Origin of the sequence: Sphingomonas zeae, from assembly GCF_014197135.1 — a bacterium.
Lineage (GTDB): Bacteria > Pseudomonadota > Alphaproteobacteria > Sphingomonadales > Sphingomonadaceae > Sphingomonas > Sphingomonas zeae.
Window position 1 is genome coordinate 187,629 of record NZ_JACIFA010000006.1, and the last position, 56,388, is coordinate 244,016.

The 56,388-nt window shown below is 66.1% G+C and carries 52 protein-coding genes and 3 pseudogenes (1 of these 55 cut by a window edge); 20 read left to right on the forward strand and 35 right to left on the reverse strand.

Annotated elements, in window-relative coordinates:
• Positions 1-315: the final stretch of a non-ribosomal peptide synthetase gene (locus GGR45_RS10835; protein WP_175312512.1), read on the forward strand. 2,295 nt of this gene lie to the left of the window's left edge; the window shows 315 of its 2,610 coding nt (coding positions 2,296-2,610); the start codon falls outside the window, past its left edge; the stop codon is at positions 313-315.
• A gap of 131 nt (positions 316-446) precedes the next feature.
• Here GGR45_RS10835 and GGR45_RS10840 read toward each other — a convergent pair whose 3' ends face one another.
• A complete protein-coding gene (locus tag GGR45_RS10840) occupies positions 447-692 on the reverse strand; it encodes a hypothetical protein (RefSeq protein ID WP_175312511.1) in 246 nt (81 codons plus the stop codon).
• Between the two features lie 122 nt (positions 693-814).
• On the opposite strand from GGR45_RS10840, the gene GGR45_RS10845 reads away from it, so the two are divergent.
• The 3 genes from GGR45_RS10845 to GGR45_RS10855 are packed head-to-tail and all read left to right on the forward strand — an operon-like array spanning position 815 to position 2,666.
• Positions 815-1,786, forward strand: a complete 972-nt coding sequence (locus tag GGR45_RS10845; RefSeq protein WP_175312510.1) for an SDR family oxidoreductase — start codon at positions 815-817, stop codon at positions 1,784-1,786.
• Positions 1,771-2,109 carry a hypothetical protein gene (locus GGR45_RS10850; RefSeq protein WP_285138881.1) on the forward strand — a complete coding sequence of 113 codons (339 nt, stop codon included), beginning with the start codon at positions 1,771-1,773 and terminating at the stop codon, positions 2,107-2,109. Before GGR45_RS10845 ends, GGR45_RS10850 begins: the two co-directional genes overlap by 16 nt.
• Positions 2,106-2,666: a transcriptional regulator gene (locus GGR45_RS10855; RefSeq protein WP_175312509.1), complete on the forward strand. Its 561-nt coding sequence runs from the start codon at positions 2,106-2,108 to the stop codon at positions 2,664-2,666. Before GGR45_RS10850 ends, GGR45_RS10855 begins: the two co-directional genes overlap by 4 nt.
• On the opposite strand, the gene GGR45_RS10860 is transcribed toward GGR45_RS10855, so the two are convergent.
• Both GGR45_RS10860 and GGR45_RS10865 read right to left on the reverse strand, forming a co-directional pair.
• Complete coding sequence (locus GGR45_RS10860) at positions 2,663-4,465, reverse strand: thiamine pyrophosphate-requiring protein (protein WP_175312508.1); 1,803 nt, start codon at positions 4,463-4,465, stop codon at positions 2,663-2,665. The two genes, GGR45_RS10855 and GGR45_RS10860, sit on opposite strands and share 4 nt — an antisense overlap.
• A gap of 553 nt (positions 4,466-5,018) precedes the next feature.
• Entirely contained in the window at positions 5,019-5,903 is an 885-nt protein-coding gene (locus GGR45_RS10865; protein ID WP_175312507.1) for an AraC family transcriptional regulator, read from the reverse strand.
• A 148-nt stretch (positions 5,904-6,051) separates the two neighbouring features.
• Between GGR45_RS10865 and GGR45_RS10870 the strand changes: the two genes are divergently transcribed.
• Positions 6,052-6,777, forward strand: a complete 726-nt coding sequence (locus tag GGR45_RS10870) for an SDR family oxidoreductase (RefSeq protein ID WP_175312506.1) — start codon at positions 6,052-6,054, stop codon at positions 6,775-6,777.
• 120 nt (positions 6,778-6,897) lie between these two features.
• Here the strand turns inward: GGR45_RS10870 and GGR45_RS10875 are convergent, their stop codons facing one another.
• Entirely contained in the window at positions 6,898-7,632 is a 735-nt protein-coding gene (locus GGR45_RS10875) for an SDR family oxidoreductase (RefSeq protein ID WP_175312505.1), read from the reverse strand.
• Positions 7,633-7,763: 131 nt separating this feature from the next.
• Between GGR45_RS10875 and GGR45_RS10880 the strand changes: the two genes are divergently transcribed.
• A complete protein-coding gene (locus tag GGR45_RS10880; protein ID WP_175312504.1) occupies positions 7,764-8,075 on the forward strand; it encodes an ArsR/SmtB family transcription factor in 312 nt (103 codons plus the stop codon).
• Here the strand turns inward: GGR45_RS10880 and GGR45_RS10885 are convergent, their stop codons facing one another.
• Positions 8,076-8,939 (reverse strand): aldo/keto reductase family oxidoreductase, encoded by an 864-nt coding sequence (locus GGR45_RS10885; protein WP_175312503.1) that lies wholly within the window; start codon positions 8,937-8,939, stop codon positions 8,076-8,078.
• A gap of 91 nt (positions 8,940-9,030) precedes the next feature.
• Here GGR45_RS10885 and GGR45_RS10890 point away from each other — a divergent pair, with 91 nt between their 5' ends.
• Positions 9,031-9,927, forward strand: coding sequence for a LysR family transcriptional regulator (locus GGR45_RS10890; protein ID WP_175312502.1), 897 nt, complete (start codon positions 9,031-9,033; stop codon positions 9,925-9,927).
• A 703-nt stretch (positions 9,928-10,630) separates the two neighbouring features.
• Here the strand turns inward: GGR45_RS10890 and GGR45_RS10895 are convergent.
• Positions 10,631-11,521: a LysR family transcriptional regulator gene (locus tag GGR45_RS10895; RefSeq protein ID WP_175312606.1), complete on the reverse strand. Its 891-nt coding sequence runs from the start codon at positions 11,519-11,521 to the stop codon at positions 10,631-10,633.
• A 95-nt stretch (positions 11,522-11,616) separates the two neighbouring features.
• On the opposite strand from GGR45_RS10895, the gene GGR45_RS10900 reads away from it, so the two are divergent.
• Positions 11,617-11,952, forward strand: coding sequence for a nuclear transport factor 2 family protein (locus tag GGR45_RS10900; RefSeq protein WP_175312501.1), 336 nt, complete (start codon positions 11,617-11,619; stop codon positions 11,950-11,952).
• Positions 11,949-12,737, forward strand: a complete 789-nt coding sequence (locus GGR45_RS10905; RefSeq protein WP_175312500.1) for an SDR family oxidoreductase — start codon at positions 11,949-11,951, stop codon at positions 12,735-12,737. Before GGR45_RS10900 ends, GGR45_RS10905 begins: the two co-directional genes overlap by 4 nt.
• Positions 12,738-12,810: 73 nt before the next feature.
• Here GGR45_RS10905 and GGR45_RS10910 read toward each other — a convergent pair whose 3' ends face one another.
• Entirely contained in the window at positions 12,811-13,509 is a 699-nt protein-coding gene (locus GGR45_RS10910) for a pirin family protein (protein WP_175312499.1), read from the reverse strand.
• 113 nt (positions 13,510-13,622) lie between these two features.
• On the opposite strand from GGR45_RS10910, the gene GGR45_RS10915 reads away from it, so the two are divergent.
• Complete coding sequence (locus GGR45_RS10915; RefSeq protein ID WP_175312498.1) at positions 13,623-14,552, forward strand: LysR family transcriptional regulator; 930 nt, start codon at positions 13,623-13,625, stop codon at positions 14,550-14,552.
• Complete coding sequence (locus GGR45_RS10920; RefSeq protein WP_175312497.1) at positions 14,549-15,145, forward strand: TMEM175 family protein; 597 nt, start codon at positions 14,549-14,551, stop codon at positions 15,143-15,145. Before GGR45_RS10915 ends, GGR45_RS10920 begins: the two co-directional genes overlap by 4 nt.
• Here the strand turns inward: GGR45_RS10920 and GGR45_RS10925 are convergent.
• The 12 genes from GGR45_RS10925 to GGR45_RS10980 all read right to left on the reverse strand — a co-directional run bounded on the left by GGR45_RS10925 (position 15,135) and on the right by GGR45_RS10980 (position 26,968).
• The gene (locus tag GGR45_RS10925) at positions 15,135-15,830 is read right to left on the reverse strand and encodes a YoaK family protein (protein ID WP_175312496.1); all 696 of its coding nucleotides are present in this window, start codon (positions 15,828-15,830) and stop codon (positions 15,135-15,137) included. The two genes, GGR45_RS10920 and GGR45_RS10925, sit on opposite strands and share 11 nt — an antisense overlap.
• A gap of 11 nt (positions 15,831-15,841) precedes the next feature.
• A complete protein-coding gene (locus tag GGR45_RS10930) occupies positions 15,842-17,251 on the reverse strand; it encodes an alginate export family protein (protein ID WP_175312443.1) in 1,410 nt (469 codons plus the stop codon).
• Positions 17,244-17,666 (reverse strand): DoxX family protein, encoded by a 423-nt coding sequence (locus GGR45_RS10935; RefSeq protein WP_175312495.1) that lies wholly within the window; start codon positions 17,664-17,666, stop codon positions 17,244-17,246. Before GGR45_RS10935 ends, GGR45_RS10930 begins: the two co-directional genes overlap by 8 nt.
• 1 nt (position 17,667) lies before the next feature.
• Entirely contained in the window at positions 17,668-18,549 is an 882-nt protein-coding gene (locus GGR45_RS10940) for a glyoxalase (protein ID WP_175312494.1), read from the reverse strand.
• Between the two features lie 26 nt (positions 18,550-18,575).
• Entirely contained in the window at positions 18,576-20,420 is a 1,845-nt protein-coding gene (locus GGR45_RS10945; protein ID WP_175312605.1) for an amidohydrolase, read from the reverse strand.
• Between the two features lie 80 nt (positions 20,421-20,500).
• A complete protein-coding gene (locus tag GGR45_RS10950) occupies positions 20,501-20,722 on the reverse strand; it encodes a DUF1427 family protein (RefSeq protein WP_175312493.1) in 222 nt (73 codons plus the stop codon).
• A 21-nt stretch (positions 20,723-20,743) separates the two neighbouring features.
• A complete protein-coding gene (locus GGR45_RS10955; protein ID WP_175312492.1) occupies positions 20,744-21,580 on the reverse strand; it encodes an alpha/beta fold hydrolase in 837 nt (278 codons plus the stop codon).
• 38 nt (positions 21,581-21,618) lie between these two features.
• Entirely contained in the window at positions 21,619-22,278 is a 660-nt protein-coding gene (locus GGR45_RS10960) for a hydrolase (protein WP_175312491.1), read from the reverse strand.
• A 128-nt stretch (positions 22,279-22,406) separates the two neighbouring features.
• Positions 22,407-22,616 (reverse strand): hypothetical protein, encoded by a 210-nt coding sequence (locus GGR45_RS10965; protein ID WP_175312490.1) that lies wholly within the window; start codon positions 22,614-22,616, stop codon positions 22,407-22,409.
• On the reverse strand, positions 22,610-23,443 hold the full coding sequence (locus GGR45_RS10970) for an alpha/beta hydrolase (RefSeq protein ID WP_175312489.1): 834 nt from the start codon (positions 23,441-23,443) through the stop codon (positions 22,610-22,612). Before GGR45_RS10970 ends, GGR45_RS10965 begins: the two co-directional genes overlap by 7 nt.
• A 102-nt stretch (positions 23,444-23,545) precedes the next feature.
• Positions 23,546-25,993 carry an ATP-binding protein gene (locus tag GGR45_RS10975; protein ID WP_175312488.1) on the reverse strand — a complete coding sequence of 816 codons (2,448 nt, stop codon included), beginning with the start codon at positions 25,991-25,993 and terminating at the stop codon, positions 23,546-23,548.
• A 51-nt stretch (positions 25,994-26,044) separates the two neighbouring features.
• Complete coding sequence (locus tag GGR45_RS10980) at positions 26,045-26,968, reverse strand: LysR family transcriptional regulator (RefSeq protein WP_175312487.1); 924 nt, start codon at positions 26,966-26,968, stop codon at positions 26,045-26,047.
• Positions 26,969-27,096: 128 nt separating this feature from the next.
• Here GGR45_RS10980 and GGR45_RS10985 point away from each other — a divergent pair, with 128 nt between their 5' ends.
• Both GGR45_RS10985 and GGR45_RS10990 read left to right on the forward strand, forming a co-directional pair.
• On the forward strand, positions 27,097-27,870 hold the full coding sequence (locus tag GGR45_RS10985) for an SDR family NAD(P)-dependent oxidoreductase (RefSeq protein WP_175312486.1): 774 nt from the start codon (positions 27,097-27,099) through the stop codon (positions 27,868-27,870).
• Positions 27,871-27,932: 62 nt separating this feature from the next.
• Positions 27,933-29,543 carry an FAD-dependent oxidoreductase gene (locus GGR45_RS10990; RefSeq protein WP_175312485.1) on the forward strand — a complete coding sequence of 537 codons (1,611 nt, stop codon included), beginning with the start codon at positions 27,933-27,935 and terminating at the stop codon, positions 29,541-29,543.
• Here the strand turns inward: GGR45_RS10990 and GGR45_RS10995 are convergent.
• Positions 29,540-29,968 carry a hypothetical protein gene (locus tag GGR45_RS10995; protein WP_175312484.1) on the reverse strand — a complete coding sequence of 143 codons (429 nt, stop codon included), beginning with the start codon at positions 29,966-29,968 and terminating at the stop codon, positions 29,540-29,542. The genes GGR45_RS10990 and GGR45_RS10995 overlap by 4 nt on opposite strands.
• Positions 29,969-30,241: 273 nt before the next feature.
• Positions 30,242-31,432 carry an MFS transporter gene (locus GGR45_RS11000; RefSeq protein ID WP_246358168.1) on the reverse strand — a complete coding sequence of 397 codons (1,191 nt, stop codon included), beginning with the start codon at positions 31,430-31,432 and terminating at the stop codon, positions 30,242-30,244.
• On the opposite strand from GGR45_RS11000, the gene GGR45_RS11005 reads away from it, so the two are divergent.
• The gene (locus GGR45_RS11005) at positions 31,433-32,401 is read left to right on the forward strand and encodes a LysR family transcriptional regulator (RefSeq protein ID WP_246358169.1); all 969 of its coding nucleotides are present in this window, start codon (positions 31,433-31,435) and stop codon (positions 32,399-32,401) included.
• A 351-nt stretch (positions 32,402-32,752) separates the two neighbouring features.
• Here the strand turns inward: GGR45_RS11005 and GGR45_RS11010 are convergent, their stop codons facing one another.
• Positions 32,753-33,370, reverse strand: a complete 618-nt coding sequence (locus GGR45_RS11010) for a TetR/AcrR family transcriptional regulator (RefSeq protein ID WP_175312483.1) — start codon at positions 33,368-33,370, stop codon at positions 32,753-32,755.
• A gap of 217 nt (positions 33,371-33,587) precedes the next feature.
• Between GGR45_RS11010 and GGR45_RS11015 the strand changes: the two genes are divergently transcribed.
• On the forward strand, positions 33,588-36,749 hold the full coding sequence (locus GGR45_RS11015; RefSeq protein ID WP_175312482.1) for a bifunctional cytochrome P450/NADPH--P450 reductase: 3,162 nt from the start codon (positions 33,588-33,590) through the stop codon (positions 36,747-36,749).
• Between the two features lie 144 nt (positions 36,750-36,893).
• Here GGR45_RS11015 and GGR45_RS11020 read toward each other — a convergent pair whose 3' ends face one another.
• The 4 genes from GGR45_RS11020 to GGR45_RS11035 are packed head-to-tail and all read right to left on the reverse strand — an operon-like array spanning position 36,894 to position 43,435.
• A complete protein-coding gene (locus GGR45_RS11020) occupies positions 36,894-37,538 on the reverse strand; it encodes a TetR/AcrR family transcriptional regulator (protein ID WP_175312481.1) in 645 nt (214 codons plus the stop codon).
• Between the two features lie 5 nt (positions 37,539-37,543).
• Positions 37,544-39,040 carry an efflux transporter outer membrane subunit gene (locus tag GGR45_RS11025; RefSeq protein WP_175312480.1) on the reverse strand — a complete coding sequence of 499 codons (1,497 nt, stop codon included), beginning with the start codon at positions 39,038-39,040 and terminating at the stop codon, positions 37,544-37,546.
• Positions 39,041-39,043: 3 nt separating this feature from the next.
• Positions 39,044-42,232 (reverse strand): efflux RND transporter permease subunit, encoded by a 3,189-nt coding sequence (locus GGR45_RS11030; protein WP_175312479.1) that lies wholly within the window; start codon positions 42,230-42,232, stop codon positions 39,044-39,046.
• A 6-nt stretch (positions 42,233-42,238) separates the two neighbouring features.
• Entirely contained in the window at positions 42,239-43,435 is a 1,197-nt protein-coding gene (locus GGR45_RS11035; protein ID WP_175312478.1) for an efflux RND transporter periplasmic adaptor subunit, read from the reverse strand.
• Between the two features lie 89 nt (positions 43,436-43,524).
• Here GGR45_RS11035 and GGR45_RS11040 point away from each other — a divergent pair, with 89 nt between their 5' ends.
• A complete protein-coding gene (locus tag GGR45_RS11040) occupies positions 43,525-44,880 on the forward strand; it encodes an IS1380-like element IS1247 family transposase (RefSeq protein WP_006473457.1) in 1,356 nt (451 codons plus the stop codon).
• Between the two features lie 223 nt (positions 44,881-45,103).
• On the opposite strand, the pseudogene GGR45_RS11045 reads toward GGR45_RS11040, so the two are convergent.
• The 6 genes and pseudogenes from GGR45_RS11045 to GGR45_RS11065 all read right to left on the reverse strand — a co-directional run.
• Positions 45,104-45,343, reverse strand: a pseudogene (locus GGR45_RS11045) (transposase); the annotation flags it as partial.
• A gap of 253 nt (positions 45,344-45,596) precedes the next feature.
• Positions 45,597-46,229: pseudogene (locus GGR45_RS20010) on the reverse strand (SDR family NAD(P)-dependent oxidoreductase); the annotation flags it as partial.
• Positions 46,226-46,399 (reverse strand): hypothetical protein, encoded by a 174-nt coding sequence (locus GGR45_RS11050; protein WP_175312477.1) that lies wholly within the window; start codon positions 46,397-46,399, stop codon positions 46,226-46,228. The pseudogene GGR45_RS20010 and the gene GGR45_RS11050, both read right to left, overlap by 4 nt.
• Positions 46,400-46,505: 106 nt before the next feature.
• Complete coding sequence (locus tag GGR45_RS11055) at positions 46,506-47,102, reverse strand: outer membrane beta-barrel protein (RefSeq protein ID WP_175312476.1); 597 nt, start codon at positions 47,100-47,102, stop codon at positions 46,506-46,508.
• A gap of 115 nt (positions 47,103-47,217) precedes the next feature.
• Positions 47,218-48,264 (reverse strand): ATP-binding protein, encoded by a 1,047-nt coding sequence (locus GGR45_RS11060; protein ID WP_175312475.1) that lies wholly within the window; start codon positions 48,262-48,264, stop codon positions 47,218-47,220.
• Positions 48,261-48,950: a response regulator gene (locus GGR45_RS11065; RefSeq protein WP_175312474.1), complete on the reverse strand. Its 690-nt coding sequence runs from the start codon at positions 48,948-48,950 to the stop codon at positions 48,261-48,263. Before GGR45_RS11065 ends, GGR45_RS11060 begins: the two co-directional genes overlap by 4 nt.
• 128 nt (positions 48,951-49,078) lie before the next feature.
• Here GGR45_RS11065 and GGR45_RS19835 point away from each other — a divergent pair, with 128 nt between their 5' ends.
• The 4 genes from GGR45_RS19835 to GGR45_RS11080 are packed head-to-tail and all read left to right on the forward strand — an operon-like array spanning position 49,079 to position 54,899.
• Positions 49,079-49,201 (forward strand): hypothetical protein, encoded by a 123-nt coding sequence (locus GGR45_RS19835; RefSeq protein ID WP_281394125.1) that lies wholly within the window; start codon positions 49,079-49,081, stop codon positions 49,199-49,201.
• A gap of 29 nt (positions 49,202-49,230) precedes the next feature.
• Positions 49,231-50,343: an efflux RND transporter periplasmic adaptor subunit gene (locus GGR45_RS11070; protein WP_175312473.1), complete on the forward strand. Its 1,113-nt coding sequence runs from the start codon at positions 49,231-49,233 to the stop codon at positions 50,341-50,343.
• Positions 50,344-50,369: 26 nt separating this feature from the next.
• Positions 50,370-53,444, forward strand: coding sequence for an efflux RND transporter permease subunit (locus tag GGR45_RS11075; protein ID WP_175312472.1), 3,075 nt, complete (start codon positions 50,370-50,372; stop codon positions 53,442-53,444).
• Between the two features lie 24 nt (positions 53,445-53,468).
• Positions 53,469-54,899 (forward strand): efflux transporter outer membrane subunit, encoded by a 1,431-nt coding sequence (locus tag GGR45_RS11080; protein ID WP_175312471.1) that lies wholly within the window; start codon positions 53,469-53,471, stop codon positions 54,897-54,899.
• A gap of 52 nt (positions 54,900-54,951) precedes the next feature.
• Here the strand turns inward: GGR45_RS11080 and GGR45_RS11085 are convergent, their stop codons facing one another.
• The 3 genes and pseudogenes from GGR45_RS11085 to GGR45_RS20015 form a co-directional block, all read right to left on the reverse strand.
• Positions 54,952-55,509, reverse strand: a complete 558-nt coding sequence (locus tag GGR45_RS11085; RefSeq protein ID WP_221235830.1) for a DUF3237 domain-containing protein — start codon at positions 55,507-55,509, stop codon at positions 54,952-54,954.
• Between the two features lie 13 nt (positions 55,510-55,522).
• Positions 55,523-55,876: a TonB-dependent receptor gene (locus GGR45_RS19840; RefSeq protein WP_254703131.1), complete on the reverse strand. Its 354-nt coding sequence runs from the start codon at positions 55,874-55,876 to the stop codon at positions 55,523-55,525.
• A gap of 28 nt (positions 55,877-55,904) precedes the next feature.
• Positions 55,905-56,291, reverse strand: a pseudogene (locus tag GGR45_RS20015) (TonB-dependent receptor domain-containing protein); the annotation flags it as partial.
• Positions 56,292-56,388 lie beyond the last annotated feature (97 nt).

Here is a 56,388-nt window from a genome sequence, read left to right on the forward strand (position 1 = left end):
TGGGGTGCCGTCGTGACGGGAAAATTGACGGTCTGGACGATACCAGGCGACCATGAGTCGATGGTCCGGGGAAGCGCGGTGCCCATCCTGGCCGCTGCTCTGGACCAGGCCCTCGCCCCGCCATCCCGAAGCCCGGATGGCGCGTCCACCGCGCTGGTCATGCCCGTTCGCGACCCGATGGTCCCGGCGGCGCCGATCCTCCGGTCGCCTGCGATACGGGAAAGCGGCATACAAGCCGGAATGTCCCATCTGGTTGGTTCGACCGGGCCTCGGACGGGTGCGGCCGCCGGCGGCTCCAGGAGGCCAGCGGGCTGATGCGACAGGACGGCGCGACAGGCGCGGCCGGTGCTTTGCCATCGGCCACTTCATAGAGCGCGGCTCGCCCGTGCCGTTCGGATTGAGGGAAATTCCGGAACGGCCGATTTTTTGTGCCGATTACGGCACCGTCAGCTTTTTGCCGTCACCGGCACCGACGCTCGCGCGGTCGAAGGCGGCGCGGGGCCCACAGCCCGTGTGTCCGGCCCCAGATGCCGGGTGGCATAGAGACGCCGCAGAATGAGTGCGAGATCATCCTCCGTCAGTGCGGAAGCGGAATCGATCAGCGTGCCCTCAGGCAGGGCCTCCACCCATTTTGCCAGGCGGTTGCAGGCTGCGCCCAGGTCGGGATCGAAGCTGTCATCAAAAACGGCCATCGGATCAGCCTAACCCTTTCGGCACCGCCCGCAAGGTTCCTCGACACCGGACGACGAGGTCATTCGGAACGACCGTCTCCGGCGTTCGTCTGTCCCATATCATTCTTTTCGAGGCAGAAAGCGTGACCCGCACGACATCAGCCAAGCGCGTCGTCATTACCGGCGCCTCCAGCGGCATCGGCGCCGCCACCGCCATCGCCTTTGCCAAGCAGGGCGCGAGACTGGTCCTGGCCGCGCGGGGCAAGGCCGGGCTCGACGACATTGCCGAACGCTGCCGCGCGGCGGGCGGCGAAGCGCAGGTCCAGGTCGTCGACGTGACCGACGCTGGCGCCGTCGCCCGGCTCGCCGCGCGGGCCCGCGACGATCTGGGCGGGATCGACGTCTGGTTCAGCAATGTCGGCGTCGGCGTGGTGGGCAAATATCACGATGTGCCGATCGCCGATCATGCACAGGTGGTCGCCGCGAACCTGATCGGCCATATGAACGACGCCCATGCCGTCCTACCCATCTTCCTGGCGCAGGATCATGGCATCTTCATCAACATGATCTCAGTCGGTGGTTTCGTCGCCACCCCTTATGCCGCCGCCTATTCCGCAAGCAAATTCGGGCTGCGCGGCTTCAGCGAAGCGCTGCGTGGCGAATTGTCAAAACACCCGCGCATCCATGTCTGCGACGTCTATCCGACCTTCGTCGACACGCCGGGGATCGATCACGCCGCCAATTATACGGGCGCGGCGCTGTCGCTGCCGCCCGGGGCGCTTTCACCTGAGACGGTGGCCAGGGCCGTAGTGCGGCTCGCCGACCATCCCCGCAATACCATGGCTGTCGGGGCGCCGGCCATCGCCCTGAAGCTGAACCAGTTCTTCGTGCCCAACCTCGGCGCGGCGATGATGAACGGCTTCATGGATCATTGGACCCGAAAGGCCGATCCCGGCACGGATGGCAGCGGCGCGCTGCATGATCCCCCTCCTGCCCCCAGCGGCATCGATGGCGGCCGGCGCCGCCCGAACCAGCGCCGAAAGGCGGCGGCGGGCGCTGGCGTCGCCGCACTGGGGCTGGCGGCCCTGGGGGCGATGCTGTGGCGGCGCCGATAAGCCAGCCGCCGATCACGCCCGATGGCCGCTACATCGTCGTCCGGGGCCGGTTATGGCGCAGGAGCAACCCCGCTTTGGCGCCGGACGAGCGACAGGCGCTGGTTGACGCCTTGATGCAGGCCCGGCGGGCGGTGCGGACCGGAATGATGCGGAAGGACGAAGCGGGCCTAATCCGCGCGCGCGCGCAGGTTCAGAACGCCAAGGTCGCGCTGGGCGAACGCGGCCCGGTATGGTGGGACGACGGAGCGCCCGATCTCAACCGCCATATGGTCCGCAACACCGGCTATGCGGAGTGGTACGCGAACGGGGAGGATCGCACTTGAACGTCTTTCTCGACTTCGAGGCGTCCTCGCTGTCGGACCGGAGCTATCCGATCGAGATCGCCTGGGTGTTCGACGATGGCCGTTCGCAAAGCCATCTGATCGCGCCTGCGCCGGACTGGGACGACTGGAATGACGCCGCCGAGCAGATTCACGGCCTGTCGCGCGAAACAGTGGTCCGCGACGGCGTTCCCCATGACATCGTCGCCCGACAGATGGTCGAGGCGCTGACCGGCCATGCCCTGTTCGCCAGCGCGCCGTCCTGGGACGGCAAGTGGATGAGTGTGCTGCTGCGCGCGGCGGGATTTCCCCGCCACACGCTACGCTTGCAGGACACCGATATCGCGTTGCGCGACACCGCGACCCATATCCTGCGCGATGCCGTGCCGCCGGAGGAATTGGAGGCGCGGGTCCGCGATCTGGTAGCATGGGCCAACACGACCAAGGATAGCCCGCCCGCCCACCGCGCCCTGGCCGAAGCGACCGAGGAACGAGCGATCTGGCGGAGATTGCAGGACCGGGCGCAAGCGCTGGCGGCGGCTCCGTCGATGCAGCTCTAGTCGCGTCCCGTACGGCCGGGAAGGATCTCGCCAAGCAACTGCCGCGCCGTGTCGGCCAGGACCGCGCCGGCCCCCGAATCGCCCTTGGCCATGGCGGACATGAAGGCCTTGGCCTGTTCCAGCGTGATATGCGGCGGCAGCGGCGCGACTTCCGGATCGGTCCGCACCTCCAGGATGACCGGTCGGTCCGCCGCCAGCGCCCGGTCCCAGGCGGTGCCGAGTTGCTCGGGATCGTCGACATGGATGCCGGTCAGGCCGATCAACTCGGCGAATTGGGCATAAGGAACATCGGGCAGGTCCTGCGACGATTCGAAGCGCGGATTGCCCTCCATCACCCGCTGCTCCCACGTCACCTCATTGAGATCGCGATTGTTGAAGACGCAGACGATCAGCCGGGGATCGGCCCAGCGCCGCCAATATTTCTGCACCGTGATCATCTCGGCCAGATTGTTCATCTGCATCGCGCCATCCCCGACCAGTGCGACGACCGGCCGATCGGGATGGGCGAATTTGGCAGCGATCGCATAGGGCACCGCGGCCCCCATCGAGGCGAGCCCGCCCGACAGCGACGCCCGCTGCCCCTTTTTCACGCGATAGTCGCGTGCATACCAGTTGGCGCAGGACCCGGAATCGGAGGTGACGATCGCATCGTCGGGCAGGCGCGGCGACATTTCCCAGACGACGCGCTGCGGATTGACGGGGTTGGCGCTGGCCTTCGCGCGAGCGTCGATCGTCTCGTACCAGTCGCGCACGCCGTCGACGATGCCCGCCTGCCAGTCGCGATCCGTCTTATGGGTGACGAGGGGCAGGAGCGCGCGCAGCGTTTCGGCCGCATCGCCGTGGAGATTGACCTCCACCGGATAGCGAAGCCCCAGCATCGCCGGGTCGATATCGATCTGCACCGCCCGCGCCTGACCATCGGCAGGCAGATATTCGGCCCAGGGGAAACCCGTGCCGATCATCAGCAACGTGTCGCACTGCTCCATCATGTCCGAGGACGGCTTGGTGCCGAGCAGGCCGATCGCGCCGGTGACGAAGGGCAGGTCGTCGGGCAGCACATCCTTGCCCAGCAGCGCCTTGGCCACACCGCCGCCAAGCCGCTCGGCGATCGCGACCACCTCGTCCGCCGCGCCGCGCGCGCCTGCACCGATCAGGATCGCGACCTTGCGTCCGGCGTTCAGCACCGCCGCCGCCGCGGCAAGATCCGCCTCGTGAGGGATGACCCGCGGGCGGGTATAGCCGGGGCCACAACGGGTGAAGCCGTGCGCGCGGGCGGGCTCCTGCCATGTCTCGTCCTGTATGTCCTTGGGAAGGATCAGCGCGGTCACGCCGTTGCGTGCCTTGGCGATGCGCACGCCGCGGTCGACCAGATGGCGGACCTGCGCCGGGGCGGCCGCTTCCTGCACGAAATCGGCGACATCGGCGAACATGCGGTCGAGATTGATTTCCTGCTGATAGGTAGCACCGCGAATGGTCGCCTCGGCCTGCCCGACGATCGCCAGGACCGGCATATGGTCCAGCTTGGCATCGTAAAGCCCGGTGATGAGGTGGGTCGCCCCAGGCCCGCCGGTCGACAGGCAGACGCCCATCTCGCCGGTGAACTTGGCATGGGCGACCGCCATGAACGCCGCCATCTCCTCATGCCGGACCTGGATGAACTCGATCCCCTCACCCGCCCGCTCGGCCCGCTGGAGCGCGCCCAGAACGCCGTTGATGCCGTCGCCGGGATAGCCATAGATCCGGGTCACGCCCCAGGTCTTGAGCCGTTCGACGAAGAAATCGCTGGTGCGCTTGGCCATGTCGTTCATCCCATCGGTGATAGAAGGGGGACGATCGGTTCGGAGACCTGTTCCGTCCCCCACCGGGATTCGGCCCAAGAACGCCTCCACTCCGCCGATCGACCAAGGATCCCATGCGCGAGGACTTGATCATCCCCCGTGTTGGCGAACACGCTGGGTAGATACCTGATAGCCGAGTGCACGTTGTCGATTATGGCTCAATGGCCGCCACTGGCGTGTCGGTCGTGCAGGGCCGGAACCGGCGCCCCGCCAGCGCGCGGATATGATGCCCAACTCGGCCGCAATCTCGATCTGTGGTGGACCGCTCGTTTCCCACAGCGCCACACCCTCGCGCTTGAACTCGTCCGTGAAACGACGCGTCGTACGTGTGATCAAAACGCCTCCCGGCTCGGCAGAGCCTATCATCGGTGTGCGTCAAACCGAAGGATGATCACATTTTTGGCGAGCGGAAAGAGCGGCCCGATCGTCCGTCGAACGATTTCGACCGCGCCCCCGCCTATTCTGGCGCCCCTCCTTCGATCAGCCATTCCCGGCCGTGACCGTAGTCATAGAGTTATGCCTGCTGGGCAGAATGCAGCCGGTCGATATCCTGACGCGGCGGTGCGCCGAACAAGCGGCGATATTCCCGGCTGAATTGCGACGGACTATCATAGCCTACTGCGAAACCGGCCGTCCCGGCCGTAGCGCCGCCGACCAGCATCAAGCGCCGGGCTTCCTGGAGGCGCAACTGCTTCTGGTATTCAAGCGGCGTCATGCGGGTGATCGCCTTGAAATGCGCATATAGCGAGGAAGAGCTCATCCCTGCCTCGGCAGCGATCTCGTCGATGCGGATTGGCGTGTCGAAGCGGCGCCGGATCGCGGAAATCGCGCGGCTGACCTGGTTGAGGTGGCTGCCCGCTGTTGCAACGTGGCGGAGCATCGGGCCGTGCGGTCCAATCATCAGACGGTAGACGATTTCCCTTTCGATCAGCGGCGCCAGGACTCGAATCGTTTCCGGTCGATCGAGCAGTCCCACCAGACGGCACGCGGCGTCGATCAGATCGGGATCGCTGGGATAAACGCCGAGCACCGGCAGGTCGGCGCGCGGAACGGCACTGCCTTCGCCTACCATCAGATCGGCCAGCATCGCAGGGTCTAGATCGATCTTGCAACAGAGATAAGGGCGGTCGGGGCTCGCATCGATGACATGGCCGACGATTGGCAGGTCGAGCGAGACGAGGAGATAATGCGCTGCATCGTAGACGACGCTGTGATCGCCGATCGAGACGCGCTTCGAGCCTTGGGCGATCAGGCAAAGCGAAGCTTCATAAACGGCGGGCGTCGGGGCGCTCGCTTGGTCCGCGCGAATCAGAGAAACACGGGGTAACGCTGTCGTCCAAATGCCTGATCCGTTGACATGACGGTCGATAACGTCGGTAAGTTCGGCAATCCGGTCCATGCGATGGTCATTCATCAGCCGACCGGCAGGCGCAAGCGGATTGGGCCGCTTCTGGAGAATTGTGCAAAGCGTTCGGACGATCGCTCTACCGCTTACGGCCCCTGCGGCGCCATCTTTCCACCCGTCACTTTAAGGCAAGGAAAGCATCATGGCAGGAAGCATGGACAAAGTCGTCCTCATCACCGGCGCCTCCAGCGGGATCGGCGAGGCGACGGCGCGCGAACTGGCAGCGGCTGGCGCGCGGCTGTTCATCGGCGCGCGACGCGGCGACCGGTTGCAGGCGCTGGCCGACGAACTGGGCGAGACGGTCGCGTGGCGCATCCTCGACGTAACGGACGGCGCCGACTTTGACGCCTTCGTGGGCGCTGCCGAGGCACGGTTCGGGCGCATCGATGTATTGGTCAACAATGCCGGCGTCATGCCGCTTTCACCGCTCGTAGCGCTGAAACGCGATGAGTGGAAACGAATGGTCGACGTCAACATCCACGGCGTGCTCAATGGCATCGCTGCGGTTCTGCCACGGTTCGTGGCGCAGCAGGGCGGCCATATCGTCAATGTCGCCTCGGTCGCCGCGCACATGGTTATGCCGACCGCTGCCGTCTATTGCGCCACCAAACATGCGGTGCGCGCCATTACCGAAGGGCTGCGGCAGGAGCATGACGATATCCGTTCGACGCTGATCTCGCCGGGCGTCGTCGCCACCGAGCTCGGCCACGACATTACCGATCCGGCGGTGGCCACCGCGCTGACGGGGTGGCGGAAGAAAGCGCTGACCGCGGACGCGATCGCGCGGGCAGTTCGCTATGCCGTAGAGCAGCCCGAAGGCGTCGACATCAACGAGGTCATCGTTCGCCCGACCGCTGCAGACATGTAATGGCAGAAGCGTGCCAGCGGTAAACGCTGGCACGCCAAATTGTCGGTCCTTCACGCCGCCGACAAGCGGCGGACCAATTTGATTGCCACGACCGTCTCGAAGAGGGGCCGACCCGGCGGCTTACGCCGTCACACCGCCGTCAATATTGAGCGTGGTGCCGGTGATGTAGCTCGCATCCGGTCCAGCCAGGAATGCGACAGCGCCCGCAATCTCCTCGACTTTGCCGTAGCGGCCGAGCGGGATGGCCTGCAGCACCTGCCCCGCGAATTCGCTGTCGGCGGGATTCATATCGGTGTCGATCGGACCCGGTTGCACAGTGTTGACCAGGATGTTGCGCGGCGCAAGATCCTTGGCCCAGCCGCGCGCCAGCGCCGCCACCGCCGCCTTGGTTGCGCTGTAGATCGTGGTCGCAGGGAAGGCCATTTCGCCCGAGATGCTGCCGATCAGGATGATCCGCCCACCGTCGCGAAGATGCGGCAGGGCCGCGCGGGTGCCGACATGGAGGCCCTTCACGTTGACGCCAAACTGGCGGTCATATGTCTCATCGGTGTCCTCGGCGAGCGTAGAGAACTCGGCGACGCCGGCGTTGTGGACAAGGATGTCGATCCCACCCAAAGCAGCAGCAGCCTGTTCGACGCCGGTGCGCTGCGAAGCGGGATCGGCCGCATTGGCCTGGAAGGCGAAGGCGGTGCCGCCCGCGCTCTCGATTGCCGCCACGGTAGCGTCGGCTGCCGCCTTGTTACCGGCATAGGTGATCGCCACCGTCGCGCCATCGGCCGCCAGCCGCTTGGCGATGGCCGAGCCGATGCCGCGCGATCCGCCGGTAACGAGCGCTGTCTTTCCTGCAAGTGACATGTGCATTCTCCAAAAATCTGGCCCGCGATCACGGCGTCGTGCGCTGTCGGCAGGCAGGAAATTGGGTCGATGCGATAATAGTTCAATAATCCCGAACTATTAAATTTACGGTAGCACCCTATATCTGTCGCATGCCCCGCTTCACCCATCCCCGGCTGGAGGACGTTCCGCTCGATCTGGCGCTGCACGCGCTGGCCGATCCCAATCGGCTGGCTATGGTGGCGCGGCTCGCCGCGACGGAGCGGCTGAGTTGCGCCCATGCCGCGCCGTGCGAGTCCATCCCAAAGAGCACGCTGTCCAATCACCTCAAGCTGCTGCGCGCGGCGGGGTTGATCGAGACGACGCAGGCGGGGCGCGAAATGATCAACACGCTGCGGCGCGCCGAATTCGACCAGCGCTTTCCCGGTCTTCTCGACGCGGTGCTCGCCAACCGCCCGGCCTGATTACCGGCCGATCGCGTTGAGCTCGGCCACCGCATCCTCGGGCAGCGTCAACGAGGCTGCGGCGAGGTTCTCGTGGAGATGCGCGACCGACGAGGTGCCGGGGATCAGCAGGATATTGGGCGAGCGCTGGAGCAGCCAGGCGAGCGCCACCTGCATCGGCGTCGCCTCCAGCCGTGCCGCCACGTCGAACAGTGCCTCCGACTGGAGCGGGCTGAAGCCGCCGAGTGGGAAGAACGGCACATAGGCGACGCCCTGCGCTGCCAGCGCGTCGATGAAGGCATCGTCGTTGCGGTGCGCCAGGTTATACTGGTTCTGGACGCCGACGATTTCGGCGATCTCGCGCGCCTCTTCAAACTGTGTCGGCGTCACGTTGCTGAGGCCGATATGGCGTACCAGCCCCTGCCGTTGCAGATCCGCCACGGCCTTCAGCGGCGCGGCGAGCGATCCTTCCGCCGGTCCATGAACGTCGAACATCAGGCGCAGGTTGACGACATCGAGCGCCTCCAGCCCGAGGTTCTTGAGATTGTCCTCAACCGCGCGGACCAGTTCATCTCGTTCGAATGCGGGCAGCCATGAGGCATCGGCACCGCGCCGCGCGCCGATCTTGGTCACGATCAGCAGGTCGTCGGGATAGGGGGACAGCGCTTCGCGAATGAGCCGATTGGTCACGTGCGGGCCGTAGAAATCGCTGGTGTCGATGTGGTTGACCCCAGCCGCGACGGCGGCGCGCAGGACGGCAATTGCCGCATCATGGTCGCGCGGCGGACCGAACACGCCGGGACCTGCAAGCTGCATCGCGCCGTAGCCGAGCCGCTTCACGTCGCGGCCGGCCAAGGAATAGGTGCCTGCCTGATCGATTGTCATCGTCTTTCTCCTATGCTGGCACCGAGATACGGCTTGCAGATCATCGCGATAAGCCGGACTGATCCGCACGGGCTGTACGGAAAACCGAACGATGAAGGCCAACCTTGCCGATCTCAACGCATTCCTGGCGGTCGCGCAGGCGCGGGGCTTCCGCGATGCGGCCCGGACCGTCGGATCGAGCGCGTCGACGCTGAGCGAAGCGGTCCGGCGGCTGGAAGCGCGGCTGGGCGTCCGGCTGCTCCATCGCACGACCCGCAGCGTCGTGCCGACCGAGGCGGGGACGCGGCTGATCGAACGTCTGGCGCCCGCACTCGGCGAGGTGGAGGCGGCGCTCGACGTCGTGAACCTGTTCCGCGACCGGCCCGCAGGCACGCTCAAGCTTAATGTGCCGGTCAGCGCGGCCCGTCTGGTGCTGCCGTCGATCCTGCCCGGCTTTCTCGCCACCTATCCCGACATACAGGTCGAGATCGTCGCCGAGGACGGCTTTGTCGATATGGTGGCGTCGGGCTGTGATGCGGGCATCCGCTATGACGAGCGATTGGAGCAGGACATGATCGCGGTGCCGATCGGCCCGCGTGTCCAACGCTTCGCGACGGCGGCAGCCCCGGCCTATCTTGACGCACGCGGACGGCCGACCCATCCGCGCGAGTTGTTGGATCATGCCTGCCTGCGCGGCCGGTTCACCAGCGGTGCGCTCACCAGCCCGTGGGAATTCGAGCGCGACGGCGAGATCGTCCGGATTGAGCCGCAGGGGCCGTTAATCGCCAGCGTGTCCGGCGCGGCGGACCTGTTGGTCGATATTGCCGTCGCAGGCGGTGGGGTCATCCATCTGTTCGAGGACTGGCTCCGGCCGGTGCTGGCCAATGGCGCATTGGAAGCTGTGCTGCCGGACTGGTGGCAGTCCTTCTCCGGCCCGTTCCTTTATTATTCTGGTCGTCGTCTTGTACCGCCGCCCCTGCGCGCGTTTCTCGATTTTATTCACGGCTAGGACGCTTCGGCGGATTTTCGGCCATTGCATCGTTTGGCCAGCCGTCGGCTGGTATTCCCGAACTCGGGAGGGCTTCCACAATTGCGGTGCAGGTCGGTGACATGGATAACGCCCGATCGCGACGCTCTCTGCCATTTCAGCCCAACTGTGGCGGTATAGCGATACACCAGGCCGAAGTCTGGTGTACCTTCTCACATCAGAGATCATCATCGCGCCCCCCGTCACGGTGCTGGAGCGGCCGCTTGTTCGACGAGCCTTCCTCCCGCTGACCCGGGGCTGGATGCTGTGCGCTGCCGCTGAAGGGTTTCGCCTCATAGAAGCGAGCCAGAATGATCCGGCAGCCGCGCAACCGGCGTGCGTGGCCTGTACGCGCGAAGGGGCAAATCTGCGGAGCGTGGTCGGTAAGCCATTGGCCTGCCTCGTGCCGACCGGGCGCTGGGGCAGCTGTTCCACAGCTTTAAGTTTAAACTGCGCGAGATCGATATGGTCGGCCGCCTGACCGCGATCGACGCGGATGGTCAGCTCACCCAGAGGTCTTGGGCGATGTACTCCATCCGCCGCGGCATCTGCTATGCTCGCACGCGTTCGCCTGACCGGCGCTATGCGTACAGGATCGGGCGTTCGCTCGTCATATTGATTTTTCGCTTCCGAACGACGGACATTGGGGCTCGACGGTCCGGCTTCAGGATATAGCTGTCCTTTCTCAGCCGATGTCGCGAGCCATGTCGATCAGGGCCTTGAACGCGGCGGAAGGATTACGCCTGTTAGGATAATACAGGCTCAAGCGCCCCAGTGGCGGCGTCCAGTCTTGAAGAACCTGGACGAGCCGACCCTGTTCAATATCGTCGCGCACATCGGATTCCATGAAGTATCCGATGCCGATATGATCCAGAACCGAGATACGGGCGAGGCTCGCCTCGTCGAGCGTGATCGGACCAGTGACATCGACCTGAAGATGCTCTCCGTCTTTCTGGAACTGCCAGCGGTGCAATGCACCGTTTGGCAGTCGGATGCGCAGGCAGGCATGCCGCAGGAGATCGGGGGGCACGCGGGGCTCGCCATTGGCCTTAAAATAGGCCGGTGACCCGACCACCGCGAAGCGGCGTGGTGGGCCGATCGGGATGGCGATCATGTCGCTGGGCACGAGGTCGGCACTTCTCAGACCGAGATCAAAGCCGGCCTCGACAATGTCCACGATCCGCCCTTCGGTGACCAAGTCGAGGTGAACCTGAGGGTAGCGTCGCAGAAATTTGAGCAGAAGCGGGCTGAGAACCTCCCGCGCGCCCGTCGCAAACGCATTGATGCGAAGCGTTCCCGATGGCGTCTCAAGCTGCGCCCGCGCGACGCTCATCGCATCGTGCAACGCCCGGACGGCGGGCCTGATCTGGTCGACAAAGGTCTGCCCGGCGTCGGTGAGCGAGACGCTGCGGGTCGTGCGATTGAACAGCCGGACACCGACCCGCCGTTCGAGCTTGCCGATCAGATTGCTGAGCGCGGTCGTTGACAATCCCAGTTCCAGCGCCCCCGCCCGGAACGATCCCCGTCGCGCGATGGCGAGGACCGCGTCGAATTCGCTCAGACCATCTCCGGACATTGTCCCGCTTTCCGAAACGCCAGATGCCGTTTTGTGGCGATTATCATGGGCAATCATATCGCTAGATTGATCGCGTCCCGTCAAGGAGCCGAGCAATGACAATCAAACTGCCCAAGCCCATCGCCGATTATGTCGCGGCGAATGCCCGTTTGGATGTGGAGGGGATGATACAACCCTTCGCGCCCGACGCCGTCGTGTTCGATGCCGGTATCGGCAAGCGCTTCGAGGGCCACGCCGCGTTACGTACCCTGTTCGAGAAGGAGGTCGTTCCGGTGAAAGCGATCTTCACACCGGACACGGCGCGCCAGGAAAACGGCAATGTGGTGGTCGAAGGGCCAGCGCATGGCGACTTCCCCGGCAGTCCGCTCCGCTTCACCTATCGCTTCACGCTGGAGGACGATGCGATCAAGGCGCTGGAGATCACGCTGTGACCGCCGCGATCGACAAGGGGGAGTTCGCTGGCAAGCGCGTGCTTGTCAGCGGAGGCAGCAAGGGGCTGGGCCGTGCGACCGTGATGCGCTTTGCGCAAGGGGGAGCCCAGGTGATCACCGCTGCGCGAGGTGAGGCGGAGCCCATTGGCGACGCCATCTTCGTCCAGGCCGATCTGACGACCCCCACCGGCAGCGCGGCGCTCGCCGAAGCAGCGCTCGACAGAATGGGGGGAATCGACATCCTGGCCCATGTGGTCGGTGGTTCGGCGTCGCCCGCTGGCGGTTTCGCGGCGCTCACCGACGACCACTGGCTGGCCGAATTGAACCTGAACTTGCTGGCCGCCGTCCGTCTCGATCGCCTGCTCGTACCGCAGATGATCGATCGGGGTGCCGGCACGGTGATCCACGTCACCTCGATCCAGTCGATCCTGCCGCTGCCGGAATCGACCACTGCCTATGCCGCTGCGAAGGCCGCGCTCAGGACCTACAGCAAGTCCATCTCCAAGGAAGTTGGGCCGAAGGGCGTGCGGGTCAACGCCGTCTCGCCCGGCTGGATCATGACCGAGTCCACTTCCGAGTTTCTCGAGCGTCTGCGGGCGGCGACTGGTGGCACGATCGAGGAAGCGCGGCAAAAGGTGCTCGACGGCCTGGGTGGCATCCCGATTGGACGGGCGGCCGAGCCTCATGAGGTTGCCGATCTCATTGCGTATCTCGCGTCGGATCGCGCCGCGGCGATCCATGGGGCCGAGTTCATCATCGATGGCGGCACCGTACGAACCGTTTGAACGCTCATAATCGGGCATTCGCAGCGATTGGCGAGGATCACGGTCGTCATAACCGGACCCTCGCCAACCTGGCTTACGCAACGTCGACCAGAATGACCTCACTGTCCTCAATCGCGGTGACGCGCAGCGTCTCGGTCTGATCGATCGCGGCGCCGTCGCGCGCGCCGACCCGCTGCCCTTCGATCTCGACCGCGCCGGTGGCGGGGACGAGATAGCCGCGGCGGTTGGCGCCCAGCGGGTATTCCGCCGTCTCGCCCGCCTTGAGCGTCGCCGCCACGATCCGCGCATCGGTGCGGATCGTCAGTGCGTCCGCATCCTCGGCAAAGCCGGAGGCCAGCGTCACGAACTGCCCCGCCCGATCGCCCTTGGGAAAGGGCCGTGCACCCCAGCTGGGCTTGTCGCCCTTGGCGGTGGGCACGATCCAGATCTGGAAGATTTTGGTCGTCACATCCTCCAGATTATACTCCGAATGGGTGATGCCGGTGCCGGCGCTCATCACCTGGACATCGCCTGCCTCGGTGCGACCCTTGTTGCCCAGATTGTCCTGATGGGTGATCGCGCCTTCGCGGACATAGGTGATGATCTCCATGTCGCGGTGCGGATGCGGCGGAAAGCCGGTCTTCGGCGCGATGGTGTCATCGTTCCACACCCGCAGGCCACCCCAGTTCATCCGGGCAGGATCGTAATAGTCGGCGAAGCTGAAATGATGCTTGGCGTTCAGCCAACCATGATCGGCACCACCAAGACCAGCAAAGGGACGAACCTCGATCATCATCTATCTCCTTGAAACCGGGCGGATCAGCCCGTCTGTTGTCCCGGATATAGGCCTTGCCGACATGCCCGTTCAGTGAGATAAATCGGGCGCTAACGTTCGATGGAATTGAAATGGCCAACCCCGGCTTTCCGACTTTCGACCAGATCAAGATCTTTCTGGCGGTGGTCGATACGGGCAGCTTCGCGGGCGCGGGGCGTCGGTTGAACCGGGCGGTGTCGGTCATCAGCTACGGCATCGCCAATCTGGAGGCGCAGCTGGGCGTGCGGCTGTTCGACCGCGAGGGGACCAAAAAGCCGGTCCTGACGGTCGAGGGCCGCGCCGTGCTGGCCGAGGCGCGGGCGATCGGCGAGGGCGTGGACGGCCTGCGCGCCAAGGTGAAGGGGCTGCTGGAGGGGCTGGAGGCCGAGGTCAATCTGGCCGTCGACGTGATGCTGCCTGCGCCCCGGCTGGGCACGATCCTGCGGACCTTTCGCACCGAATTCCCGACCGTGTCGCTGCGCCTGCATGTGGAGGCGCTGGGCAGCGTGACCGCGATGGTGCTGGACCAGACGGCGGCGATCGGCATTTCCGGCCCCGTCGCGGCGGGGATCGAGGGCGTGGAGTGTATCGGCGCGGGAGCACTGCCGATGGTCCCGGTCGCCTCGCCCGATCATCCGCTCGCCCGGATGGAGCGCATCCCGCCGGGCGCGGGGCGCGATCATATCCAGCTTGTCCTGACCGACCGGTCGCGCTTTACCGAGGGGCGCGACTTTTCGGTGATGAGCCCGCGCACATGGCGGCTGGCCGATCTGGGGGCCAAGCATTCGCTGCTGCGCGAGGGGATCGGCTGGGGCAACATGCCCCTGTCGCTGATCGAGGCCGATCTGGCGACGGGCGCGCTGGTCCGGCTGCACATGCCCGACCATCCCGGTGGCATGTACCGCTTCGCGGGCGTCTGGCGCCGCGACCTGCCGCCCGGACCCGCCGCATCCTGGCTGCTCCAGCAGTTCGTCGAAGCGGGCGCGGCGGATCGCGACATGCCGGGGCTGGGCGAGATATGAACACCGGACGGCTGGAGGCCTTCACCGACGGAGTGATCGCGATCATCATCACGATCATGGTGCTGGAACTGAAAGTACCGGCGGGCGGCGAGCTGTCCGCGCTGTCGCAGGAGGCGCCGGTGCTGCTGGCCTATGTACTCAGCTTCATCAATGTCGGGCTGTACTGGAACAACCACCATCATCTGCTCCACGCGACCGAGCGGATCGACGGGCGGGTGCTGTGGGCGAACCTGTTCCTGCTGTTCTGGCTCAGCCTGGTGCCCTTCGTTATCCGCTGGCATGACGAAAGCCATTTCGCGGTGGGGGCGACGGCGGCCTACGGCGTCGTGCTGGGCATGGCGGCGGTCGGCTACAAGCTGACCGAGCGCGCCATCATCCTGTGCAACGGCGCGCAGTCCCGCGTGGCGAAGGCGATCGGGCGTGACTGGAAAGGGTGGGGCAGCATCCTCCTCTACGCGATCGCGGTGCCGCTCGCCTTTGTCAGCCGGGTCGCGGCGATCATCCTCTATGTCGGGGTTATCGCTTTGTGGTTGATCCCCGATCGCCGTATCGCGCGGGCGCTGGCGACCGAGGACACCCCCCTCACGCCTTGACGATGCCGTTCGCCGCAGGATGCGCGGTGCAGGCCAGCGTGCCGCCCAGTACCAGCGCTCCGGCCAGCGCGAGCGGTGCGGCAAGACCGACATGAAGCAGCAGCGCGGCGCCCACGCACGCCCCCACGAAGATCGCGACCACCGCCGCGATCCGGCGGGTCCAGTTCGGGTTGCCGCCCCCGGCGGCGGTGGAATCGGCGGCGAGACCCGTCAGGGTCAGCGTCAGGACGGTGGTGGTCAGGTCCGCGACCTTCATCTGGCGGATGGTCGCATTGCGGAAGCCCATGGCCAGCCCGGTCAGCGCGATGATGGCGAAGACGGGTGCGGACTCCGGGCTGTTGCGGCCCATGCCGATCGCCAGCACGGCGGCGATCCAGAGCAAGGCGGTCTCGATCGCCGCCTCCGTCAGCAGCCAGCGCCGCTCGGGTCGTCCGACATGCGCGCGCCCCGTCCGCCCGCCGATCAGCGCGCCGACCAGAAAGCTCAGCAGGGCCACGACGAACAGCGGCCAGGCAAAGCCCGGTGTCCCCGCCGCCGCGAAGCCCAGGAAGACGATGTTGCCGGTCATGTTGGCGGTGAACACCTTGCCCAGGCCCAGCACGCTGGCCGCATCGACCAGTCCGGTCGTCACGGACAGCACCAGCAACAGGGGCACGCGCGGGTCGAAACGGGGGGTGTCGGTCATGGTCATGCTCCTTAGAACCGGAAATTCGCCTCCAGCCCCCACAGGCCCGTGGTGCGGGCGGGGCCGGTCTGGCGGAGGAAGCCGCCCGGCACGAAGGCCGAGAGCGAGGTGGAGAGTTCGAGTTCGGGCGTCGCCTGCCACGCCAGCGCGACCTCGGCCTGTTTGCCGATGAAGCGGGCGGTCGCAGCGCCGGGCGCGCGGATCAGGTTGCCAGGAATGTCATAGACGCCGTCGCCGCGTGACTGCCGCCAATAGGCCATGGCGGCCACACTCGCCGAGACGCCACCGCCCAGCACGAAGCTGGCGCGCGGATTGACGTTGACGATATTGCTTGGCCCGATGGGCGACAGCTCGCCGAAATATTTGCCCTTGGGAAACAGGGCATTGAAGGTGCCCAGCCGCGCGTCCCCGGCATGAGCATCGCCGCTGACCATGTTGAACCGCAGGGCGAGGTCGGGTGACAAAGGGGCGGCGGGAAAGCGGTGGCCCAGCTCGGTCGCGACGGTCCAGGCGCGAATGGATTGATCGGCGAACCGCCCGAACTGCACCACCCCCTCGACATTCCAGTGCCAGGCGCCTGCCGCGCCATAATGACGGACGCCCAGGCTGTGGCGTCGCTCCGCCCCGGTGACCCCTCCGAACCGGGCGAGGCGATTGCGATAGCCGAGATAATAAAGGTCCAGCCCCGTTTGCCCCCATGGCATGGTGGCATAGGCGCCCCAGAGCGATTTTGTTGCCGAGCTGCGGTCGTCGAAGCTGTGCGCCCCCGGCTGGACCGGCCGCACCGCCAACAGGTCGATGCGCGCCCCGGGCAGCGAGACGATGGCGCGACCGCCGTCAAATGCCAGCGGGACGTTGGGGCCATAGCGCGTACCGATCAGCCGCTCGCTGCCGAAGGACAGCATCTGCCGCCCGGCGCGCAAGGTCACGCCCGGCGCATCGCTCGCGCCGGTTTCGGCAGGCCCCAGGCGCACGTCGGCGAAACCCTGCAACAGGTCGACGCGGGTCTGGTCGATCGGCCCGGCAGCGGGGGCGACGCCGATCGCATAGGCGGCGATCGGTTGGACGAAGCCCCGCACCCGGCCGACATGGAGGTCGGCATAGGGGAGCGCGCGCAGCCAGACATAGGCGTCATCGGGGGCCGCCGCATTGCCCAACAGATTGTCGCGAAACGCCTCGCGCCGCGCCCGTAGCTCCAGTCCGGTGGTCAGATAGGCGCCGTCATCGCCGATGGGGATGTATTTGAACCGCTCGGTCCAGTGATCGTCGCGCGCCTGGGGGGCGGCCAGTCGGTCCCAATGCTCGTCATAGCGCACGATGGTCAGCGTCGGGGCCTGCCACGCCTCTGTGCCGCTTTGCCCTGCGGCACCAGCATCGACCTGCGCTGCCGCAGCCGCCAGCAGGAGGGCCAGTTCAAGCACGGTCCCGCCCGGCCAGCATCGCGACCAGCACGAAGCCGCCGACCAGCCCGATATGCTCGAAAAAGCCGTTGGTCGCGGCGAAGCGCTCCGGCCCCGGCGGCATCGTCCAGAAGGCATTGGCGGTCAGCGCGGCAAGCGCGGTGAAAACCCCCAGCATCCCCGCCCCCAGCCAGACGAAACGCCCGGTCAGGATCAGCAGCGGCCCGACCAGTTCGACCGCGATGGTGATCGCGGCCCAGAGCGCAGGCGGCGTCATGCCGAAATGCGTCTGCTCCGCCACCGCCCCCGGCCAGTCGGTCAGCTTGATGACGCCGCCCAACATGTACGCACCGCACAGGGCCAGCCGGGCCGCAAACCATGCCGCACGGCTCTGCACGATCACTTCGACAAAGGGGGGATTGGCGGAGCCGCGCATGTCAGTAGATCACGGGCGAGTGGATTTCGGCGATATAGCCGCCGGGAAAGCGGACCATCGCCGATTGGCGGTCGCCCGCGACATGCGGGGACACCAAGGTCTCGACCCCGGCCGCGCTCGCTTTGGCCAGCGTCGCTTGCAGGTTCGTGACCTTATACCCCGTCACCTCGCGGCCATAGGGCCAGGGCAATTGCCCGTCCGAGACGATCACCATCATGTCGCCATAGCCCGAGGTCAGGCGCACCCGGCGATAGGTCTTGCCCGGCTGACCGATGTCCGCGCCGTCCGCCGCCTTGTCATCCGACAGCACCCGCGCATGGGCATAGCCGCCCCAGCTTTTCAGGAACGCACCGGCCGCATCGGCGGTCAGGTAGACGCGGTTCTCCGGCACGGTGGCCAGCGGCGCGTAATTCGGTTTGGTGGTGTGCCAATAGAGCTGCATGTTGATGCCGCCCGGCCATTGCACCACCACGTCGCGCCCGATCGGGTCGGGAAAGGTCGTGATGACCCGCACCGCGCCATGCTTCACCGCCGCCGCGACCGCCTTGTCCATGTCGGTGACGAGATAGCCGGTCCGCTCCTGTCCGAAGGGATAGGGGATGGGCGTCAGGAAACCGAAGGCCGAGACGCTGCCCGCGGGCGTCAGCGCCAGTTGCGACTTGGTCTTGCTGGGTGTGGGCGTAACCTGGAACTCGCCCTGCTTGCTCAGGCTGCCGCCGAAGGTGGCGACGAAGCTGTGCATGAACGCGTCATACTGGTCCTGGGGCACATAGACATGGGTCGTGTCGTACTGCGGGCCGACCGCAAAATCTGGGGTCTTCTGGGCGGTGACCGGCGTCGTGCCGAGCAGGACGACCGCCGCGAGGAACATGGTCTTCTTCATCGCAATTCTCCTTTGGTCAGGATGGATCAGACGGCCCAGCAGCCGCAGCCGAACGAGCCCCAGAAGCTCTGCACATCGGCGGCGGGTACATCCGCGCCGAGGGCGGCGGCATGGTCATGGCCGTGCACCGCGCAGCTGCTCGCACAGCCGCAGGCACTCGCCAGCTTGGCGCTGGTTTCGGGCGAGCGGTGATAGCCGCCAAAGGTCGCGACCGGCGACCAGTCGGGCATCGGGCGCGGCAGCGCAGGCGCGAGCGGAGCATAATCCCCCTCCCCCGACACGACCTTGCCGCCCAGGATGGTCAGGACCGAGCGCAGATGCGGGATGTCGCTTTCGGGCACCGCGAAATAATCGTCCGACAGGACCGCCAGATCGGCGAGCTGGCCGACCTTGATCTGCCCCTTCTTGCCCACCTCGTTGGAGAACCACGTGTTCTCATGCGTCCACATGCGCAGCGCCTTTTCGCGGCTGACGCGATTGACGCCCGGATAGAGCGACAGCCCGCCGACCGTTCTGCCCGTCACCAGCCAGTTGAGCGACACCCAGGGATTGTAGCTGGCGACGCGCGTCGCATCGGTGCCGGCACCCACGGGAATGCCCGCCGCGATCATCTTGCCGATCGGCGGTGTCCGTTCGGCGGCCTTCTGGCCATAGCGTTCGACGAAATATTCGCCCTGATAGGCCATGCGATGCTGCACCGCGATGCCGCCGCCCAGCGCCGCGATCCGGTCGATATTCCGGTCGCTGATCGTCTCGGCATGATCGAAGAACCAGTTGATGCCGGTCAGCGGGATGTCGCGGTGGACCGTCTCATAGACGTCGAGCGCGCGGCCGATCGTCTGGTCATAGGTGGCGTGCAACCGCCACGGCCAGCGATGCTCGGCGAGCAGGCGGATCACCGGCTCCAGATCGCCCTCCATGCTGGGCGGCATGTCGGGGCGCTCGACGCGGAAATCCTCGAAGTCCGCCGCCGAATAGACCAGCATCTCGCCCGCGCCGTTATGGCGATAGGTGTCGTCGCCCTGGCCCGGCGACACCTGCTTCACCCAGCCGGAGAAGTCGGCCAGCTCCTCTTTGGGCTTCTGGGTGAACAGATTGTAGCTGATACGGAGGGTCAGCTGGTCGTCGGCGTGCAGCTTCTCGATGATCTCATAATCGTCGGGGTAGTTCTGGAACCCGCCGCCCGCGTCGATCACGCCGGTCACACCCAGCCCGTTCATCTCACGCATGAAATGGCGCGTCGAATTGAGCTGATATTCGGGCGGCAGCTTCGGCCCCTTGGCCAGCGTCGAATAGAGGATCGTCGCATTGGGCTTGGCGAGCAGCAGGCCGGTCGGATTGCCCGCCGCATCGCGCACGATCTCGCCACCGGGCGGGTTGGGCGTGTCCTTCGTATAGCCGACGACGCGCAGCGCGGCGGCGTTGAGCAGCGCGCGGTCGTAGAGGTGCAGGATGAAGACCGGCGTGTCGGGCGCGACGGCGTTCAGCTCGGCGATGGTTGGCAGGCGCTTTTCGGCGAACTGATGCTCGGTGAAGCCGCCGACCACGCGCACCCATTGCGGCGCGGGCGTATTGTCGACCTGGCGCTTCAGCATCGCCATCGCATCGGCCAGCGTCGACACGCCGTCCCAGCGCAATTCCATGTTATAGTTCAGCCCGCCCCGGATGATGTGCATGTGGCTGTCGATCAGGCCGGGGATGATGCGGCGCCTGCCCGCATCGATCACCTGCGCGCGCGGGGCGGCGGCGCGGACTTCCTGCTCGGTGCCGACACACAGGAACTTGCCGTCGCGGATCGCGATCGCCTGCGCCTCGGGATTTTTGCTGTCGAGAGTCGTGACCTTGGCGTTGACGAGGATCAGGTCGGTCATGGCGGCATTCCTTCGGGCGGCGAACAGGGGAGAGGCGGCGGTGGCGGCAAGCCCGGCGAGCGTCTGGCGGCGGCTGGGCATCATGGCTTGCGCTCCGGGGACGGGTTCGAGGACAGGGCCGTGACCGTGCTGGCCGGGGTGCCGATCCAGTGCCGCGCCACCGGCACCGCCTGCTCGCCCAGCAGGATGCCGAACAATCCGACCAGCGCGATCACCGGCGGCGCAGGCGATTTGACGCCGAGGAGGCTGTAGACGATGCCGACCAGCAGACCGGCGCCCAGCGAGAGAAGATAGGGTTTCATCGGACAGCCTCCTCGGGTCGATCAGCCGCGCACGAAGGCGAGCAGATCGGGGTTGATGACGTCGGCGTTGACGGTCAGCATCCCGTGGCTGAAACCAGGATAGATTTTCAGCGTCGGGTTCGGCAGCAGCTTGGCCTGCAGCTCGGCGCCCTGATGATAAGGCACGACCTGATCGTCATCGCCCGCCAGGACGAGCGTCGGGACGGTCATCGCCTTCAGATCGTCGGTCTGGTCGGTTTCCGAAAAGGCCTTGATGCCCGCATAATGCGCCAGCGCGCTGCCCATCATGCCCTGCCGCCACCAATTGGCGATCACGCCCGGCTGCGCCGTGACGCCCTCACGGTTGAAGCCGTAGAACGGCCCGGCGGCGACATCCTGGAAGAACTGTGCGCGGTTGGCGGCGGTGCCGTCGCGGAAGCCGTCGAAGACGCTGATCGGCAGGCCGTTGGGATAGGCCTCGGTCTTTGCCATGATCGGCGGCACCGCGCTGACCAGCATCGCCTTGGCGACGCGGCCCTGCGGGATGCCATATTGCGCAACATAGCGGGCAACTTCGCCGCCGCCGGTCGAATGGCCGATATGCACCGCATTGGTCAGGTCGAGGTGGCGGGCGACCACATCGGCATCGCGGGCATAATGGTCCATGTCATGGCCGGTGCCAATCTGGCTGGAGCGGCCATGACCGCGCCGGTCGTGCGCGACGACCCGGTACCCCTCATTCAGGAAGAACAGCATCTGGGTGTCCCAGTCGTCCGACGACAGCGGCCAGCCATGGTGGAAGACGATCGGCTGCGCGTCCTTGGGACCCCAATCCTTGTAGAAGATTTCGGCGCCGTCCTGCGTGGTCACATAGGTCATAGGTAATTCCTTCGTCGTGAGAGGTGGGTTTGGGGGGATCAGGCGTGGCCGCCTTCGGAGGCACCGAACATCGACTTGGCGTAGGTGACGCCCAGGCCGTAGGCCCCGCCCCATTTCTTCGCGATGCCGGTGGTCGACTCGTAGGTTTCGGTGCGCGCCCAGTCGCGCTGCAGCTCGAGCAGATATTGCAGTGACGTCATCGGCTTGGCGCCGAGCTGGATCATCCGCTGCACCGCGCGCTCATGCGCCTCCTCGGAAATGTCGCCGCAGGCATCGGCGATGAAATAGACGTCGAAACCCTGGTCGATCGCCGAGGCGACGGGGCCGACGATACACACGCTGGTCCACAGTCCGGCGAACACGATCCGGTCCTTGCCGATCCGGTTGACCTCATCGATCACGGCGGCGTCTTCCCAGGTGTTCATGCTGGTGCGGTCGAGCATCGGCTGGCCGTCGAACGCCTCGACGATCTCGTCGAACATGGGACCGGAAAAGCTCTTTTCGGCGACCGTGGTCAGGATGGTCGGCACGCCGAACGACTTGGCGGCACGGCTGACCAGCGCGGCGTTGTTGCGCAGCAATTCCGGCGCGATCGACTTAGTCGCGAAGGCCATTTGCGACTGAAAATCGATCAGGACCAGGCTGTGGTCCGTCGGCGAGAGCAGCGAGGAACCGGGGGTCGGGGTAGCTTTTGGCATCGTGTCTTCCTTCCTGTTGTGAGCGACTTGGCTGGTGTTGAGAGGAGATTATGCAGGACCGGCTTGGCGGAATATCCCGATAGTTTCGGCCTCTGCGTTCGAGAAAATCGAATAGCTGTCGGCAGCGGTCACCGCGGGGTGGCGGGTGCCATCACGGCGCGCAGCACGATGGCGAGGCCGATCAGATAGAGGAACAACAGCATCGCCAGCGTCCCGTCCGGCCCCATGGCAAGGCAGGCGAGCCCCACCAGCAGCAGCCCGCCGCCGCCAATCAGGATACGGGGGAACAGCGCATCGCGGTCGGCGGTCGGCGGCGACAGGTCGTGCGGCATCAGCATGGGGAAAGCTCCTCGGAGGCGGGGGTGTGAAGATGATCGCGCAAGGCGGCGGCGGCGACGCGCATCGCGTCGATCGAACCGGCCGCGTCGCGCAACGGCGGCAGCCAGGTGAAGTCGTGGATCATGCCGATGACCCGTGCGGCGGACAGGTCGACGCCCTGGGCCATCAGGCGGCGGCCCAGCGCCTCGGCGGGTTCGGCAAAGGGGTCCGCCTCGGCGGTGAGCAGCAGGGTGCGGGGAAAGGCGAAGGGCTCGACCGTCAGCACGGCCGGGTCGAGGATCGCAGCGGCCTTTGCCGCCAGATGCACCGCCCGCTCGGCGTCCAGCCATTCCGTGCCCGGCACATTGGAGGGGCGCCCCAGCACCGGCGTCGCCAGCACGAGCAGCCGGATCGACCAATCGGCGGGTCGCGTCACGACCAGCGCCAGCGCCATGGCCGCGCCCAGGCCATCGCCGCCGATCGCGATCGGCCCCCGATCGGCCAGCGGCATCGCCGCGACCAGGGCGACAGCGCCGGACAGATCGTCATCGGCGATGCGGTAGCGCAGGATCGCCACCCCGGCTTCCTCGGCCAGCGCCCGAAGCGCGGGCAGCCGGTCCTCGTCACGATCGGAGGCGACCTCCAGATACAGGAACAGCGGCAGCGGCCGGTCGTCCCCCGCCGGGCGAAGCGTCACGAGCGACGGCGTGCCCACATCCTGCCGGCTGGCGCCTTCCTGCCAGCGGTCCAGGAACGACTGGACGACGGGATCGAGCACGGGATGCTCGGCGACCGTCGAAAGCCGCACGGCGCGGGGCGGGATGGCAGGGTTCGTGTCGTGAGGCACGGGGTTAAGTCCTTCAAATCGCGTGTCGATCACTGACCGACTGACAAGAAGGACTATGGCCGGTGCACCCGATCCCCGCGAGTGAAGCGTCGTGAAGAGTCGTTAAGCGCCTTCGCGCCGCCAGGGTACGTCATCCCCGCCGCCCGCTGCGACGGCATACATATGCGCCTGCATCCCGCTGACCCGATCGGGCGCGCGGGTGGCGGGGTCGAGCGCCTGCCCATAGCCCGCGACGAAGCTATGCCAGTGGTCCAGGCCGTGCCGGGTCGTGCGCCGCGCCAGCGCCGCGATCCATTCGGCGGCCAGCGTGTGCTGCTGCGCCGCGATCGCCACGGGAATGCAGCCGACCGCCAGCCCGTAGCAGACGGACAGCGCATGATCGATGCGCTCGGCGTCCTGCGCACAATCGCGTGCCAGGGCCATCGCGGTCGTCAGATCGCCCTCCGCCCAATGGAGCCGCATCAACAGGCTGAGCACCGCGATCCTGCCATCGACCTGGGCGTGATTGGCATGGTTGGCGCGTTCGGGGGCGGCGTCGCCCGCCATCACCACCTCCAACATGCGACGCGATCCGGCATGATCGCCTGAGAAATGCAGCGACAGCGCCAGCATGTGCGCTGCCGTCTGCCGATCCGCCAACGCGCCTTCCGCGCCGACCCGCGTATCGAAGCGCCGGGCGAAGACGAGGCTTTCCTCATAACGCCCGGCCAGGATGCTCTGCGCCCACACCCCCCATAGCGCGCGCAGGGCCAGCGGGGCCGAGCCGATCTCTTCGGCCAGCGCGAGCGCGCGGGCAAAGGCGTCGGCCATGGCGGGCACCGGCCCCTCGGTATGCCAGAGGCCATGGCCATAGGCGGTCAGCAGTTCGACCTGCCGCGCAGGCTCCACCTGCCCCTCGGCCATGTTCGCGATGACCGCCTCGGCGTAGCGCAGGAATTCGGCGGGCAGCGACAGGTGGAACCACAAGGGCGCGGCGGCGATGACCAGTTCGGCCGCCAGGCTGGCGTCCTTGCCTCCGCTCGCCCAGGCAATGGCGCTGCGGACATCGTCGATGCGCACGCTATATTCGGCCAGCCACTCCCGCGGCGCCTTGCCCTCCCAGGCGGCAGCGCTGTCGGCCAGCCCGCGCAGCAGCACATGCGCATGATCGCGGTGCGCCTGTTCGGCCATGCCGGTCGCGCGCAACCGCTCCTGCCCGTAATGGCGCGTGGTATCGAGCAGGCGATAGCGCATCGACCGGGGCGAAGGCGTCGCGACGACCAGCGACTTGGCGACGAGTTCGGCGAGCAGTTCATCGGCCGCGAACCGGCCGACGCCCGTGCCTGCTGCCATGGCCGCCGCATCGTCCGCATCGAAATGGCTGCGGAACAGCGCGAGCCGGTCGAGCAGCTGCTGAAGCGGCGGCGCGAGCAGGTCATAGCTCCAGTCGAGCGCGCCGCGCAGCGTCCGGTGGCGCGGCAAGGCCGTGCGCCGCCCGCGCGTCAGCAGGGCGAAACGGTCGTCCAGCGCATCGGCGATCGCCTGCGGCGTCATCGTATCGATCCGCGCGGCGGCCAGCTCGATCGCCAGCGGGATACCGTCCAGCTTGCGGCAGATGTCGACGACCACGGGCATGCTCTGCGCGTCTAGGCGGAAATCGCTATTGGCCGCGCGGGCGCGTTCGTCGAACAGGGCGGGCGCGGAGAGCTGGGCCACCTGCTCCAGACTGGGCGCGGCATGTTCGTCGGGCAGTTCGAGAGCCGCGAGCCGGTGGACCCATTCGCCCTGTGCGCGTAGCGGCTCATGGCTGGTGACGAGCAGCATCGCCTGCGGGGCACCGTGCAGCACATCTTCGGCAAGCGACGCGGCGGCATCGATGACATGCTCGCAATTGTCGAGCAGGATGAGGGCGGGACGGTCTCCCAGTCTTGCCGCGATCTTCTGCGGCAAATCGGCGCCCGAGGCGGGGAGTTCGAGTGTGGTGGCCAATGTCGCCGCCACCATCGCCGCATCCGTGACCGGCGCCAGATCGACAAACCACGCCTCGATCCCCATCGCCTGCACCAGCCGGTGGCCGATCGCGGTGGCGGCGGTGGTCTTCCCGATCCCGCCGGGGCCGACGATCGAGATGAAGCGCCGCTCGGCCAGTTCCCCGGCGATGGTCGCGATCACCGGCTCACGCCCGAAAATCCGTCCTATCGAGGCGGGTAGCCGGGACGCGCGACGCTCGGCCAAGGTGGGTATATCCCCACCGCCCAATCGCTCGACCGGCAAGGCCAGGCGATAGCCCCGCCCGGCATCCGCCACGATCGTCGCTTCGCCGTCCGGCATCGCCAGAGCCTTGCGCGCTGCGGACAGGTGGACACGGATCGCGCTGTCGTCGATGACCTGGTTGGGCCACACTCGATCGATCAGCGCATCGCGCGCTACCAACCGTCCCTCCGCCTCGACCAGCACCGCCAACAGGTTGAGCGCCCGGCCGCCCAGCTTCAATGGCACTCCGTCACGGGTCAACGCCAGTTGTGGAACGTCCATCTGAAAGGGGCCGAAACGATAGCGGGCGCCGGTCATGATGGAACCTTTTGCGGGTGATCGATCATGCTTCTGTAACCGCTGGACATTTCATTGAGAATATTCCGTTTTCGGCGCGGAGAGGAAGCTGCGTAGGCGCGGCACCAGAAAGTCCAGCACCGCGCGTGTCCGTTTCGGCACCCGCCGCCCGCCGAGGTACAGCGCTGCGACCTGTTCCTCGTCACCGACACCGTGATCGGCCAGCACCTCCACCAACCGACCGGCCGCCAGGTCTTCGCGGACATGATATTCCCCCAGCCGGGCAAGACCCGCGCCCGCCACCGCCAGTCGCCGAACCGTCTCGCCATTATTGGCGAGCAGGTTGCCGGTCACCATCCGGTCGATGATGCGACCGCCTGTCCGCATCGGCCAGACCGGCTGCGCGCGTTGAAAGTTGAAGCCCAGGCAGTTGTGCCGACGCAAATCGTCCACGCGGCGCGGCGTACCGGCGCGCGCAAGATAGGCGGGCGATGCGACGATCAGCCGCCGCGCGCGCCCGATCACGCGTGCCGTCAGCGAGGAATCACGCAGGCCCCCGACCCGGAATGCGATGTCGGTCCGCTCAAGATACGGGTCGGTCATCGCGTCCGACAGGGACAGGTCGATGACGATCGCCGGATGCGCGTCCCAGAAGGATGGCAGCAACGGTTCGATGGCGAGCGTTCCGAACGCCACCGAGGCATTGATCCGCACCGTCCCCCGCTCGCTGGCGCTCCCTGTCGCCAGATCCCGTTCGAGCGTGTCGAGATCGTGCAGCATCCGGGTGGCACGCTCATGATAGAGTCGCCCCTCTGCCGTCAGCGACAGGCGTCGCGTCGAGCGCTCGACCAGTTGCACGCCGAGCCGCTCTTCCAGCCGCGCGACCAGCTTCGATATGGTCGATGGCGTCATCATGAGGCGTCGGGCCGCCTCAGAGAAGCTGCCGGTTTCAGCGACGGCCACGAAGACCTGCATCTCGCCAGCGCGGTTGTCCATGCAATCTCACCTGTGACTTGAGTTCACAACTCAAATGGCCCTTGGCCTTGTTATCAATCGCTTGGGCCATCTCCAAATTCCTGAGCGACGGGCGTTGCGGCGCTCCTTGCAAATGGAAAGGCTATAGGATGGACCTCGACCTCACGGGAAAGACGGCACTGGTCACAGGCGCAACGGCCGGGATCGGCCTGGCGATCGCGCGTCGCCTGGCGGCGGAAGGCGCCGACGTCGTCATCAGCGGGCGCCAGGCCGCGAAGCTGGAGGCGGCCGCTACGGACATCGGCGCGCGCGGCATTCTGGCGGACCCTGCCACGGCGGAGGGCGCGGAGACGTTGGTCGCGGCGGTGCCGCAGGTCGACATTCTGGTCAACAATCTGGGCATCTATGAAGCCAAGCCGTTCGGCGACATCACCGATGCGGACTGGCGTCGCTTCTTCGAGATCAACGTGCTGTCCGGTGTGCGACTGGCGCGTGCCTATTTCCCCGGCATGATCGCGCGCAATCAGGGTCGGATCATCTTCATCGCCAGCGAGTCGGGCGTGATGGTGCCGCCCGACATGATCCATTACGGCATGACCAAGACCGCCCAGCTTGCGGTATCCCGTGGTCTCGCCGGACTGACCAAGGGCACGGCGGTGACGGTCAACACGGTGATGCCCGGCACGACCCGGTCGGAGGGGATCGTCGACTTCCTGAAGAGCGTGGCCGATGATCCGGATGCGCCGATCGACGAGATCGAAAGCGCCTTCTTCGCACGCGACCGCGCGACCTCGCTGATCCAGCGCATGATCGAGCCGGAGGAGATCGCCTCGATGGTCGCCTATCTCGCCAGCCCCTTGTCGGCGGCGACCAATGGTGCCGCCCTTCGCGTCGACGGAGGCATTACGCCGACGATCGTTTGAGCCAGTCCGTTGCAGCAGACGGCCATGATCGATAGCACCAAGGGCAAAAGGGAGCTTGGGCCATGGAATCGATCGGGCGTGATCTCAATGAGATGCAGCGGATTCCGCTTGCGCCCGCGCATATCGCGGCGATCCGTGCGGCGGGCGTCGAGAAATGCTATGCGGCGGGCGAATGGCTGGCGGAGATCGGCACGCCGGTCGACCGCTTCGTCTATGTCGAGGCAGGCGAGGTCGAAGTAGTGAACCCCTTCACGGGAGAACGGCTGCGGCCCTCGACGCTTGGCCCAAGCCAGTTCATGGCCGAGATCCCTCTCCTGTCGGGCGGAAATTGGTCGATGGCGATGCGCGCTGCCGTCGACACGCGGGTCGTGGAGGTGGCGCGCGACCGCATCCTGCACCTGATGTCGGCGATTCCCGAGATGTCGGACATCATCATCACCGTCCTGGCCGCACGCCGCAGACGTCAGCTGGAGTCCGGCGATGCCATGCTTGTTCTGGTCGGCGAGGAAAACGATCGCGCCATCCGCCGGATCGCCGAGTTTGCCGCACGCAACCGCATTCCCCATCGTTCCCATCCGCTGGGCAGCGCCGAGGCGGCGGAGGTGGCGGGGAGCTGCGGTATGCCGCACGATAGACCGATGGTGGTGTTCGGCCGCGATCTGGTCGTCACCGATCCGACGCTCGAAACCGTCGCGCGCCTCTTGGGGATTGAGCAGGACCTGCCCAACGATGCCGAATTCGACGTTTTGATCATCGGTGCCGGGCCGGCCGGTGTCTCCGCTGGCGTCTATGCGGGAGCGGAAGGACTGCAGGCGCTCGTCGTGGATGAAACCGCAATCGGGGGGCAGGCTGGCACATCAAGTCGGATCGAGAACTATATGGGTTTCCCGACCGGCATCTCGGGCGGCGACCTGGTCTGGCGTGGTGAGATTCAGGCGATGAAGTTCGGCACCCGTTTCGTCATGCCCAGACGCGTGGCATCGCTGGAGCAACTCGACGACGGCGACTTCTGCGCCCATTTTACGAACGGACAGCGGATTCGTGCCGCTGCCGTGGTCGTGGCGACCGGGGTGCAGTATCGCCGACTACCGCTCGACCGCCTGGCGGAAATGGAAGGCGCCGGCATTTATTACGCGGCGACGGAAAGCGAGGCGCGCTTCTGTCGCGATGCCGATGTCGTCGTCATCGGGGGCGGCAATTCGGCAGGTCAGGCGGCGATGTACCTCAGTCGGGTGGCCCGCCACGTACGTCTCTTGGTGCGCGGCGACACGCTGGCGACGTCGATGTCCCATTATCTGTCCAGTCGACTGGAAGCCGATCCCGCCATCACCATCGAATATGGCGCGAAGGTCACGGCGCTGCACGGCGAAACGGCGCTGGAGGCTGTGACGATCCGCAACGACGATGGTCTTCGCACCATGCCGACCTGCGCGATGTTCGTCATGGTCGGCGCGGTGCCGAACACCCATTGGCTGGCCGACCTCGTCCGCCTGGACGACAAGGGGTTCATCCTCACGGGCGAGGCCGCTGGCACCACATCATCTTACGCCACTTCGCGTCCCGGCATCTTCGCGGTCGGCGACGTCCGATCGGGCTCGGTCAAGCGCGTCGCCTCATCCGTCGGTGAGGGTTCCGTCGTCATCTCAAAGGTATGGGAGCATGTTCGAGCCTAACGCGTCGTCGACCGGATACCGGCGGGGAGCATATAGGGCGGGCAATAACGGTATTCGGTCGTCGGACCGCGGGTCTTGATACCGAAGGTGAGCGCATCGCGGATGCTGACCGTCTGGCGTTCGACGAAACGCGGTGCAGGCCCCGCTCCGGCGTCGATGCAGGACTGGCTGACCTCATAGCGGTCGCCGCGGCGAGACAGGATGCGTGCCCGGCATTCGCGTGTGTGCGGCGTACTGATGCCACGTCCGTCATATTGCCGGATTGCGGCATTTGGTGCCGAGGCGCAGGCGGTACCCTTCTGGACATAGATACCTGGCTTCAGCCGATAGACACCGCCGGGCTTCGGCGACGTATCGACGCTGGCCGTCGCTGCCGTGGTTCCCGTAAGCATGCCGATGGCAAGAATGATGGTCGATAGGCGCATGGTGTCGATCCCTGGCTAATGGCGATCCGTCTTTAGAAAAGTGAAGCTGAAGGAGAGGCGCAGGGCAGCGCCGATCCGTGCGAGGTTTTCCGCCATGGCATCCGCGCTTATGATCCTTCCTGCTTCAGCGACGCCGGCGTAGCTTGCGCGGTTCCAGCAGAATATCCGCTATAACCCGATGCCGGATGGCATCTTCACTGAGCCTCAGCGATGTCGATTCCGGCACTGTGGGGAACCTTGCCAAACGCCGGGTAGGCCGAGGGACTGCTGGACTTAGTCTACCCGCCGGATCCCGGCGAGTTGGATCAGCACGGCAGCGGCGGATAGGATCGCGCCCAAAATGACGACTGCGCCCCAACCGCCAGCCTGCCAAGCGACCGTCACACCGGCCGAACCCGCCGCGCCGCCCAGGAACATGGCCCCCATGAAGATCGTGTTCAGCCGCGCGCGGGCTTCGGGCCGCAGCGCGTAGACGATATGCTGGTTGGAGACGAGCGCGCTCTGCACGCCGAAGTCGAGCAGGATGACGCCGACGATCAGGCCCGCGATCGATCCGACCGCACCGAACACGCCCCAGGCTATTAGGCAGAGTGCCGCGCTGAATAGGATGACGCGATACGGTCCGCGACGATCGGCGATCCTCCCTGCGACAGGCGCAGCAAGCACCCCGACCGCTCCGACAATGCCGAAAAGCCCGGCCACGTCCGCGCCGAAGGAGAAGCGCGGTTCCTGAAGATGCAACGCAAGGATCGTCCAGAACGCACTGAAGCCGGCAAACAGCAATGCCTGCGTGAGTGCCGCTTCGCGCAGGGCAGCAAATTCCGACCAAAGACCGCCGAGCGATCGCAGCAGCGATCCATAGCTATGCGTCGTTTCCGGAGCGCTGTGGGGCAGCATCCATTGCATCAGCGCGCCGGCCCCGATTGCCATCGGCACGCCGAGCCAGAACATCTCGCGCCAACCGGCATATGTTGCGACGAAGCCGGCCAGAGTCCGGCTGAGCAGGATGCCGCAAAGCAACCCGGCCATGACCGTGCCTACCGTCGCGCCGCGCTTCTCCGGCGTTGCCAGATGCGCCGCAAGTGGCACGATCTGCTGTGCGACGGTCGACAGAATGCCGACGAGCAACGAAGCAAGGACCACCATCGCCGCACTTGGCGCGACCGCCGCGATCGCCAGCGCGGCGGCCAGCCCGCTGAACTGGATGACGATCAGGCGCCTGCGTTCGATCAGGTCGCCCAGCGGGACCAGTAGGAACAGCCCCGCCGCATAACCGAGCTGCGTCGCGGTCGGTACGAACCGGGTCAAGGAGCCGGGAAGATCCTTTTCCATGATCCCCAGCATCGGCTGATTGTAATAGATGTTGGCGACCGCGACGCCCGCCGCGACCGCCATCACGAAGTTCAGCCCTGGCCGAAGCTTCGTTGTCCATTCGATCTTATTGATGGGTGCGGTGGTCGTCATATGATCCTCCTGCATGTGCATTTGCCCATCTGGACCTTGTCGCGCACAAGCATAAGTAGCGCCATCGGATCAGCCGGTTTATCATACGGCGATATGCTGAATCTCGCTGACATTGCCGTACTGGTCGAAGCCGTCCAGCAGGGTAGCCTCTCTGCGGCAGGACGTCGGCTTGGCTTGACCCCGCTCATCGCGTCGCGCCGGTTATCGGCACTCGAGGCAGAGATCGGTGTCCGGCTCGTGCATCGGACGACCCGCTCCTTGTCGCTTACACCGGATGGCGAGGCATTCCTGCCTCATGCCAAGGCGATGCTCGCTCATGCCGAGGAGGCCCGGGCGGCGGTTGCCGGTGGAAGCACGGGCGCCGTTGGGTTGCTGCGAGTAGCGGCATCCGTTCCGTTCGGCCGAAAGGTCCTGACGCCGATGCTGGTCGGCTTTCTCGCTCGGAACCCGAGGGTCAAAGTAGAATTGCTGCTCAGCGATGCCGTGGCCGATATCGCCGCGCAGGGTGTCGATGTCGCGATCCGCTTCGGGGAGTTGCGTGACAGCAATCTGATTGCCCGCCGCCTGGCTGCCAATGCAAGGGGGCTTTACGCCGCCCCGGCCTATCTCGTGATGCACGGCACTCCGACCATGGTTGCAGACCTGCGCGATCACGAGTGTCTCGCCGTCGCTGGCGGCCAGCAATGGACATTCGAACGATTGGGCAAAACCGTTCGTCAGTCGATCAGCGGCCGTTTCGCCGCAGACAGCATCGAGGCGCTGCATGAGGCGAGTATCCGCGGCCTCGGCATCGTCCAACTTTCGGAATGGAATGCGCACGAAGACGTCGCTGCAGGGCGGCTTCAACACGTCACGCTGACCGATGGAGCCGTGCCCGATCAGGGCATATGGGCCGTGCTGCCGACCAAACGCCTTACTCCGCAGAAGGTGCACCTCTTCCTCGACGCACTTTCCCGCCATCTTTCGTGATCTCGACGCCCCGGCTGTTCCGTTGACGCGACTTAAGACTGGCCAGTCGCATTGACCCATCTGTGGACGCCCCTTCGGTCGCAAGCGGCATTTGGAAGTTCACACCCGCGGTCGGATGCTGCCATCCGCCCGGCCTGTAATGCAGCGTAAGCTGCTGACCCGTATGGGAGTTTGCGGAACGGGACCCCCTCACAATCGCGTGCTCTAGACACGATGGGTCTATGTGGTGGCTTCAACAGCACATTTCGGGTCGGGCCTTTCGCCGACCTTTTTTGTCGACCATTCAGAGGGCCTACCGGTCCAAGCCTTCCGAGAACATGGGACGTGAACCCGCCGAATGTAGGTTAAAGGTCAACGGGCGTCCAAGGTAACACCGGCAAGAAAAATGGTGACGGCACGTTCGATGAGACCCTGCAATCCGGTGTCGACGGGTGGGGGCGACAAGCCCAGTGCGGCGTCGCGCAGGACATCGGCTACGACCATCGAAACCAGCATCATCGCGGTGCCGTCCGGATCGTCAATGGTCATCCGCCCCACCGAGGCATAGGCGGCGAGTTGGTCAGCGAGCGGCCTGATTCCATAGGTCTTGACCGTCTCGATATAGATGCGGGCGACGTCGGGGAATTGCGCGCCTTCGCTCATCACGAGCCGGTAGGACGTTATGCCTTCGTCGGAGAAGGCGAGTTGGCAGAAAGCCGTCAGATATCCCGTCAGCCATTCCCTTGGCGGCGCATCGGGGGCGGGCGGTCCGGCCGCAGATGCCAGTTCGCCAACGACGGAGCGGATCACTGCGAACAGCAGCGCCTCCTTCGACGCCACATGGCGATAGATAGTCTTTTTCGACATCATCGCCGCCGCCGCGATCCGGCCGACATTGGCTTTGGCAAAACCATATCGGCCGAATTCCGCCCGCGCGCTTTCCAGAAGGCGCATTGGAAGACGGTCGGGAGCAAGCACTTCATCCATCATCGCCAGATAGGCCTATTCTGCCAGACAACGCACCATGGAAACCAATGGGTTTCCATTCCACTTTCTCATTCCTATATGGCGGATCAGGAGCAAACCGATGGTTCGTCGATCTGATCGTCCTGGCGCGGCTATTGCGGTGCCTCAGCTTGCCACCGGGTGTGAAATGCACGCCCGGTCGATCGTCGATGCCGCCATCATGATCTGGAGGCGCTGAATCATGGCCACCATTCCGCAACCCAAAGGCTATCCCCTGATCGGCAACATCGCCGAGCTCGATCCGAAGGCGCCGGTGCAAAGCCTGATGCGTCTGGCGCGCGAACATGGTCCGCTGTTCCGCATCGAGATGTTCGGACGCGGTCTGGTGATCGTAGGCAGCCAGGCCCTCACCGCCGAGTTGTGCGACGAGACGCGCTTCAAAAAGGCGCTGCACCGCCCCTTGCAGGAGGCGCGCTATGTCGGCGGAGATGGTCTGTTCACCGCGCATGACGAGGAGCCGAACTGGGGTAAGGCGCACCGCCTGCTGATGCCCGCTTTCGGCCCGCTCGGACTGCGTTCGATGTTCGACCGCATGTACGACATCGCGGAACAGATGATGGTGCGGTGGGACCGGTTCGGCGAGAATGCCACGATCGACGTGGCGGACAACATGACGCGGCTGACGCTCGACACGATCGCGCTGTGCGCCTTCGATTATCGCTTCAACAGCTTCTATCAGGACCAGATGCACCCCTTCGTTGCGGCGATGGTCGGCGCGCTCGAGGAGTCTGGGCGGCGGTCGCGGCTGCCGCCCGGCGCTGGCAAGCTGATGCTTCTGCGCAATCGCCGGTTCGAGGCCGATATCAAAATCCTGCGCAACGTCTCCAACCGGCTGATTGAGGAGCGCCATGGCGATCCCCGCCTGGGCGAACGCGGCGACCTGCTGGACCGGATGCTGACGGCCCGCGATCCCGAGACGGGCGAGATGCTGAGCCGCGAAAATATTGGCTATCAGATGATCACCTTCCTGGTGGCCGGGCATGAGACGACCAGCGGCCTGCTCAGCTTCGCCACATGGCTGCTGCTGACCCACCCGGAAGCGCTCGCCAAGGCGCAGGCCCATGTCGATGAAGTTCTAGGCGGCAACGTACCGACGGTCGACGATGTCGGGCGGCTTACCTATATCGAACAGATCTTGCAGGAGACGCTGCGGCTCTGGCCGACCGCGCCAGCATTCGGCGTTCATCCGCGCGAGGCCACGACGATCGGTGGCCGCTACTCTGTCACCCCGGAAGACACGCTGTTGATCCTGACGCCGGTCCTCCACCGGGACCCGACCGTCTGGGATGCGCCCGAGGCGTTCCGCCCCGAGCGGTTCGCACCGGAAACCGCCGCCAAGCTGCCGCCCCATGCGTGGAAGCCGTTCGGCAACGGCCAGCGTGCGTGCATCGGGCGCGGTTTTGCCATGCAGGAAGCCATTCTGGTCATGGCGCTGATGCTCCAGCGGTTCGACATCAGCCTTGCCGACCGCGACTATAAGCTGGTGGTGAGCGAGACGCTGACGCTGAAGCCCGCCAACCTCCATATCCACGCGCGTCGCCGGGATGGTCCGGTCGCACGGCCTCGAAGCACGACGCAAGCCGCTCCGACACGCCCGCTCGCCGCTCCGTCAGCGCCGAGCCTGGGGGACAACGGGCCGCTGCTGGTCCTTTACGGCAGCAACACCGGCACCAGCGAAGCCTTCGCCCAGCGGATCGGCGCCGATGCCGCCGCACAGGGCTATGCCGCGACCGTTGCGCCGTTGGACGATTACGCTTCCGGGCTGCCCGACAGCGTGCCCCTGATCGTCGCCACCGCGTCCTACGAAGGACGGCCGCCCGACAATGCCGCGCGCTTCGTCGCCTGGTTGGAGAGCCTGCCCGAACAGGCGCTGGCGGGTCGGCGCTATGCGGTGTTCGGGTGCGGCAATCGCCAATGGGCTCGCACTTGGCAGGCGATTCCCAAACGCGTCGATGCCGCGCTTGCCAAAGCCGGGGCGCAGCCATTCCTCGCCCGCGGCGAGGGCGACGCCGCCGGCGATCTGTTCGGCGCTTTCGAAAGCTGGTACGCCGATCTCTGGCCTTCGCTTGCGGCGTCGGAGGGGCGTGAACCGGCCGTCCAGGCTCAACCTCTGATCGATGTCGTAGTGCGACGCGGGACGCGCGAGCGCCTGCTCAATCTCGACGAATTGCAACGCGGTACGGTTCTGGCCAATCGCGAACTGGTCGACCTGCAAAAACCCGGCGCCCGTTCGAAACGGCATATCGAGATCGCCCTGCCCGCAGGCATGACCTATCGCGCCGGCGACTATCTGGCGGTGTTGCCCAGCAATCCACCCGAAACAGTGCGCCGCGTCCTGGCCCGCTTTGGCCTGGAGCCGGACGCGGAAGTGATCGTTCACGGCGCGCCCGGCGTGCCCTCTGTCTTGCCCGTCGACCGGCCCGTCACGGCCGAGACGCTGTTCAGTGACTATCTGGAGTTGCAACAGCCCGCGACGCGTGGGCAAATCACAGGGTTCGCCGCGACCATAGCCTGCCCGCCGGAGCGTCGGGAGGCCGAGCGGCTGGCGCAGGAGGACACCTATGCCGCCGAGATATTGGCACAGCGGGTGACGCTGCTCGACCTGATGGAGCGCTTCGCATCGGCCGACATGGCGCTGGGCGCCTTCATTGCCGCCCTTCCCCCGATGCGCGCCCGCCAATATTCGATCGCCTCGTCACCGCTCGTCGATCCAGGCCGGTGTGCGCTGACCGTGTCGGTGCTGGAGGTACCGGCGCTGGGGGCCGACCGGCTGCATCAGGGCGTTGCCTCGACCTTCCTCGCGCGACTGAAGGAAGGCGATACGCTCGGCGTGGCGGTACGGCCAAGCCAGGCGGGGTTCCATCTGCCCGCCGATCCGCTGACGCCCGTGATCATGGTCTGCGCCGGCAGCGGTATCGCGCCGTTCCGCGGCTTTCTTCAGGAACGTGCCGTGCGGAAGGAGGCTGGCGAGCCGCTCGGCCCGGCCCTGCTTTTCTTCGGCGTGCGCGATCCGGATACCGATTTCCTGTACCGCGACCAGCTGGAGCATTGGCAGGATGCGGGGATACTGAGCCTGAGGATGGCCTTTTCCGCGACGGGTCAGGGTGGCATCGTTCATGTCCAGGACGCCATCTGGCGGGATCGCGCGGAGATCGCTGCCCTGTTCCGCGCGGGGGCACGCATCCTGCTCTGCGGCGATGGTGAGCGCATGGCACCGGCCGTACGCGACACCTTTATCCGCATCTACGAGGCGGAAACTCAGGCCACTCACGCTGAAGCGCTTGCCTGGGCGGAGCGGATCGAGCGTGAGGGCGTGCGCTATGTCGCCGACATATATGCGTGATGTCCCGTCCAGCGCGCATCTTCGACAGACAAAAACCGCCTTCACATTCTGACGTTCGACGTGGATGCGACAGATATCTTTGATTTGCGCGGGCGCAGAAGGGTGGAAAGCTGACCGCGCGCGAATAGCGGCTTCAGCATAGGATCACCCGTGCAGGACAGGCAGGCTCGCGTCCCACTTGCGCAAAAACAGCGCTGAACATTCTACGTCCGACATATCCTGCCAGTAACACTCCCGGCTTACCCCCTCGACGACGTCGAGCAATATTCTCGCAACCGTCTCGGCCCACGGTTCAGGGTGCTCGACGGAGATAACCGCCGTGACGTATCGCCTATAGAAGGCGAAGTGTTTGTCTCGCCAGGAGCCGAGCCAGTGGCGCACGGCGGCATCTTCGAGTGCCTCCGCCATGAGGATCGTCATGCTTCGTTCGCGTACCCCGCCGTCCGGCTCGCACATGCGGCGGGACAACTCCTTCAGCGCAAGGAGGGGTTCGTCGGGCAGGTCTTGGCTTAGGTTGGAGTGAATCCTCGCCATCACCCGGTCCATAACGTCCATCAAAAGCTGGATCTTGCTCGACCAGCGGCGGTAGACGGCCTGCTTGCTGACGCCGACCGACTGGGCGATCTGCTCGATTGAAATATCCAGCCCCTGTTCGACAAAGGCGGTGATCGCCGCCTCGACGACCAGGTTGCCGATCTCCGCCGCCCGTTCGAGACTGGGGCGGCCGCGCGAGGCGATCGGCGTTGCGGGGCCGCCGTCGCGCGAGGGCAGGATGACGTTGTCGCCCATATGGCCTAGTTCAGCCCGCCGCCCAGCGAGCGGTACAGTTCCACCATGTTGCTCTCGCGATTGAGGCGTGTGGTGACGAGCAACTGCTGCGCGGAATAGGCGGTGCGTTGGGAATCGAGCGTCGTCAGGAAGGACTCGACGCCCGTCCGATACCGCGCGTCTGAAATCTTCAGGGCGACGTTCGCCGCCTCCACCCGCGCGGTTTGCGCTGCGATCTGCTCGTCGATGGTACCGCGCTGCGCCAGCGCGTCGGCGACTTCGCGGAAGGCGGTCTGGACGGTCTTCTCATAGGTCGAGACGGCCGCCTGCTGCTGCGCGCGCGCGACGTCGAGATTGCCGCGAAGCCGTCCGCCGTCGAACAGCGGCAGCGAAACCGACGGCGCACCCGTATAGGTGAAGCTGCCGCCTGCGAAGAGCCCGCTGAGCGCGGTGCTGATCGTCCCCAGCGTCGCGGTCAGCGAGATGCGCGGGAACATCGCCGCGCGCGCCGCGCCGATATTGGCGTTCTGCGCGATCAGCTGATGCTCGGCCTGCAACACGTCGGGGCGACGCAGCAGGATATCGGACGACAGGCCGGAGGGCAGCAGCGGCAGCGCTGCGCCGCCGTCGGCCAGGCCCTGCGGCAGCAGATCGGTCTGCACCGGGGTGCCGACCAGCAGGTCGAGCGCGTTCTTGTCCTGCGCCACCCGCGTCTTGAGCACGGCGATGTCGTTGCGCGCACCCTGATAAGTGGTCTCGGCCTGCCGCGCCTCGAGTTCGGAGGCGACACCGATCCGGAACTGCGCGCGCGTCAGCTCCAGCGATTGCGCGAACGACTTCAGCGACTCCTGCGAGATGCGAAGCTGGTCCTGGTCAGAGGCATAGGTCAACCACGCCGTCGCGATCTCGGCGATCAGACTGATCCGGGTCGCGCGCTGGGCTTCCTCGGTTGCGAAATACTGTTCCAGTGCGGCGCGGCTAAGGTTGCGGACGCGGCCGAACAGGTCGAGCTCAAAGGCCGAGAAACCGGCATTAACCGAATAGAATTCGAGATTGCGCGACGAGGAACCCACCCCGGTGCCGGTGCCGGTGCCACCGGTCCCTGCACCCGTACCCGTACCCGCACCGGTCCCGCCACCGGCCGCGCCGCCCAGCGCCCCTGCGGCGCCCTGGATGTTGTTGGTATAGGTGCCCGATCCCGACAGGTTGGTCGAGGGGACCAGATCGGCGCGCTGGATGCGATACTGAGCGCGCGCCTGCAACACATTGGCCGCCGCGATGCGCAGGTCCCGGTTATTCTCCAGCCCCAGCGCGATGGTGCGGCGCAGGCGGTCGTCGGTGAAAAACGACTGCCAGCCGATCCTGGTGACATCGGGGGCGTCCGACGCCGCGGCGGGATAGATGCCGTCCTGGGGCAGTGTCGCCGGGACGGCGCCCACCGGGCGGACATATTTGGGCGCGAGGTTGCACCCGGCGAGCATCGTGGCCGCCAGCAGGGCGAGCGTGGTTTTCGAACGGATCATGGATCAAACTCCCTGCGGCACGGACGGCGTGTCGGGGTGGCCATCGTCGTGCGGACGCGTATCGCCCTCGGCCTTGCGCGCCTTGCTGCGATCGAACAGCCGCATGACGACGACGAAGAACATCGGCACGAAGAAGATCGCCAGGATCGTCGCCGACAACATGCCGCCCACCACCGCGCGACCGATCGCGTTCTGCCCCCCTGCCCCTGCACCATTGGCGATGGCCAGCGGGAACACGCCGAACACGAAGGCCAGGCTGGTCATCAGGATCGGGCGCAGACGCAGCTTGGCGGCTTCGATCGCCGCGTCGAAAGCGCTCAGCCCTTCGCGCATCTTCTCCTCGGCGAATTCGACGATCAGGATCGCGTTCTTCGCCGACACGCCGATCGTGGTGATCAGGCCGACCTGCAGATAGATGTCGTTGTTCAGCCCCGTCAGCATCGCGGCGAGCAGCGCGCCGATGACGCCCAGCGGCACGACCAGCATGACCGAGATCGGCACCGACCAGCTTTCATACAGCGCGGCGAGGCACAGGAAGACGATCAGCAGCGACAGGCCATAGAGTGCGGGCGCCTGCCCCCCGGACAATTGCTCCTCATAGCTGAGGCCGGTCCAGTCGAGCCGGGTGCCGGGCGGCAGCTTGGCCTGCATCTCCTCCATCGCCTTGATCGCGGCGCCCGACGACACGCCCGGCGCGGCCTGGCCCAGAATTTCCATCGAAGGCTGTCCGTTATAGCGCGTCAGCTGCATCGGACCCTGATGCCAATCGACCGAGGAGAAGGCGGTGAACGGCGCCATCGTGCCCGTCGCCCCACGCACATAAAGGTCGCCGATATCCTCGGGCGCCATGCGATAGGCGGCGTCGGCCTGGATATAGACGCGCTTCACGCGGCCGCGATCGATGAAGTCGTTCACATAGGAACCACCCCAGGCGGTCGCGATGGTGCTGTTGACGGTCGACAGGTCGAGGCCGAGAGCGCGCGCCTTGTCCTGGTCGACATTGACCTTGAGCTGCGGCGCGTCGTCGAGCGCGTTGGGGCGAACGCCGACCAGCGACTTGTTCTGCGACGCCATGCCGAGCAACATGTTGCGCGCGGCGAGCAGTTTTTCATGCCCGATGCCGCCTTCGTCGACCAATTGCATGTCGAAGCCGGTGGCGTTGCCCAGTTCCTGGACGGCGGGCGGGATGACCGCAAAGATCAGGCCGTCATTGTAGCGCGCGAACGCCCCCATGGCGCGGCCGATGATCGCCTGCGCCTTGTTCTCGGCACCCGGACGGTCCTTCCACTCCTTCATCGGGATGAAGGCGATGCCGCTATTCTGGCCTTGGCCTGCGAAGCTGAAGCCGTTGATCGTGTAAACGCCGCGAATGGCGCTCCCTGCATCGCTCAGGAAATGGTCGCGGACGAGGTCGAGGCCCTTCTGGGTACGCGCCGTGGTCGCCCCCGGCGGACCCTGAACCAGCGCGATCATCACGCCCTGATCCTCGTCGGGCAGGAAGCCGCTCGGCAACCGCATGAAGAGGAAGGCCATGCCCGCGACGATCAGCGCATAGACGATCAGCGAGCGCCCCCAGCGCCGCGCGGTCGAGCGGACGCCCTTTTCATAGCGGTCGCGCCCGCGGTCGAACCGATCGTTGAACCAGCGGAAGAAGCGCGCCAGCGGACCATGGCCTTCGGCCTTGTCGGGGTCATGCGGCTTCAGGATGGTGGCGCAGAGTGCCGGCGTCAGGATCAGCGCGACCGCGACCGACAGTACCATCGCCGAGACGATCGTGATCGAGAACTGGCGATAGATGACGCCCGTCGACCCGCCGAAGAACGCCATCGGCAGGAACACCGCGGACAGCACCGCCGCGATGCCGATCAGCGCGCCGGTGATCTCGTCCATCGACTTCCGCGCCGCCTCGCGCGGCGACAGATGCTCGGTAGTGATCAGCCGCTCGACATTCTCGACGACGACGATCGCGTCGTCGACCAAGAGGCCTATGGCCAGCACCATGCCGAACAGGGTCAGCGTGTTGATCGAATAGCCGAACGCCGCCAGCACCGCGAACGTCCCCGTCAGCACGACCGGCACCGCGATCGTCGGGATCAGCGTGGCGCGGAAATTCTGGAGGAACAGGAACATCACGAGGAAGACGAGCACGACCGCCTCGACCAAAGTCTCGATCACCTGTTCGATCGACAGTCGGACGAAGGGCGAGGTGTCGTAGGGGAAGATGACCTTGACGTCGGAAGGGAATTCCTTGGCCAGCGCGTTGACCCGCTCCTTGACCGCGGTGACGGTGTCGAGCGCGTTGGCGCCGGGTGCCAGCTTGATGCCGATGCCCGAGGCGGGCTTGCCGTTCCACTGTGCCGAGAAGGCGTAATTCTCCGCGCCGATCGCGACGCGCGCGACGTCGCCCAGCCGGACGATCGAGCCGTCGGTATTGCTCTTCAGGCGGATCTTGGCGAACTGCTCGGGGGAAGTCAGCCGTGACGAGACCGAGACGGTCGCGTTGAGCATCTGTTCCTTGGGCGCGGGCTGCGCGCCGATCTGGCCCGCCGAGACCTGCGCGTTCTGCGCCGTGACCGCACTGGTCACGTCCGCCATCGTCAGCGCATAGTTGTTGAGCTTGATCGGATCGACCCAGATCCGCATCGCATATTGCGACCCGAAGATCTGCGTATCGCCGACGCCGGTGACGCGCGACAGCGGATCGGAAATCCGCGAGGCGACGATATCGGCCAGATCGTCGGCGTCATGCTTGCCGTTCTCGGAATAGAGACCGACGAACAGCAGGAAATTCTGCGTCGCCTTGGCGACGATGATGCCCTGGCGCTGGACCTCCTGCGGCAGAAGCGGGGTCGCCGCCTGCAGCTTGTTCTGGACCTGCACCTGCGCGATGTCGGGATCGGTCCCTTGTTCGAAGGTCAGCGTGATCGTCACGCTGCCCGCCGAGGATGAGGAGGACGAGAAGTAGCGAAGGTGGTCGATCCCCTTCATCTGCTGCTCGATGATCTGGGTGGTGGTATTTTCCAGAGTCTGGGCATCGGCGCCCGGATAATTGGCGGTGATCGACACCGCTGGCGGCGCAATTGCCGGGAACTGCGCGATCGGCAGCGAGCGCAGGGACAGGAGCCCCGCGATGACGACCATCACCGCCAACACATAGGCAAAGATCGGGCGATCGATGAAATAGCGTGACATGGCCGGTTACTTCGCCTGTGCCTGAGCCTTGCCCGCTTGCGGCTGCGCAGCCGCGGGCTTGGCGTTGGGGTTCCATGGCTTGCCCTGCACGGGCATGCCCGGACGCAGCATCATGCCGCCTTCCACGATGATCTTGTCCCCGGCCTTGAGGCCGCTGGTCACGATCCAGTTGTCGCCGACCGACCGGCCGGTCTGGAGCGTCCGCCCCTCGACCTTGTTGCCCGCGCCGATCACCATCACCGTCGCCTGCCCCTTTTCGTCGCGGCTGACGGCGCGCTGCGGCACCAGGAAGGCATTGGACTGCGTCCCCTCGACCAGCGACGCGCGCGCGAACATGCCGGGCAGCAACAGGCCGTTGGGGTTGGGAAACAGCGCCCGGATCACCTGCGATCCGGTGGTCGGGTCGACGGTGACGTCGGCGAAGCGCAGCGTGCCCTGCGGGCCATAATCGCTGCCGTCCTCGAGCTTCAACCTGACCCGGGCATTGCCGTCGCGGGTCAGTTGGCCGCTCATGATCTGCCGACGCAGCTTCAGCAGCTCCGCGCTCGGCTCCTGGATATCGACATAGATGGGGTCGAGCCGCTGGATGGTGGCGAGCGCGTCGGTCTGCGACGCCGACACCAGCGCGCCGGTCGTGAAAACCGACCGGCCGATCCGGCCGGTGATCGGCGCGCGGATCGTGGTGCGGGCCAGATCGATCTGCGCAGTGCGCAGCGCGGCCTGCTGCGCGGCGACGTCGGCGCGCGCCTGCGCGGCGCTGGTCTGCGCGTTCTCGAACTCCTGCCGGGCGATCGCGTTGATCTTGACCAGTTCGCCGTACCGGCGTGCCAGCGCGGCGCTCGACGCGATGCTCGCCTGGGCTCGGGTCAGCGCGGCGCGGGCACTGGCGACCTGCGCTTGGTAGGGCGCCGGATCGATATGGTATAGCGGCTGTCCCTGGCGGACCATGTCACCCTCGACGAACAGTCGCTGGGTGATCAGGCCGTTGACCTGGGGACGAACATCGGAGGTTTCGAATGCAGTGGTCCTGCCGGGCAATTCGGTCGTGAGGGTGACAGGCTGCTCGCTCGCCACCACATAACTGACTGGTGCCGGCCCCTGCGCCGCCTGCTGCTGCTGTTGCTTGCCACCGGCACCGCAAGCGGTCAGTGCGAGCACGGCGGCAGATGCCAACACACGACCCATAAGCCGATTGGAACCCACATTTCCCAAGTAAGGCGCTGATTTCGCTGTCCTGACCATTATATTTCCTATATAAAACATGGTGTTGAAGGCTGCGAGGGGCGCGTTTCATGGATCACCCAGAGGGTGCGGGCTTGCAACGGGCAGATCGGGTGGATTTCGACCCTCGCGTGCGGCTGGAATTTCGCGGCACGCAGCTCAGTTCCGACGGCGGCCTTCTGGTGATGCGCGAGCTTGATGACGCGCTCGGGTTGTCCGATTTGGCGTCAGCGGCGCTGCGCGATACTCGCTCTGGCAAGAACACGGTCCATCGGCTCGACGGCCTGTTCCGGCAATCAGTCTTTGGGCGGCTGGCCGGATACGAGGATGTCAACGACGCCAACCGTCTCGCCTGCGATCCGGTCATGCGCCAAGTTGTCGGCGGCAGAGCGGTCGATGCACAAGCGGCCTCGGCATCGCAGATGGGACGGTTCGAGACCGAGACGCTGGCTCTGGCCGGGAACCGTGCCGCGCTGGCCGACCTGAACGGGCAATGGATCGACCGGTTCCATGACCGTAACGGGCTGAAGTACATCGTTCTGGACATGGACAGCTCGGTCAGCCCGACCCATGGCGACCAGGAAGGGTCCGCCTGGAATGGCCATTTCGACTGTAGCTGCTATCACCCCAACTTTCTGTTCAACCAGTTCGGGATGCTGGAACGCTGCGCCCTGCGCCATGGCAACGTCCACAGCGCCGATGGCTGGCGTGATGTTCTCGACCCCGTCATTGCGCGCTACGCGGAGCGCGACCTTGGTGGCAGGTTCTTCCGGGCCGATGCTGCCTACGCGATCCCGGCGATCTATGAGCGATTGGAAGAAGCGCGGTTCTTCTACGCCATCCGGCTGCCCGCAAACGCGGTCCTCAAGGACAAGATCGCGCATCGGCTAACGCGCCCTGTCGGGCGGCCGTCACTGACCAAGGTCAAGCGGTTCTTCGAGGAATTCGAGTATCAGGCGGCGTCCTGGGACAAGGAACGCCGGGTGATCGCCAAGATCGAATGGCATCCGGGCGAACTGTTCCCGCGTGTCGGCTTCATCGTCACCAACCTGCCGATGGAGCCGGACTGGGTGGTGCGGTTCTACAACCAGCGCGGCACCGCCGAGCAGCACATCAAAGAGGGCAAATACGCCTTTCGCTGGACGCGGCTGTCGTGCCGGAAGTTCCGCGACAATGAGGTGCGGCTGCAACTGCACGCCCTGGCGTACAACCTGGCCACCTTCTTGCGCTGCATCGAGCTGCCCGAGGCCATGGCCGACTGGTCGTTGACCAGCCTGCAACTGAAGCTGATCAAGATCGGGGCACGTGTGGTCCGTCACGCCCGCACCATCACCTTCCAGCTGGCCGAGGTCGCTGTCACCGGCACGATGGTACGCGCCATCCTCGCCGCTATCCGCCGATTGCGAGCGCCACCGCTATGCGCATGATCGCGATCCACGCTCAAACTGAACGAAAGCGGCTGGACAGATCTGTCCGCTGCGCTGAAAAACGCCGCCCCTGGGCAAGGAAACAGCGGCTTCGCGGTCTGATCCGTCCAGATCCAGCAGTCTGCGCGACCGCAGGTGCCGCTTGCGGCAGAAAATCCTTGTCTAGCGCTCGGATACAGGCGATCTTCACCTCAAACGCCACGCCACTTGGGGAATGCAGGTTCAACCCCGCATTGTCCAGCATCGTGTCCGCCAGCAGCCGCTTCAGCTTGGCATTCTCGTCCTCGAGCGCACGCAGACGCTTCGCCTCCGATATCTCCAGCCCGCCATACTTCGCCTTCCACGCATAGTAGGTCGCGCTCGACATCCCATGCTTGCGGCACAACTCCGTCACCACCGCACCCGCTTCGGCCTCCTTCAGGATGCCGATGATCTGCTCTTCCGAAAATTGCTTCCGTCTCATTCCGTCCGTCCTCTGATGGCCGGACTCTAGCTCCAAATGGAGGAATTTTCGGGGGGCACGTCACGGCGCCGTTGTGATCCACCCGCGGCCGAACGGCGCATAGGCCGCGCCACCTTGCCGAAACGACATCGCGCAACCGCGCCAAGAAGGTCCGGGCACAAGAAACGGAAACCTCCAGCTTCGGGCGACGGACCGTCCGCAGGAAAGCGTCGGCTACCTTTTCGGCATAAAGCGGTGAATTGATGGAATCGAAATCGGGAGCGCCGGACACGGCTTGCGAATGCGTGATAGTCTTGCCGCCGACCGGATAGAGTATGCTTATCTGCACGCCGTGCGGCCGCAACTCGTCCCGAAGCGCGCTTATTGAAGTGCGCAAGCCCAATATCAACGCAGAATTGACAGCGTTCCCCGTTGACCCGTTAAAGCCGCCAGGAGGCGCGACGACGACGACGTGACCACGGCCCGCTATGGCCATTGCCCGAGCGACGGCAGTGAGGATGCACGCCGTGCTGACCAGGTTCATTTCGAGCTGTAGCCGGACATATTCCGGGTCCAGGGCGGATGGGGAATCGGGTGGGATCGCGCTGGCGTTGATGATGGCAACACCGGGAACTTTCGTGACGAAGATCGGCAAGTTCGTGAAAGCGTCGACATCCTCGCGATTGCGAGGGTCGAGAACATAGGTTCTGGCTTCGGGATAGAGGCGCGCCTGCCGGTCCAGACGGCGCGCATCCGCATCTACGAGCAGCAATCGATATCCCTGCCCCGCCAGGCGACGGGCAATCGCCGAGCCGATCGCACCGGTTGAACCCGTGATCATCGCGATCGCGCCGCGGGGGGAGCCCTTGGCGTTCAAGGGGGAATTCCGATGCCGCCGGGCCTTCATCGACTATTGAGCCCGGACCGGCTGAGAAGCGCCATGAGCGGCACGAGCCCGGACAGAAGCGCGATCAGGCCCGCTGCCAGATCGTCGGCGATGCTGCCGCGAAGCCAAAGGAACATGGCGAGCTGGAAGCCAATAACGAGCGCAATCGGGAAGGTGGTACGGCAGCGCATCAGGGCGATCCCATCTGTCGTGAAGGGGAGGCCGCCGCCCGATCGGGGGGCTAACGGGCGGCGGCGGGCAATTCCGGTCGGGGGGCTACCGGAACTGCACAAGGGGTCAGAAGCGGTAGGAGATGCCGGCCATCGCGCGGTTGCGCTTGTAGCGGTCGTTGAACGATACACGGTCGAACTCGCCACGCAGGCCTATGTGGTCGGTCAAGGCGTATTCGACGCCGCCGCCGAACAACACGCCATGTTCGGACGAACGATCGCGGACCAGCGCTCCGGCGGTCGTCACGTCCGTGGAAATCCGCTGGAACGCCCAGCCGGCCTTGCCGAACACCATGCTGCGTTCGGTCGGCTTGAACCCGACCCGCGCAACCGCGTCGAGCGACACCCGCGGCTGGATCGCATAGCGGTTGCCGGCATTGTTCGCCGCAACCGTATGGCCGCCGCTGGCGATGCCGACTTCACCACCGACGATCACCTTGTCGGTGAGGCCGAGATTATAGCCGGCGAACCCGCGCACCGCGACGCCGCCACGATCCGCATCGTTGCGGGCGCCGACGCCCGGCGCGTTGCGAAGCTGGGCCTCGGTCGCGGCGATCGACACGCCGGCATAGGGGCCGGTGAAGCTCGACTCGCCATCCTGGGCAAGCGCAGCGACCGGAGCGATCATGGCGGCGGCGAGTGCGAGGGGAAACAGCTTGATCACGGAAATGTCCTCTTACGGTTGCACGGAGGCGTACTTGCCTCGTGCAAACCAGATGGACCGTAACCGTCGGGCGAATCGCGACGCCGTGTGAAGAAACTGTGGAGACGGTGATTTTTCAGCGGCGAGGGAAGAGAATCTCGAATCGCGCGGGATCGGAGACGTAGCGGGCAGTACCGCCATGCGCCTGGGCAATGCCCCGCACCACCGCAAGCCCCAGCCCGCTGCCCTTTCGCGTCTTATCGGCGCGACGGAAGGGCTTGAAGGCTTGATCCACAAAATCGGGCGGCAAACCCGGTCCGGAATCGGCCACCGTGATCCGTACCATGTCGGCATCGAGCGCCATCGCGATACGGATCAGGCCCGGCGGTGCGTGGCGGCGCGCATTTTCGATCAGGGCCAGAAGCGCCTGCCGAACCCGCCCGGCATCGGCTTCGACAATACCGGCGTCGAGCCTGGCTTCGAGCGGGAATCCCTCTGCCAGCAGATCGGGGCGCAACAATTCGAGGAGCGCCGAAATTTCTTCGTTGAGCGCGACAGGTGCCGGGCGGCAATCCAGATGTCCGCTTTCCACCAGGCTCACCGTCCGCAGATCCTCGATCAGCCGGGCCAGCCCGTCCACCTGCGACAACAGATTGCGAAAGAGGGCCGGATCGGGTTCGAACACGCCGTCGGCAAGTCCCTGCAGTCGACCATGCAGGATCGTGACGGGGGTGCGCAGTTCGTGCGCGATCACGCTGTTCCAGCGGCTGATCTCCGACGATGCCGCTTCCAGCCGCTCGGCCATGACGTTGAAATTCTCGACCAGCCGCGACGCTTCGCCCATGTCGTACCGCGATACCCGCGCACGCGCGCTCAGATTGCCCGCGGCGATCCGGCGCGCGCCGGCCGCCACTGCGTTGAGCGGCACGACCAGCCGGCGCGCAAACCCCAGCGCGACCAGGCCCGACGCCAGTACCGCGATCGAGCAGATTGCCCCCATGGCACCCACTTCGATCCATTCCGGTCGCCACGGATCATGTTCGAGGAAATAATGGGGCTCATAGGTTATCAGCAGCCCATAGAAGATATAGGAGCCCGCCGCCGCCATCAGCACCGACGTGCTGGTGGCGAGCAGGGTCCGCCCGACGATCTGGCGACCCAGGCCTTCGCGACGGCGCCTCATTGCGGCACCCCCAGCCGATAGCCGACGCCGCGCACGTTGACGAGCAGATCCTCCGCACCCGCCTGCCCCAGCTTGCGGCGCAAGTTGCTGACATGGCTGTCCACCGTCCGGTCCAGCGCGTCGCTGCCGGGCATGCACGCATCGACGAGTTCGGACCGGGCGAAGACCCGCAAGGGATGCCGCGCCATATGCACCAGCAGTCGAAACTCGGTGAGCGTCAGCGTGGGCGAGACCGCACCGTCCGGGCCCTCCACCGTTGCCAGATGCGATTCGAGGTCGATCGCGATGCGCCCCACGCGCAACATCTTCGATTCCGCCGCGCCGGCGCCGCGCCGCAGAACCGCGCGAACGCGGGCGACGACTTCCAGCGCGTTGAACGGCTTCACCACATAATCGTCGGCACCGATCCGCAGCGCCTGCAGCTTGTCGAGATCCTGGTCGAGCGCGGTGAGCATGATCACCGGCGTGCCGCCCCGCCGCCGCAACTCGGCCAGCACATCCCAACCGTCCAAGATCGGCATCTGCACGTCCAGCAGCACCAGATCGGGCTTCAGCGAGAGATGCAGGTCGAGTGCGACGCGGCCGTTGGCGGCGTGCACCGTCCGAAATCCTTCCCGTTCCAGATAGGCGCGAAGGATGTCGGCGATTTCGCTTTCGTCCTCCGCAATCAAGATCAGCGCGTTCATCGGAATCCTCCAGCGGTCTTGCAGCTATTAGCCTGTCGGCTGCCGGAGCCAACCCCGCCTCCTGCCGCTCCACACTTCCTCCACAGTTGCTCAACCACCCGCCGGAAAAGCGGTGCGAAGACGCCCCCATGGAAAACATCGCCCCCCACAAGCGCACCGATCGCCGTCTGGACTGTCAGATGGCGCTCTCCCTCGTCTTCGGCTTCGTCGCGACGACGACGGCGATCGTCGCCTTCGCGACCGTCGGTTGACGCAGCCCCTTCCCGCCAGGAGCCTATCGATGCAATCCCGTATCACGCAGCTGACAACCAAACTGAAAAAGCGTCCGGCCGTCTATCTGGGCGGCGGGGCAGTCCTGCTGTCCGCCGTCGGCCTCGCGTCCGGCGTTTTTGCCAGCGAAGAGCCAGCGCCCGCCGCCGCGACGATCTATGTCACCGCAGAGCCGGTCCGCGCGGACACTTCCTCCGCAAATGGCGTCACGGGCATCGTCCAGTCGGTCACGCCGCTCCAGGCAAGCGCCGTCAATGGCGGCCGGATCGTCGCCATCAAGGCGCAGATCGGCGACCGGGTCGAGGCGGGACAGGTTCTGGCCGTGATCGACGGTCGCGCGGCTGCGCTGCGCGTGGTGCAGGCGGAAAGCGACGTCCGCCGCGCCGAAGCACTGGCTGGCGAACGCGCCACCGCCGCGAACCGCGCCGATACGCTGGTGGCAAGCGGTGCGATGGCCGAAGCAGAGCGGGACGCGGCACGCGCCGAAGCCCGATCCGCTGCAAATGCGCTCGCCGCCGCCCGCGCCGCAGCGGCGCTGGCACAGACCGACGCGGGCTTCAACGTGATCCGCGCGCCCGGTGCGGGCGTGGTCGCCAGCCGATCGGCAGAACTGGGCGGCGTCGTCACGCCGGGTCAGTTGCTTTTCGCGATCGAATCGCGCGCCGGCGGCATGATCATGGCGGCGGTGCCGGTGAAACTGGCCCCCTCCATCCGGCCCGGCATGCGGGTCCGCTATGAGGTCGATGGCATATCCGGCACCGCGCGCGTGGTGGGTGCATCGCCCCGCATCGAAGGGGGCGGCGTCGCGCCCGTCCGGCTGACGATCGAAAGCGGCGCCCCTGCCCCCGGCTCGATCGTTCGCGTCCAGTTCAGCGGCGCCGATGCCGATGCGCAGATGGTGCGCCTCCCCATCGCCGCGATCCAGACCGACGCGCGCGGCCAGCGCTTCGTCTACCGGATCGACGCGGGCCGGGCCACGCCGACCCCCATCACCGTCCGCGCGCTGAACGGCGCCGATGCCCGCGTATCTGCCGCGCTGCGCCCCGGCACGCCCATCGTCGCTGCCGGCGGTGCCTTCCTGCGTCCCGGACAGCACGTCCAGATCGCGAAGCCCGGCGTCTGAGCCCGGCCGCCACAGGAGATCCTTCGATGCCCCTCAACCGCTCGTCCCTGACGGGTGCGGCGCTCGCGCGCCCCCGTTTCGTCCTCGTCGCCGCCATCCTGACCTGCCTGGTCGGTCTGGCGGCACTGATGAACTTTCCCGCGACCGAAGAGCCCAGCGTCACACTGCGCACTGCCACGGTCGAAGCCTATCTTCCCGGCGAGTCCGCCGAACGGCTCGAAAAGATCCTCGCTCGCCCGATCGAGGAAGCCATTCGCGGCCAGAGCGAGGTGAAGACCGTCGATACCCAGGTCCGCCCCGGCGCGGTGCTGATCTATGTCTCGCTGCACGATAATGTCGATCGCGAAGCCACGGCGGCCACGTGGCAGAAGCTGCGCTCGCGCCTGGCGGATGTGCAACCCCAGTTGCCGGCAGGCACCGTCGGCCCGCGACTGAACGACGATTTCGGCCGGGTTGCGGTCCGCACGATCGCGATCACCGGCGATGGCTATGACGCCGCAAAGCTCGAACTCTGGGCCAAGCATGTGCGCAACCAGTTGCAGAGCGTGTCCGGCGTCGCCGCCATCTCGCTGCACGGCGTGCGTCGCGAAATGGCCTATGTCGACCTCAATCCAGAGGCGGTGCGCGCCGCCGGCACCAGCGTGGCCGCCGTCGCCAAGGCATTGCAGGAGCGCGACCAGCTATCCGCCACCGGCCAGCTGATCCAGGGTGGCACCTCGATCGCGGTGCAGACCGGCGATCGTCCGGGCCGCGTCAGCGATCTGGCCGCTTTCCCCGTCCCGGTCGGCAACGGCGCCGTGGTGCCGCTCGGCGCGCTCGGCACGATCCGCCAGGGGCCGCAGGATCCGCCCCAGGGCGGCGCATTCTTCAACGGCAAGCCCGCCGTGGTGCTGGGCGTCTCGATGCAGAACGGCCAGAGCGTGCTCGCCTTTGCCGACGCACTCAACGCACGGCAGGACGAGATTCGCCCCACCCTGCCCGCCGGCCTGCACGCCGACAACATCACCGACCAGGCGACCGTGGTCGAAAAGGAACTGAAGAAGGTCGGCCAGGTATTCGTCGAAACGGTCGTGATCGTGCTCGGCGTGGTGATGCTGTTCCTCGGCTGGCGCAGCGGCCTCGTCACGGGCACGATCGTGCCGATGACGGTGCTGGGCACGGCGCTGGTGATGAACTGGATGGGGATCGAACTCCACCAGATCTCGATCGCGGCGATCATCATCGCCCTGGGCATCTTCGTCGACAACGGCATCGTCGTGGTCGAGGATTACCAGCGCCGCATCTCCGAAGGTGAGGACGCCCCATCGGCTGCCCGCGCGGCCGGCGAGACGATGCTGATGCCGCTGCTGGTATCGTCGCTGGCGATTATCGTTGCCTTTGTCCCCCTGGTCGCCGGAGAAACCGAAACCGGCGAATATATGCGCAGCCTGGGCATCGTCCTTGCGATCACGCTGCTGCTGTCGCTGCTGCTCGCGCTCACCATCACGCCGCTGCTGGCGATGCGCTATATCCGCGTCGACGCGCACCATGACGAGGACGCCGGGTTCCTGGGCAAGGTGAAGCGCTTCTATGGCGGGCTGGTTGGAAAGATCCTGGCACGGCCGCTGGCGATCACCGGCGGCATGGTCGGGCTGCTCGCCACAGCGCTGGTGCTGATCCAGTTCGTGCCGCAGGAACTGCTAGCGCCGTCACAGCGCAAGCAGGTGCAGATGCCGATCGAACTGGCACCGGGCGCATCGGCCGAACAGACCATGGCGACGGCAAAGCGCATCTCGACGCTGCTGAACGACCGCACGCTGTTCCCCGAAGTGACCAGCCACATCACCTATGTGGCCGATGGCGGACCGCGCTTCATCCTGGGCCTGAACCCGCCGGCGCCGACGCTGAACCGCGCCTATGCCGTGATCAACCTGACCAAGGACGCAGACCTGGGCGAAACCATCGCGCGGCTGGACCGCACGCTGAAGCCCCGCTTCCCGGAGGCACGTTTCGATACCAAGCGCTTCTTCCTGGGCGCGGCGGAAACGGGCGTGGCAGTGTTCCGCTTCATCGGACCGGACCGCGCCGTCCTGCTCGATGCCGCGCGCAAGCTGGAAACCCGCCTGGAGGAAATGAACGGCATGGCGCGGGTCCGCAGCAACATGGAACAGCCGCTGATGCGCCTGACCGTCAGCATCGATCAGGCCAAGGTCGCCGCTGCCGGCCTGTCCAACGCCGCCATCTACGGCGCGGTCAATGCGATCCAGGACGGCACGCCCGCCACCATCATCCGTGACGGCGATACCGACATCCCGGTCGTCGTCCGCGGCGACCAGGGCGACCGGGCGACGATCGAGCGGCTGGCCTCGCTGCCGGTCGGTCCGCCGGAAACCGGCGTCTCGCTGGGCTCGGTGGCGACGATCCGGATCGCCGATCAGCCTTCGCTGCTCGCCCGCCGCAACCTGTTGCCGATGGTGGAAGTGACCGCGCGCCATCACACGCTCACCTCGCAGGCCGTGGTCGACAAGGTTCGCCCCCTGCTCGACGAACTTCGGCTGCCGCCGGGGCACGTGCTGAAGCTGGGCGGCGAAATCGAGGAGAGCGAAAAGGCCAATGCCGGTCTCAACACCTATGCGCCCTTCGCACTCGTCGGCATGCTCCTGCTGTTCCTCTGGCAGTTCGGCAGCCTGCGCAAGGCGCTGATCGTGATCGCCTCGATGCCCTTCGTGGTGATCGGCGCCACCCTGGGCCTGACCGTCACCGGCCAGCCGCTCAGCTTCAGCGCGACGATCGGGATCCTCGCCCTGATGGGGATCATCGTGAACAACGCGGTGCTGCTGCTGGGCCGCATCGCCGAGGATCGCGAGGCAGGCATGGAGCTGTTCCCCGCCATCGCCCACGCCGCCGAGATGCGCCTGCGCCCGATCGTGATGACGAAGCTGGTGTGCATTTCCGGCCTCGCCCCGCTCTTCCTGTTCGGCGGCGATCTGTGGCGGCCGATGGCGGCGGCGATGATGGGCGGGCTCGCACTGGGCACGCTGATCACGCTGGTGCTGATCCCCGCCCTCTACGCGCTCGCCTTCCGCCGCAAGCAGGACGACGTGGCGATCGCCGCCGCGTAACCCCAAGATCCGGAGTATCCTGAGATGAACGCAACCAAGCTGATGCTTTCCTCCGCCCTTGCGGTGCTCGTCGCCGCCTGTTCGGGGCCGCAGCTCACCCCGCCCAAGCCGCTGCCGGCCGCGCCGACGAGCTGGTCGGCGGAAACAAACGCCGATCAGGAGGCCGTGGTGCTCGACTGGTGGAAAGGGCTGAACGACCCGCAGCTCGACCGCCTTGTCGAAACCGCGCTAGCCCACAATGCCGATCTGCGCGCCGCCACCGCCAATTGGGAGGCGAGCCGGGCGCTGGTGCGCGAGGCACGGGCCGCGCGCCTCCCGATCGGGACGGTGGATGCCGGCCTGCAACGCACCCGCACCGCCGGTGCCGCGCTACAGCTCGACACGCTCGGCGGCCCCTCCGTCCTGCCCAGCCAGACGCTGATCGATGCGGGAACCTCCTTTTCCTGGGAAATCGACCTGTTCGGCCGAGTCAGCGGAGCAGTCCGCGAAACCCGCGCCGAGGCGGAGCGCAGCCTGTGGGCGCGACGCGGCACGGAGGCGGCGATTGCCGCTGCAGTGGTCCGCGCCTGGTCCGATCTGGCCGACGCCAATCTTCAGCTGGCGCTGCTCGACGAGCGACAGCCCCTGCTCACCAACGTGGTCGCCGGACTGGAACAGGCGCTCGCGGCCGGCGGTGTCCGACGCGACAAGGTGGAGGAAACCCGGCTGGTGCTGGCCGATGCCGAACAGCAGCGGCCACAGCTGGAAGCGGCACGCCGCAACGCCATCCGGCGGCTGTCGACATTGACCGGGGTTCCCGCACCCGAAGGCGTCCGCAGCATGGCCGGGCTCACCCCCGCCACGCTGCCGGTCCCCGCCTATGTCCGCGCCGGACGCCCCGAAGACCTGTTGCGACTGCGCCCCGATGTTGCGGCGGCCGAGCAGGATCTGCTCAAGGCGACCGCCCGTATCCAGGTGACCCGGGCCGACCTCTATCCCCGCCTCAGCCTCGGCGGCTCGGTCGGCGTGACGGCGGCACCGGGGGACGTGACCGACACCGGCGCGCTGCGGTTCGGCGTGGGGCCTGTGCTCAGCTGGGGTGTCTTCGATATGGGCCGAATCCGGGCCCGCATCCGCGCGGCCGGTTCGCAGGCAGAGGCCGCCGGCGCTGCCTGGGAGTCCGCCTTTCTGAAGGCGCTGGAGGAAACCGATGCCGCCCTCGATACGCTCGCCGCGCTGCGTCGTGTCGCCACGACGGCCGACCAGGCGGCAGCCACCGCCGCGACGCTGGCCGATCTGTCCGAAACCCGCCAGCGTGCCGGGCAGGACAGCCGCATCGCGGCCGCGCTCGCCCGCGAACAGGCACTGCGCACCCAAAGCCAGCAGGTTCGCGCCACCAGCGCGATGCGTTCGGCCTGGATCGACGTGCAGGTGGCGCTGGGCGCCGGCTGGCGCGATCAGGGGGTGCAGCGCTGAGCGGTACGACATGCACCAGGCGGAGGAGATGCCTCCCCTGGTGCCCCGCGCGTCACATCTCGTACACGCGGATCAGCACCAGGGGACGCGCCGGGCGAAGGCTCGTGAGGGTGCCCACGAAGATGCGACGGTTCAGCCAGCCATGCGGGCCCTGGGGTGCGGCGATGCGAACAACCGAACGCGCATAGCGCGGCTGTCCCGGCGGAACCATATTGTCGATCATCACCTGATTATGCACCGTCAGCAGGGTGCCGTCGTCGCCGCGCAGTTCATACAAGGCATCGAGTTCGCGGATTCCGTCGCCGCGCAGGCGCTGCCGATCGGCGCCGCCGGGTAGCACGATACCGCGCAGGGAGCGCGCCTGAAAACTGCCGCCCACGATCGGGACGATGCGGCGTGCGCCGTCGGGGCCCTCCCCCACCTCCATGGCGTCGCCGACGCGGGCGAGGATGCTGATCGCCCATCGTCCCGCCGGCGCGGGTTCCGGGTGGGTGGCGACGATCGCCTCGACGGACGCGTCATCCTGTGCCGCCAGCGCGGGGACGGCAAGGTTTGTGCCCAGCGCCCCCGCGAGCAGCGCCCGCCGTCCTATCGCCGCCCCGTCCGCCACCCTGTCCATCGCCTCAAAGCCGCGCCTTGAAGGCCAGGAACAGCGTGCGGCCGACCACATAATACACGCCGTTGTTCGTCACGCCCGCGGTCCCGCCGATGATCGGCGGCGCCTTGTCCGTCAGGTTGTTGACGCCACCGCGCAGTTCGAACCGATCGCTCACGCGCAGCGACGCCGAGAGATCGAAATAGTCGTAGCCGGGCGCGCCAGCGGTGCTCGACGCCGGATTGGTGACGACGCTGCTGTCGCGCATCGGGCTGGTGTGCCTCCAGCGGCCGGTGATGGCCAGTCCGCCCGACTGGATCGCCAGCGACTGGACATGTTTCCACCGCGGATAGCTGGTTCGTCGAACTGATCGTCCCGGCATTGTCCTGGAACGGGCTGTCCGGCAGCGTCTGGATTTCGAACTTGTCCGGATAGCTGACATAGCTGTTCAACGTAACCGCCCCCTGGCTACCCAGCGCGGATACCGGCACCCGCCAGTTGAGCTGGGCGTCGACACCCGCGGTGCGATAGCCGCCCAGGTTCAGATAGGGCTGCTGCACGGCGGTGAAGATGCCGTTCGGCGCACGCTGGAACAAGGTGCAGAAATAGTTGGTCGGATCGAAATTCGTGTTCGAGCCATCGCCGTTGAAGCATTTCTGCAGGGAAGTGAGTGCGCCCAGCGGCGCGATCGCGTCCTTGATGCGGATGCTGTAATAATCGACCGATAGGTTGATCCCCCGCAGGGCCGGCGCCTCGAAGGGCGAACTGAGGACCGCCCCGACCGTGAAGGTATCGGCGGTTTCCGGCTGTCAACCGGCGCGGGATGTTGACCCCCGATCGGCGCCCAACATTGACCCCGCTATGGCGAGCCTGATGATGGAGCCGAGGAACGTC

Excerpts from the sequence above, each read along its gene's own strand:
- GGR45_RS10900 (WP_175312501.1), top strand. The coding sequence starts at position 11,617 with ATGACAATCAAACTGCCCAAGCCCATCGCCGATTATGTCGCGGCGAAT.
- GGR45_RS10975 (WP_175312488.1), bottom strand. The coding sequence starts at position 25,993 with ATGACCGGCGCCCGCTATCGTTTCGGCCCCTTTCAGATGGACGTTCCA.
- GGR45_RS11000 (WP_246358168.1), bottom strand. The coding sequence starts at position 31,432 with ATGACGACCACCGCACCCATCAATAAGATCGAATGGACAACGAAGCTT.
- GGR45_RS11040 (WP_006473457.1), top strand. The coding sequence starts at position 43,525 with ATGGATCACCCAGAGGGTGCGGGCTTGCAACGGGCAGATCGGGTGGAT.
- GGR45_RS11080 (WP_175312471.1), top strand. The coding sequence starts at position 53,469 with ATGAACGCAACCAAGCTGATGCTTTCCTCCGCCCTTGCGGTGCTCGTC.
- GGR45_RS11050 (WP_175312477.1), bottom strand. The coding sequence starts at position 46,399 with ATGCGCTGCCGTACCACCTTCCCGATTGCGCTCGTTATTGGCTTCCAG.
- GGR45_RS10980 (WP_175312487.1), bottom strand. The coding sequence starts at position 26,968 with ATGGACAACCGCGCTGGCGAGATGCAGGTCTTCGTGGCCGTCGCTGAA.
- GGR45_RS10965 (WP_175312490.1), bottom strand. The coding sequence starts at position 22,616 with ATGCTGATGCCGCACGACCTGTCGCCGCCGACCGCCGACCGCGATGCG.
- GGR45_RS11060 (WP_175312475.1), bottom strand. The coding sequence starts at position 48,264 with ATGAGGCGCCGTCGCGAAGGCCTGGGTCGCCAGATCGTCGGGCGGACC.
- GGR45_RS10885 (WP_175312503.1), bottom strand. The coding sequence starts at position 8,939 with ATGACAATCGATCAGGCAGGCACCTATTCCTTGGCCGGCCGCGACGTG.
- GGR45_RS11005 (WP_246358169.1), top strand. The coding sequence starts at position 31,433 with ATGATCCTCCTGCATGTGCATTTGCCCATCTGGACCTTGTCGCGCACA.
- GGR45_RS10860 (WP_175312508.1), bottom strand. The coding sequence starts at position 4,465 with ATGGCCAAGCGCACCAGCGATTTCTTCGTCGAACGGCTCAAGACCTGG.
- GGR45_RS11015 (WP_175312482.1), top strand. The coding sequence starts at position 33,588 with ATGGCCACCATTCCGCAACCCAAAGGCTATCCCCTGATCGGCAACATC.
- GGR45_RS10990 (WP_175312485.1), top strand. The coding sequence starts at position 27,933 with ATGGAATCGATCGGGCGTGATCTCAATGAGATGCAGCGGATTCCGCTT.
- GGR45_RS10915 (WP_175312498.1), top strand. The coding sequence starts at position 13,623 with ATGGCCAACCCCGGCTTTCCGACTTTCGACCAGATCAAGATCTTTCTG.
- GGR45_RS10870 (WP_175312506.1), top strand. The coding sequence starts at position 6,052 with ATGGCAGGAAGCATGGACAAAGTCGTCCTCATCACCGGCGCCTCCAGC.
- GGR45_RS11010 (WP_175312483.1), bottom strand. The coding sequence starts at position 33,370 with ATGATGGATGAAGTGCTTGCTCCCGACCGTCTTCCAATGCGCCTTCTG.
- GGR45_RS10875 (WP_175312505.1), bottom strand. The coding sequence starts at position 7,632 with ATGTCACTTGCAGGAAAGACAGCGCTCGTTACCGGCGGATCGCGCGGC.
- GGR45_RS11075 (WP_175312472.1), top strand. The coding sequence starts at position 50,370 with ATGCCCCTCAACCGCTCGTCCCTGACGGGTGCGGCGCTCGCGCGCCCC.
- GGR45_RS19840 (WP_254703131.1), bottom strand. The coding sequence starts at position 55,876 with ATGCCGGGACGATCAGTTCGACGAACCAGCTATCCGCGGTGGAAACAT.
- GGR45_RS10920 (WP_175312497.1), top strand. The coding sequence starts at position 14,549 with ATGAACACCGGACGGCTGGAGGCCTTCACCGACGGAGTGATCGCGATC.
- GGR45_RS11020 (WP_175312481.1), bottom strand. The coding sequence starts at position 37,538 with ATGGGCGACAACGTCATCCTGCCCTCGCGCGACGGCGGCCCCGCAACG.
- GGR45_RS11025 (WP_175312480.1), bottom strand. The coding sequence starts at position 39,040 with ATGATCCGTTCGAAAACCACGCTCGCCCTGCTGGCGGCCACGATGCTC.
- GGR45_RS11030 (WP_175312479.1), bottom strand. The coding sequence starts at position 42,232 with ATGTCACGCTATTTCATCGATCGCCCGATCTTTGCCTATGTGTTGGCG.
- GGR45_RS10880 (WP_175312504.1), top strand. The coding sequence starts at position 7,764 with ATGCCCCGCTTCACCCATCCCCGGCTGGAGGACGTTCCGCTCGATCTG.
- GGR45_RS10940 (WP_175312494.1), bottom strand. The coding sequence starts at position 18,549 with ATGAAGAAGACCATGTTCCTCGCGGCGGTCGTCCTGCTCGGCACGACG.
- GGR45_RS11070 (WP_175312473.1), top strand. The coding sequence starts at position 49,231 with ATGCAATCCCGTATCACGCAGCTGACAACCAAACTGAAAAAGCGTCCG.
- GGR45_RS10890 (WP_175312502.1), top strand. The coding sequence starts at position 9,031 with ATGAAGGCCAACCTTGCCGATCTCAACGCATTCCTGGCGGTCGCGCAG.
- GGR45_RS10945 (WP_175312605.1), bottom strand. The coding sequence starts at position 20,420 with ATGACCGACCTGATCCTCGTCAACGCCAAGGTCACGACTCTCGACAGC.
- GGR45_RS10935 (WP_175312495.1), bottom strand. The coding sequence starts at position 17,666 with ATGCGCGGCTCCGCCAATCCCCCCTTTGTCGAAGTGATCGTGCAGAGC.
- GGR45_RS10955 (WP_175312492.1), bottom strand. The coding sequence starts at position 21,580 with ATGACCTATGTGACCACGCAGGACGGCGCCGAAATCTTCTACAAGGAT.
- GGR45_RS10950 (WP_175312493.1), bottom strand. The coding sequence starts at position 20,722 with ATGAAACCCTATCTTCTCTCGCTGGGCGCCGGTCTGCTGGTCGGCATC.
- GGR45_RS10960 (WP_175312491.1), bottom strand. The coding sequence starts at position 22,278 with ATGCCAAAAGCTACCCCGACCCCCGGTTCCTCGCTGCTCTCGCCGACG.
- GGR45_RS10865 (WP_175312507.1), bottom strand. The coding sequence starts at position 5,903 with ATGGACCGGATTGCCGAACTTACCGACGTTATCGACCGTCATGTCAAC.
- GGR45_RS19835 (WP_281394125.1), top strand. The coding sequence starts at position 49,079 with ATGGAAAACATCGCCCCCCACAAGCGCACCGATCGCCGTCTGGACTGT.
- GGR45_RS10840 (WP_175312511.1), bottom strand. The coding sequence starts at position 692 with ATGGCCGTTTTTGATGACAGCTTCGATCCCGACCTGGGCGCAGCCTGC.
- GGR45_RS10895 (WP_175312606.1), bottom strand. The coding sequence starts at position 11,521 with ATGTCCGGAGATGGTCTGAGCGAATTCGACGCGGTCCTCGCCATCGCG.
- GGR45_RS10925 (WP_175312496.1), bottom strand. The coding sequence starts at position 15,830 with ATGACCGACACCCCCCGTTTCGACCCGCGCGTGCCCCTGTTGCTGGTG.
- GGR45_RS10910 (WP_175312499.1), bottom strand. The coding sequence starts at position 13,509 with ATGATCGAGGTTCGTCCCTTTGCTGGTCTTGGTGGTGCCGATCATGGT.
- GGR45_RS11065 (WP_175312474.1), bottom strand. The coding sequence starts at position 48,950 with ATGAACGCGCTGATCTTGATTGCGGAGGACGAAAGCGAAATCGCCGAC.
- GGR45_RS10985 (WP_175312486.1), top strand. The coding sequence starts at position 27,097 with ATGGACCTCGACCTCACGGGAAAGACGGCACTGGTCACAGGCGCAACG.
- GGR45_RS10995 (WP_175312484.1), bottom strand. The coding sequence starts at position 29,968 with ATGCGCCTATCGACCATCATTCTTGCCATCGGCATGCTTACGGGAACC.